Source organism: Jannaschia sp. L-14R, assembly GCF_056857695.1.
The window spans coordinates 617,656-673,143 of record NZ_JBSXNP010000009.1; the positions used below are offsets into that span (position 1 = coordinate 617,656).

At 61.3% G+C, this 55,488-nt stretch carries 58 protein-coding genes, 1 tRNA gene and 2 pseudogenes (2 of these 61 cut by a window edge); 23 read left to right on the plus strand and 38 right to left on the minus strand.

The annotated features are described in order from the left end of the window. The 19 genes and pseudogenes from AC13C2_RS07445 to AC13C2_RS07535 form a co-directional block, all read right to left on the minus strand. Positions 1-235, minus strand: the 5' end (the start) of a protein-coding gene (locus AC13C2_RS07445) for a class I SAM-dependent methyltransferase (protein WP_482886396.1). 395 nt of this gene lie to the left of the window's left edge; 235 of the gene's 630 nt are visible here — the first part of the coding sequence; it begins with the start codon at positions 233-235; the stop codon falls past the left edge of the window. A 79-nt stretch (positions 236-314) separates the two neighbouring features. Beyond that, positions 315-536 (minus strand): DUF7220 family protein, encoded by a 222-nt coding sequence (locus AC13C2_RS07450; protein WP_482886397.1) that lies wholly within the window; start codon positions 534-536, stop codon positions 315-317. After that, the gene (locus AC13C2_RS07455) at positions 533-1,015 is read right to left on the minus strand and encodes a hypothetical protein (protein WP_482886523.1); all 483 of its coding nucleotides are present in this window, start codon (positions 1,013-1,015) and stop codon (positions 533-535) included. The genes AC13C2_RS07450 and AC13C2_RS07455 overlap by 4 nt, the downstream gene beginning before the upstream one ends. 205 nt (positions 1,016-1,220) lie before the next feature. Beyond that, positions 1,221-1,721 (minus strand): annotated as a pseudogene (locus tag AC13C2_RS07460) (DNA cytosine methyltransferase); the annotation flags it as partial. Between the two features lie 4 nt (positions 1,722-1,725). Next, positions 1,726-2,976, minus strand: coding sequence for a site-specific DNA-methyltransferase (locus AC13C2_RS07465; RefSeq protein ID WP_482886398.1), 1,251 nt, complete (start codon positions 2,974-2,976; stop codon positions 1,726-1,728). A 406-nt stretch (positions 2,977-3,382) separates the two neighbouring features. Further along, a complete protein-coding gene (locus AC13C2_RS07470) occupies positions 3,383-3,763 on the minus strand; it encodes a DUF6362 family protein (protein WP_474522113.1) in 381 nt (126 codons plus the stop codon). Further along, positions 3,756-3,953, minus strand: a complete 198-nt coding sequence (locus AC13C2_RS07475; protein ID WP_474522112.1) for a hypothetical protein — start codon at positions 3,951-3,953, stop codon at positions 3,756-3,758. Before AC13C2_RS07475 ends, AC13C2_RS07470 begins: the two co-directional genes overlap by 8 nt. Continuing rightward, positions 3,950-4,435 carry a hypothetical protein gene (locus AC13C2_RS07480; protein WP_474522111.1) on the minus strand — a complete coding sequence of 162 codons (486 nt, stop codon included), beginning with the start codon at positions 4,433-4,435 and terminating at the stop codon, positions 3,950-3,952. The genes AC13C2_RS07475 and AC13C2_RS07480 overlap by 4 nt, the downstream gene beginning before the upstream one ends. A 392-nt stretch (positions 4,436-4,827) precedes the next feature. After that, positions 4,828-7,098 carry a PriCT-2 domain-containing protein gene (locus AC13C2_RS07485; RefSeq protein ID WP_474522110.1) on the minus strand — a complete coding sequence of 757 codons (2,271 nt, stop codon included), beginning with the start codon at positions 7,096-7,098 and terminating at the stop codon, positions 4,828-4,830. After that, complete coding sequence (locus tag AC13C2_RS07490; RefSeq protein WP_127657537.1) at positions 7,098-7,322, minus strand: DUF6511 domain-containing protein; 225 nt, start codon at positions 7,320-7,322, stop codon at positions 7,098-7,100. The genes AC13C2_RS07485 and AC13C2_RS07490 overlap by 1 nt, the downstream gene beginning before the upstream one ends. Continuing rightward, on the minus strand, positions 7,319-9,058 hold the full coding sequence (locus tag AC13C2_RS07495) for a DEAD/DEAH box helicase (RefSeq protein WP_482886399.1): 1,740 nt from the start codon (positions 9,056-9,058) through the stop codon (positions 7,319-7,321). Before AC13C2_RS07495 ends, AC13C2_RS07490 begins: the two co-directional genes overlap by 4 nt. Continuing rightward, a complete protein-coding gene (locus tag AC13C2_RS07500; protein WP_474522108.1) occupies positions 9,052-9,996 on the minus strand; it encodes a PD-(D/E)XK nuclease family protein in 945 nt (314 codons plus the stop codon). Before AC13C2_RS07500 ends, AC13C2_RS07495 begins: the two co-directional genes overlap by 7 nt. Next, on the minus strand, positions 9,996-10,358 hold the full coding sequence (locus tag AC13C2_RS07505; protein WP_474522107.1) for a hypothetical protein: 363 nt from the start codon (positions 10,356-10,358) through the stop codon (positions 9,996-9,998). The genes AC13C2_RS07500 and AC13C2_RS07505 overlap by 1 nt, the downstream gene beginning before the upstream one ends. A gap of 64 nt (positions 10,359-10,422) precedes the next feature. Continuing rightward, complete coding sequence (locus tag AC13C2_RS07510; protein ID WP_474522106.1) at positions 10,423-10,920, minus strand: DUF669 domain-containing protein; 498 nt, start codon at positions 10,918-10,920, stop codon at positions 10,423-10,425. A gap of 18 nt (positions 10,921-10,938) precedes the next feature. Beyond that, complete coding sequence (locus tag AC13C2_RS07515) at positions 10,939-11,685, minus strand: ATP-binding protein (protein ID WP_474522105.1); 747 nt, start codon at positions 11,683-11,685, stop codon at positions 10,939-10,941. Beyond that, the gene (locus AC13C2_RS07520; RefSeq protein ID WP_474522104.1) at positions 11,685-12,128 is read right to left on the minus strand and encodes a hypothetical protein; all 444 of its coding nucleotides are present in this window, start codon (positions 12,126-12,128) and stop codon (positions 11,685-11,687) included. The genes AC13C2_RS07515 and AC13C2_RS07520 overlap by 1 nt, the downstream gene beginning before the upstream one ends. A 52-nt stretch (positions 12,129-12,180) precedes the next feature. Further along, entirely contained in the window at positions 12,181-12,390 is a 210-nt protein-coding gene (locus AC13C2_RS07525) for a helix-turn-helix transcriptional regulator (protein ID WP_036175309.1), read from the minus strand. Positions 12,391-12,550: 160 nt separating this feature from the next. After that, positions 12,551-13,480 (minus strand): hypothetical protein, encoded by a 930-nt coding sequence (locus tag AC13C2_RS07530; RefSeq protein ID WP_474522103.1) that lies wholly within the window; start codon positions 13,478-13,480, stop codon positions 12,551-12,553. Continuing rightward, a complete protein-coding gene (locus AC13C2_RS07535) occupies positions 13,473-14,699 on the minus strand; it encodes a hypothetical protein (RefSeq protein ID WP_474522102.1) in 1,227 nt (408 codons plus the stop codon). The genes AC13C2_RS07530 and AC13C2_RS07535 overlap by 8 nt, the downstream gene beginning before the upstream one ends. A gap of 168 nt (positions 14,700-14,867) precedes the next feature. Between AC13C2_RS07535 and AC13C2_RS07540 the strand changes: the two genes are divergently transcribed. From AC13C2_RS07540 to AC13C2_RS07560, 5 genes are all read left to right on the plus strand, one after another. After that, positions 14,868-15,188, plus strand: a complete 321-nt coding sequence (locus AC13C2_RS07540; protein ID WP_474522101.1) for a helix-turn-helix domain-containing protein — start codon at positions 14,868-14,870, stop codon at positions 15,186-15,188. Continuing rightward, a complete protein-coding gene (locus AC13C2_RS07545) occupies positions 15,185-16,102 on the plus strand; it encodes an ImmA/IrrE family metallo-endopeptidase (RefSeq protein ID WP_474522100.1) in 918 nt (305 codons plus the stop codon). Before AC13C2_RS07540 ends, AC13C2_RS07545 begins: the two co-directional genes overlap by 4 nt. A 397-nt stretch (positions 16,103-16,499) precedes the next feature. Beyond that, positions 16,500-16,997 carry a DUF2924 domain-containing protein gene (locus tag AC13C2_RS07550; RefSeq protein ID WP_474522098.1) on the plus strand — a complete coding sequence of 166 codons (498 nt, stop codon included), beginning with the start codon at positions 16,500-16,502 and terminating at the stop codon, positions 16,995-16,997. Positions 16,998-16,999: 2 nt separating this feature from the next. Further along, positions 17,000-18,325: a recombinase family protein gene (locus tag AC13C2_RS07555; RefSeq protein WP_474522097.1), complete on the plus strand. Its 1,326-nt coding sequence runs from the start codon at positions 17,000-17,002 to the stop codon at positions 18,323-18,325. Beyond that, positions 18,322-18,705 (plus strand): hypothetical protein, encoded by a 384-nt coding sequence (locus AC13C2_RS07560; RefSeq protein WP_474522096.1) that lies wholly within the window; start codon positions 18,322-18,324, stop codon positions 18,703-18,705. Before AC13C2_RS07555 ends, AC13C2_RS07560 begins: the two co-directional genes overlap by 4 nt. 3 nt (positions 18,706-18,708) lie before the next feature. Here AC13C2_RS07560 and AC13C2_RS07565 read toward each other — a convergent pair whose 3' ends face one another. From AC13C2_RS07565 to AC13C2_RS07575, 3 genes are all read right to left on the minus strand, one after another. Further along, positions 18,709-19,545 (minus strand): protein NO VEIN domain-containing protein, encoded by an 837-nt coding sequence (locus AC13C2_RS07565; protein ID WP_474522095.1) that lies wholly within the window; start codon positions 19,543-19,545, stop codon positions 18,709-18,711. Positions 19,546-19,894: 349 nt separating this feature from the next. After that, positions 19,895-19,984 (minus strand) — tRNA-Ser (locus tag AC13C2_RS07570). 253 nt (positions 19,985-20,237) lie between these two features. Beyond that, positions 20,238-20,921: a GntR family transcriptional regulator gene (locus AC13C2_RS07575; protein WP_482886400.1), complete on the minus strand. Its 684-nt coding sequence runs from the start codon at positions 20,919-20,921 to the stop codon at positions 20,238-20,240. Positions 20,922-21,010: 89 nt separating this feature from the next. Here AC13C2_RS07575 and AC13C2_RS07580 point away from each other — a divergent pair, with 89 nt between their 5' ends. The 10 genes from AC13C2_RS07580 (at position 21,011) to AC13C2_RS07625 (ending at position 32,145) form a co-directional block, all read left to right on the plus strand. After that, positions 21,011-22,111 (plus strand): 4-hydroxythreonine-4-phosphate dehydrogenase PdxA, encoded by a 1,101-nt coding sequence (locus tag AC13C2_RS07580; protein WP_482886401.1) that lies wholly within the window; start codon positions 21,011-21,013, stop codon positions 22,109-22,111. Between the two features lie 47 nt (positions 22,112-22,158). Beyond that, complete coding sequence (locus tag AC13C2_RS07585; protein ID WP_482886402.1) at positions 22,159-23,139, plus strand: TRAP transporter substrate-binding protein; 981 nt, start codon at positions 22,159-22,161, stop codon at positions 23,137-23,139. Between the two features lie 71 nt (positions 23,140-23,210). Beyond that, entirely contained in the window at positions 23,211-23,765 is a 555-nt protein-coding gene (locus AC13C2_RS07590) for a TRAP transporter small permease (RefSeq protein ID WP_482886403.1), read from the plus strand. Beyond that, entirely contained in the window at positions 23,762-25,042 is a 1,281-nt protein-coding gene (locus AC13C2_RS07595) for a TRAP transporter large permease (RefSeq protein WP_092764776.1), read from the plus strand. The genes AC13C2_RS07590 and AC13C2_RS07595 overlap by 4 nt, the downstream gene beginning before the upstream one ends. A gap of 33 nt (positions 25,043-25,075) precedes the next feature. Further along, positions 25,076-25,813 (plus strand): SDR family oxidoreductase, encoded by a 738-nt coding sequence (locus tag AC13C2_RS07600; RefSeq protein WP_092764778.1) that lies wholly within the window; start codon positions 25,076-25,078, stop codon positions 25,811-25,813. 466 nt (positions 25,814-26,279) lie between these two features. Next, the gene (locus tag AC13C2_RS07605; protein WP_482886404.1) at positions 26,280-27,230 is read left to right on the plus strand and encodes a glycosyltransferase; all 951 of its coding nucleotides are present in this window, start codon (positions 26,280-26,282) and stop codon (positions 27,228-27,230) included. Positions 27,231-27,760: 530 nt separating this feature from the next. Beyond that, a complete protein-coding gene (locus AC13C2_RS07610; protein WP_482886405.1) occupies positions 27,761-28,462 on the plus strand; it encodes a sugar transferase in 702 nt (233 codons plus the stop codon). Between the two features lie 32 nt (positions 28,463-28,494). After that, positions 28,495-29,721, plus strand: coding sequence for a polysaccharide biosynthesis/export family protein (locus AC13C2_RS07615; RefSeq protein ID WP_482886407.1), 1,227 nt, complete (start codon positions 28,495-28,497; stop codon positions 29,719-29,721). Positions 29,722-29,731: 10 nt separating this feature from the next. Continuing rightward, positions 29,732-31,246: a lipopolysaccharide biosynthesis protein gene (locus tag AC13C2_RS07620; RefSeq protein ID WP_482886408.1), complete on the plus strand. Its 1,515-nt coding sequence runs from the start codon at positions 29,732-29,734 to the stop codon at positions 31,244-31,246. Then, positions 31,243-32,145 (plus strand): polysaccharide pyruvyl transferase family protein, encoded by a 903-nt coding sequence (locus AC13C2_RS07625; RefSeq protein WP_482886409.1) that lies wholly within the window; start codon positions 31,243-31,245, stop codon positions 32,143-32,145. The genes AC13C2_RS07620 and AC13C2_RS07625 overlap by 4 nt, the downstream gene beginning before the upstream one ends. On the opposite strand, the gene AC13C2_RS07630 is transcribed toward AC13C2_RS07625, so the two are convergent. Beyond that, positions 32,142-33,371 (minus strand): O-antigen ligase family protein, encoded by a 1,230-nt coding sequence (locus tag AC13C2_RS07630; protein WP_482886410.1) that lies wholly within the window; start codon positions 33,369-33,371, stop codon positions 32,142-32,144. The genes AC13C2_RS07625 and AC13C2_RS07630 overlap by 4 nt on opposite strands. Further along, entirely contained in the window at positions 33,364-34,170 is an 807-nt protein-coding gene (exoK, locus tag AC13C2_RS07635; RefSeq protein WP_482886411.1) for an endo-1,3-1,4-beta-glycanase ExoK, read from the minus strand. The genes AC13C2_RS07630 and exoK overlap by 8 nt, the downstream gene beginning before the upstream one ends. A gap of 248 nt (positions 34,171-34,418) precedes the next feature. Between exoK and AC13C2_RS07640 the strand changes: the two are divergent. Further along, positions 34,419-34,667: pseudogene (locus AC13C2_RS07640) on the plus strand (glycosyltransferase family 2 protein); the annotation flags it as partial. A 39-nt stretch (positions 34,668-34,706) separates the two neighbouring features. After that, entirely contained in the window at positions 34,707-35,372 is a 666-nt protein-coding gene (locus tag AC13C2_RS07645) for a hypothetical protein (protein ID WP_245737655.1), read from the plus strand. Between the two features lie 35 nt (positions 35,373-35,407). Here the strand turns inward: AC13C2_RS07645 and AC13C2_RS07650 are convergent, their stop codons facing one another. The 4 genes from AC13C2_RS07650 to AC13C2_RS07665 all read right to left on the minus strand — a co-directional run bounded on the left by AC13C2_RS07650 (position 35,408) and on the right by AC13C2_RS07665 (position 39,757). Next, positions 35,408-35,629, minus strand: a complete 222-nt coding sequence (locus AC13C2_RS07650) for a hypothetical protein (protein ID WP_482886412.1) — start codon at positions 35,627-35,629, stop codon at positions 35,408-35,410. Between the two features lie 102 nt (positions 35,630-35,731). Then, complete coding sequence (locus AC13C2_RS07655; RefSeq protein ID WP_482886413.1) at positions 35,732-37,699, minus strand: AAA family ATPase; 1,968 nt, start codon at positions 37,697-37,699, stop codon at positions 35,732-35,734. Next, entirely contained in the window at positions 37,692-38,615 is a 924-nt protein-coding gene (locus AC13C2_RS07660) for a glycosyltransferase family 2 protein (RefSeq protein ID WP_482886414.1), read from the minus strand. Before AC13C2_RS07660 ends, AC13C2_RS07655 begins: the two co-directional genes overlap by 8 nt. Then, positions 38,612-39,757, minus strand: coding sequence for a glycosyltransferase family 2 protein (locus AC13C2_RS07665; RefSeq protein WP_482886415.1), 1,146 nt, complete (start codon positions 39,755-39,757; stop codon positions 38,612-38,614). Before AC13C2_RS07665 ends, AC13C2_RS07660 begins: the two co-directional genes overlap by 4 nt. A 209-nt stretch (positions 39,758-39,966) precedes the next feature. Between AC13C2_RS07665 and AC13C2_RS07670 the strand changes: the two genes are divergently transcribed. Continuing rightward, positions 39,967-40,962 carry a CgeB family protein gene (locus AC13C2_RS07670; protein ID WP_482886416.1) on the plus strand — a complete coding sequence of 332 codons (996 nt, stop codon included), beginning with the start codon at positions 39,967-39,969 and terminating at the stop codon, positions 40,960-40,962. Here AC13C2_RS07670 and AC13C2_RS07675 read toward each other — a convergent pair. The 6 genes from AC13C2_RS07675 to AC13C2_RS07700 all read right to left on the minus strand — a co-directional run bounded on the left by AC13C2_RS07675 (position 40,953) and on the right by AC13C2_RS07700 (position 47,315). After that, complete coding sequence (locus AC13C2_RS07675) at positions 40,953-41,621, minus strand: D-lyxose/D-mannose family sugar isomerase (RefSeq protein ID WP_474520823.1); 669 nt, start codon at positions 41,619-41,621, stop codon at positions 40,953-40,955. The two genes, AC13C2_RS07670 and AC13C2_RS07675, sit on opposite strands and share 10 nt — an antisense overlap. A gap of 214 nt (positions 41,622-41,835) precedes the next feature. Continuing rightward, entirely contained in the window at positions 41,836-42,531 is a 696-nt protein-coding gene (locus AC13C2_RS07680) for a helix-turn-helix transcriptional regulator (RefSeq protein WP_482886417.1), read from the minus strand. A gap of 302 nt (positions 42,532-42,833) precedes the next feature. Then, a complete protein-coding gene (locus AC13C2_RS07685; RefSeq protein WP_482886418.1) occupies positions 42,834-43,931 on the minus strand; it encodes a mandelate racemase/muconate lactonizing enzyme family protein in 1,098 nt (365 codons plus the stop codon). Next, positions 43,928-45,238 (minus strand): mannitol dehydrogenase family protein, encoded by a 1,311-nt coding sequence (locus tag AC13C2_RS07690; RefSeq protein ID WP_482886419.1) that lies wholly within the window; start codon positions 45,236-45,238, stop codon positions 43,928-43,930. The genes AC13C2_RS07685 and AC13C2_RS07690 overlap by 4 nt, the downstream gene beginning before the upstream one ends. Further along, positions 45,235-46,620 (minus strand): glucuronate isomerase, encoded by a 1,386-nt coding sequence (gene uxaC, locus AC13C2_RS07695; RefSeq protein ID WP_482886420.1) that lies wholly within the window; start codon positions 46,618-46,620, stop codon positions 45,235-45,237. Before uxaC ends, AC13C2_RS07690 begins: the two co-directional genes overlap by 4 nt. Beyond that, a complete protein-coding gene (locus tag AC13C2_RS07700; RefSeq protein ID WP_482886421.1) occupies positions 46,617-47,315 on the minus strand; it encodes a GntR family transcriptional regulator in 699 nt (232 codons plus the stop codon). Before AC13C2_RS07700 ends, uxaC begins: the two co-directional genes overlap by 4 nt. Positions 47,316-47,393: 78 nt before the next feature. On the opposite strand from AC13C2_RS07700, the gene AC13C2_RS07705 reads away from it, so the two are divergent. The 3 genes from AC13C2_RS07705 to uxuA are packed head-to-tail and all read left to right on the plus strand — an operon-like array spanning position 47,394 to position 50,616. Next, positions 47,394-48,422 (plus strand): Gfo/Idh/MocA family protein, encoded by a 1,029-nt coding sequence (locus tag AC13C2_RS07705; protein ID WP_092764814.1) that lies wholly within the window; start codon positions 47,394-47,396, stop codon positions 48,420-48,422. Continuing rightward, positions 48,419-49,420, plus strand: a complete 1,002-nt coding sequence (locus tag AC13C2_RS07710; protein ID WP_482886422.1) for a Gfo/Idh/MocA family protein — start codon at positions 48,419-48,421, stop codon at positions 49,418-49,420. The genes AC13C2_RS07705 and AC13C2_RS07710 overlap by 4 nt, the downstream gene beginning before the upstream one ends. After that, positions 49,417-50,616 carry a mannonate dehydratase gene (gene uxuA / locus AC13C2_RS07715; protein WP_482886423.1) on the plus strand — a complete coding sequence of 400 codons (1,200 nt, stop codon included), beginning with the start codon at positions 49,417-49,419 and terminating at the stop codon, positions 50,614-50,616. Before AC13C2_RS07710 ends, uxuA begins: the two co-directional genes overlap by 4 nt. Here the strand turns inward: uxuA and AC13C2_RS07720 are convergent. The 4 genes from AC13C2_RS07720 to AC13C2_RS07735 are packed head-to-tail and all read right to left on the minus strand — an operon-like array spanning position 50,613 to position 53,510. Beyond that, the gene (locus AC13C2_RS07720) at positions 50,613-51,548 is read right to left on the minus strand and encodes a ribokinase (RefSeq protein WP_482886424.1); all 936 of its coding nucleotides are present in this window, start codon (positions 51,546-51,548) and stop codon (positions 50,613-50,615) included. The two genes, uxuA and AC13C2_RS07720, sit on opposite strands and share 4 nt — an antisense overlap. After that, a complete protein-coding gene (locus tag AC13C2_RS07725) occupies positions 51,545-52,003 on the minus strand; it encodes an RbsD/FucU family protein (protein WP_339646490.1) in 459 nt (152 codons plus the stop codon). Before AC13C2_RS07725 ends, AC13C2_RS07720 begins: the two co-directional genes overlap by 4 nt. Further along, positions 51,997-52,644 carry an SGNH/GDSL hydrolase family protein gene (locus AC13C2_RS07730; RefSeq protein ID WP_482886425.1) on the minus strand — a complete coding sequence of 216 codons (648 nt, stop codon included), beginning with the start codon at positions 52,642-52,644 and terminating at the stop codon, positions 51,997-51,999. Before AC13C2_RS07730 ends, AC13C2_RS07725 begins: the two co-directional genes overlap by 7 nt. A gap of 26 nt (positions 52,645-52,670) precedes the next feature. Further along, complete coding sequence (locus AC13C2_RS07735; RefSeq protein ID WP_339646486.1) at positions 52,671-53,510, minus strand: LysR family transcriptional regulator; 840 nt, start codon at positions 53,508-53,510, stop codon at positions 52,671-52,673. A 112-nt stretch (positions 53,511-53,622) separates the two neighbouring features. Between AC13C2_RS07735 and AC13C2_RS07740 the strand changes: the two genes are divergently transcribed. Together AC13C2_RS07740 and AC13C2_RS07745 are read left to right on the plus strand one after the other, a co-directional pair. Continuing rightward, on the plus strand, positions 53,623-54,933 hold the full coding sequence (locus tag AC13C2_RS07740) for an aminotransferase class I/II-fold pyridoxal phosphate-dependent enzyme (RefSeq protein WP_482886426.1): 1,311 nt from the start codon (positions 53,623-53,625) through the stop codon (positions 54,931-54,933). Next, positions 54,930-55,488 carry the 5' portion of an aldo/keto reductase gene (locus tag AC13C2_RS07745; RefSeq protein ID WP_482886427.1) on the plus strand. The gene runs 467 nt beyond the window's last position, so only the first 559 of its 1,026 coding nucleotides appear in the window; it begins with the start codon at positions 54,930-54,932; the stop codon falls past the right edge of the window. Before AC13C2_RS07740 ends, AC13C2_RS07745 begins: the two co-directional genes overlap by 4 nt.

The following is a 55,488-nucleotide window of genomic DNA, read 5'->3' on the forward strand; positions in this document are numbered from 1 at the left end:
TGACCGCCAATGCAGCCCCGGAAACATCAAGCACGGTGAGAGGGCCGAGACCCGCCTCGAGTAGCGCGTCCACGAGCCTCGACGCGCCTGCACCGATGTCAATGAACGCTTCGCCGGGTTCCAGATGCGTTCGGACGAGATCGAGCGACGCCGTCGGTGTCGCTTCGAACCATGTCAGTTCATCTTCCGAGCGCGCGCCGTAGACCTCGTCCCAGTGATCCTGTCCACCTGCCATCTTGGTAGCAACCTCCCCTTGAGCCCGAGTCTAATCCATCAACGACATTGAGGACACCGAGATTGTGGTCTGGGAAACCTCAAGTGTTCTGTGACCGGATTGCCTCGAACAGGCGCCGCAAAGCGAAGGAACGGGCAATCGACACGATGGTGAAGATGGCGCCCATTTTCAGGTTCTGTGCCAGCGTCGTGTGCAACCCAAAGATCGGGAAGATCAGGATCTGGGTGACGACCGCGACGCTATAGCCAATCGCCACGTTGGCGATGGCTTCGGCAAGCGACATGAGGCGTGATTGCTTCATGCCGCGTCCTCATCCATCGGCCAGCAATTGAGCCGCGAGAGTTCTGATCGCATGCGCCGCAACCAAGGGGACCACGCCGTTGCCACAGAGGCGAAGCCGGTCCACCCGGTGGGCCAACCCATCAGCGCCTCGACGAACAGCGGGTTCAAGGTCCGGCGCTGCTCGGAGGTATCGCTCCCAGCCATCGGCGTCACCAGGACCTGGCGGCCAAGCAGGCCGTTCACCGGCGTATTCGCCAATGTCGTCGCCCCATCCTTGTGATCCCGCGCGGTGGGCGTCATCCACATGCGGCTGGCATGGGTCAGATCCGCTGTCTTGCGGTTGCCAGCACTCGGCTTGCAGCCGTCGTTCGCCATCGGCGTCGGCCAGTCCCGCGCCATGCCGTCCAGACCCTTCTCGTGCTTCCGGTCGCCGCCCCGGCTCCGGAAGCTGTCGGTCTGTGGCGTCGGCCACATCGCGGCGCTCGTTGCCAGGTTCATCCCATGCTTGCCTGCTTCTTGCGAGGGCGTCGGCTTCGTCTGCCGGTTCTCGTTGGCACTGGCGCGGGGCGTCGGCCATAGCTGCAACATCTCCGTCCGGTTGTCGCCACTCGACCGGGTGCCAGAGCACGCGCGCGGGGTCGGCCAGTTCGTCGCCCTCGCGGATGGCGAGGATGAACAGGCGCTCCCGTTTGTGGGGCGCACCGACTTCCGCCGCCGTAAAGAGACCCGCCGCAAGGCGGTAGCCCATGCCGACCAGTCCAGTGGCGACTTCGGGGAAGCCGAGGCGGAGATGATGGGCGACATTCTCGAGGAAGACGAAGGGTGGCTCGACCTCGCCGATGATGCGGGCGACATGCGGCCAGAGGTGGCGCGGGTCGTCCGCGCCCCGGCGCTTGCCCGCGACCGAGAATGGCTGGCACGGATAGCCCGCAGTGACGATGTCCACCGCGCCGCGCCACGGGCGGCCGTCGAAGGTTCCAACATCGTCCCAGACAACAGCCTGATCCAGGGACGCGTCTTCCATCCGCGCCACGAGAGTGGCTGCGGCGTAGGTTTCCCGTTCGACATGGCCCACAGCACGATATCCGGGGAGTGCGATGGCGAGTCCGAGGTCGAGCCCGCCCGCGCCAGAGCAGAGCGAGAGGCCGAACAGATCTCCGGCTCCGGAAGCGCGTCCGGAGGGATGTAAAGCCAGGTCATGCATCGCCTCAGCGTGGGTCGGCCGTCAGGTCGGCGAAAGTCTGGCCGGTTTCGTCCAGCATGGCCGCCTGGCCCGTGAACTGCTGCCAGCGCTGCACGGCGACATCGACATAGGCCGGGTTCAGTTCGATCCCGAAACACACACGGCCCGTTGTTTCCGCCGCGATCAGCGTGGTGCCGGAGCCCATGAAGGGTTCGTAGACCGCCTGACCGGGGCTGGAATTGTTGAGGATCGGTCGGCGCATGCATTCGACGGGCTTCTGAGTCCCGTGCACGGTTTCCGCGTCCTGATCCTTGTTGGCGATCTGCCAGAGCGTGGTCTGCTTTCGGTCGCCTGCCCAATGACCCTTGCCGGTTTTCTTCACGACATAGAGGCAGGGCTCGTGCTGCCAGTGATAATCGCCGCGGCTCAGCACCAGGCGATCCTTGGCCCAGATGATCTGGGACCGGATGTTGAAGCCGGAGGCCTCGAGGCTTTCCGCGACCGTCGTCGCATGCAGCGCGCCGTGCCAGACATAGGCGACATCACCCGGAAACAGCGCCCAGGCCTCGCGCCAGTCAGCGCGGTCGTCATTCAGCACTTTGCCGGTGCGCCTGGTGGCGGCAGCTCCCGCCTTGTTGCGCCAGCCCGGATCGTATTCGACGCCATAGGGCGGATCGGTGACCATCAGCAGCGGTGTCACATCACCGAGCAGTCGCTCAACGTCGGTTGCCACCGTCGCATCCCCGCAGAGCAGCCGATGCTTGCCCAGCACCCAGAGATCCCCGGGGCGGCTGATCGGGGTTTCCGGGGCCTCAGGAACATCGTCCTCACCCTCGCGGGCTGCGGTTTCAGGGTCGACCTCACCGGCCAACAGGGCCTCGAGTTCCGCATCATCGAAACCGATGAGCGACAGATCGTAGTCCTCGGCCAGCAGGTCGTTCAGCTCGGCCGAGAGCAGTGCCTCGTCCCACGGGCTTTCTGCCAGCTTGTTGTCCGCGATCCGGTAGGCACGGCGCTGTGCGTCGGTCAGATGCCCCAGCACAATCACTGGGGCCTCGGTCAGCCCCAGATGCGTCGCCGCCAAGACCCGGCCATGGCCCGCGATCAACTCGCCGTCATAGGCGACCAGGCACGGCACAGTCCAGCCGAACTCCGCCATGCTGGCCGCGATCTTCGCGACCTGGTCCGCACCATGCATCTTAGCATTTTTCGCGTAAGGCTGGAGCTTGGCCAGCGGCCATGTCTCAATCGCGTCCGGGGCAAAGCTCAGGGTCATATTCGTCAGGTCGCCTCACTGGGGTGGACTCCGGACACCGGCGGCCAGCCTGGACTCCACGAGGGATCCAGCGGCCACCGGGCGTGTCTAGTGCCAAAGGTTTGTTTTGTCGTGGTTTTCAGAAGGTAGCGGGTGGATGCCCGCTGGGGTGGCTTCCCAAAAAACCGGCCCTGTCGCTAGCGATATTGCGCGCTTCGCCCGCCCGTATACGTTTGGGGCCAGGAAGGACCCGCAAAGTCAGTGGGTTAGCCGATTGGACCCCGGCGGACTCCGGATGCCGCCAGGGTATCCACCACGAAAAACGGGGAGAGCCGTCTTCCAACGCACTCTCCCCATCATGCCCTACGGGTAGCACGGAAATGTTGCATGTGTCGAACACAAAAGTGTTGCAACATATTGGAGTCGCTCAGACATTCAGCCGCGACGCGATCTTGGTCAAGGCCAGCTTGTGCTTGCGCCATGCCGTCGTGCGATCGACGCCCAGCTCGCCGCTGATCTGCTTCCACGGCACGCGGGCGGCGCGAGACCAGATCAGCTTGCGCTCCTCCACCTCGATCCAGAGCACCCAGTCGAAGGTCTGCTCTAGCCGGGTGATGGCGGCGGCCGACGGCCAGACCCGCATCGGCTGCGGATCCATCGCCGCGATCTCTCGGGCAGACCTCACGATGTCTGGCCATGCGTTGAAATACCCGCGCGCCTTGACCGGTGGCAGCTTGCGCAGCGTGCGAAATGCTTCCTCGAAATGATCGGCGACATCGTCGGCGGTCCATGTCTTTTTCTCACCCATGGCGGACCTCCCCCACGGGGCGTGGCCCATAGAGTTTGGTGCCCAGTTGTTCGACGAGTTCGCGTTCTGGCCAAGTCAGGCGATGGTCATCCACCGAGACCGCCAGCACACCTTGCTCGCGCCAGCCGTCACGCTTGACCTCTTCGGGTGAGCGGCGCTGGCCGCCGTAGCCTTTGGGGAAATAGTTCATGCCACACCTCCCTGCGTCTCGATCGCCCAATGCAGGATCGCGATGGCATCGGCCTCATTGTCGTCCGCAGGGCTGAAACCGCGAGCCTTGGCGGCCGCGATCATGGCGGCTTTGTTGGCGTTGCCCTTGCCAGTGGCGTGGCGCTTGATGGTTCCGACGGGCACACCCTCGTAGGGAATACCCCTCAGCTCTGCCCAGCTGGTCAGCGACGCCATCAGGCCGCCGTAGACATGTGCTGCGTCGGTGCCGGCGTGACGGCGCACCTCTTCAAACCAGATCGTGCCGACCGGGCCGCTCAGCCGATCCAGTTCGGTGAGCCAATTGGTGAAGCGCAGATAGCGCATCCCGCCACCATCGTAGCGACCGGGCTTGAATGACGCGGTACCTGTGGTGACCAGCCCGTCAAAGCCACGAAGCGCCCAGCCCGTGGTAGTGCCAAGATCGAGCGCCAGGATGGGGCGCAGTTTTTGTGATTGGGTCATGACGACCTCCTCTTCGATGTGCTGGACGCGGCGAGAGGGCTGGCCGGTGAAGGCTGCGGTCTCGCCAGGCCCCGAAGGGTGGTCTGGTCATGTCAGGTGCTGGGCGAATGATCCGCCCGGCACTTCTTTCAGTTTCTTCAGGCGAGCAGCTTGAAAGAAGTCAAGCTTTAAGCCTCTGTTCTGTATAGGTAATATACCTTCTTTCAATATTTCAATTATTTCATGGTGTGCGTCATCCTATTTCCAACCGCGCGCGCGAGAACACATACATACAAGGCACCTCTTGAAAGATTGAAAGAAGTGAAGGAAGGTAAATCCGCTCATGTTTTCAGGCGCTTGACCCTTCACTTCCTTCAATTGAAGAAAGCCCGCGTTTGAAAGAAGCTCACCCGCTAGCCGGATAGCCGATACACCATGGCCCGGCGCCCCCCGGTGTCCCTCATGCCTGTGGTGATGTCGCCGCTTTCGATCAAAGTCAGCAGGATCTCGTCCCGATCCCGCGCCTTCAGCCATTGGGAAGCCCGGGTGATCTCGGATTTGGTGATGCCCTTGGCACCGGCCGTGCGGATGATCTCTTTCAGCCGCTTCAGATGGGCCTCTGTTTCGGTATCGGCCACGTGCCGCTCGATGGCTTCCATGGTTCTGGCTGCGAAGTTCCGCACGAAACCGATGGCCCATTCCGCCGCGCCGAGATCGATTATGGGTCGTGCCGGATCGCGACCGACGGCGACGATGAGCGAAAGCTTCAGTGCATTTTCTCCGATCCGGGCAAGGATCGCGGTGAACGCCGTGCCCCGCGCCGCCCGCAATTCCTCTGTCAGCGTGCCGCTCAACTCCTTGAAACGGGCTTTGGCCTCGTCTGACATCGGCACCGTGATGGGGTTCACCGCTGTTGTCTGGCCCGGGGTCATTCCGGTGAGATTGCCGCTTTGCAGACCGCCCCCGGCCGCCAGGGTCTTGAGCCCGTGGATCAACGCGGAGGGTGTTTGCCGAATACCGGCAGCGAGGTTTTCGTCGGGGTAATCCTCGTCGCTGGGCAGGATGAGAAACCGGGCGAGCGATCCATCCACGACATTCGCGCCCTGCAGCGCGCCCCAGAAATGAAGGGGTGTCGTCGTGCCATAGACACAGAGACAGGGTTGGTTGATGTCGCGCCTGTCATTCGAGCCGTCCCGGTTGGCGTATTCGGCCCCCAGGAACACCCCGCCAGCCGCCGTGTAGAGCTCGGTCATGTTGTCGAGGATCTCGGTGATGTGGCGCGGGCTGCGCTTGCGATCCGCCGCGGCCGACAGGAACATGCCGAACTCGTCGATCTGAAACAAGATCGCGGGCTGGCGGTGCAACGCCGTCAGGAGGCCTGCCCCCGAGGCGATCTTGTTGCCGCCGAGGTGATGGGCGAGCCCGGCTTCAAAGAACACCTCATTGATGATTTCCCGCGCGTGGTTCTTGCCCGACCCGCTATCGGCGATGCCGACGATATAGAGGTTTGAGCGCAGATTGCTTTCGGTCCGGTAGTTCCGCCCCATGAGCGCGCCGATGGCACAGAGGCTTGCCCCGAGTGACAGAAGCGGCTGCGGTCGCCGCGCGGTCGACAGCATGTAGGCGGTCAGATCCCCGACCAGCCCGTCCGGCATGTGTAGCGTGTAGGCGGCGTGATCGTCCGTCTCCGCGTCGGGCTCAGATGGGCTGCCCAACTGTGACAACAGCCCTGCAGCGGGGTGCGTTTCCACGCAGTCCGTGGATCCGTCAAGGCGCAGCGAGGCGTCGGGCTTCCAGCCGCGCTCCAGGGCGAGATGATAGATCGACCCCGCGCCGATCCGGTCCGGTCTGAAGCTTGTCCAGGTCTTGAGCGTGGTCGCCGGTACATCCTTTGCGGCCTGTGCCGACCATTGCGCGAAGACATCCTCGCCGTCATCGCCAAGCGCGCCTTTAAGCGCCATGCCGATCCGCATCCAACTGTCGTAATCAAGCTCGGCATTCGGCAGCCATTCGAGAGCCGCTTGAATCGCCGGCAGCGTGCCTGTCTGGCTGTGCCCGGTGAGATGTGGGTGCGCTGAGGGCGTCACCGCGAACCCGCGGTGGCGAACCGCGTCTGGAAGCATTGCCTGAGCCGCCTCCAGAAATGCCAACGCCTCATCGACCGTGATTGCCGGGAGGTCGGAGATATCGAGGTCAGCCAGACCTTCCTCGGGCCAAGCATAGGGTGCGCCCGTGTCGGGATGGTTGGCGTAGGCCAGAAACTGTTGTCCGAGACAGAGCACCTCGAGCGGATGGCGTTTGATGCCACGAAACGGCTCTGCCGCGCGATAGACCAGCAAACGCTTGGGGGCGCGTCCGATGCGCAGCGCCGGTGTGTCACCAAGGCGATCGCGCGCCAGCTTTTCGATCTTCAAGGCGAGCTCTGCATCCTCGGCGATGTCGATGTCGATGGCGGCAACCGCACCACCGACGAGCCCGACACCGCAATCAGGCCAGGAAGACCATGTCGCGACTTCAACCTCGGTCGTGGGGCGCGCGGCATGGCGATTCCATTCTGGGTAATCTACCCAAGCACCGCGTTGGAAACGGCCAGGCTTTTTTGTTCCCGGCGCAATGGGCAGAATGGCGTAGCCATTGGTGACAAGCCGCGCGCCGTAGCGCGCCATGTGAGAGGAGCTCTGCATCAGAAAGGCACCTCCGGCACCATGCCGTCGAGCCGGGTGCGATCCCGCGCGGCAAGCTCGCGCAGGTGATCGCAATAGCCGGTGACCACGACATCAATGAACTGATCCCATTCGGTCGCGCTCAAGGTCGCGAGATCGGATTTGCCGATGCTCTCCAGAAAAGCTCCGCCTTCTTGGCCGCCGACAGTCATCGCCTCGGTCTCGTTGGGTGTGGGATCGATCATACCCTTCCTCCCATGGCAGATGTCCTGGCACGTCCGGCTACAGAGGGGCTTGCGGCTTTGGTCTCGCCGCGGGTCCGAAACGGGGAAGACAGGGTCGAACCAGCCAAGCCCACGAGGTTGCCGGTGGCAGACGGCGCAGAGGCCGTTGTGGAATGCGTGCATGGGTCAAACCTGTAATCGGTGATCTCGAAATAGCGGCCCGACGGACGGACCGAGATGTGGCTGGGACGTGCCAAGCTGCGGGATAGCGTCAGGGCCTCGTTCACACTGCGCGGCACGGGCTGACCGGGCGCACGCTTGCGCCACCAGTCTTCTGCCTTTCGCCGCGCGTAGCCCTGATGCTCGAAGCAGATCCACTCCTGATAGGTCGTGAGCCCGCAGCTATACGTCACTTTCAGCGAGGGCCGACCGCCCCGCTTGTCATGACGGCTGTAGGACAGGTTGCTCACGGCGACCCATTGCGGTGCCTTGGGCGACAGGACGGGCAAAGTGGCTGCGGTCGGCGCAATCTTCACCTCACGCGGTGGGAACACATAGCCGCAATCCGGGCATTCGGTCGCCGAGAGCGCGATGATGCTGTCGCACTCCGGGCAGACCTTGGTCGGTGCCTCGCCCCCGCCGCCCTCACCGGGGCGCTTGGGCCGCACTAGATCGATCGGTCCGTGGCGGCGGACATTGCCCGCGAAGTCCAGCACCAGGCAGTTCTCCTTGCCCGGCGCGAGGCGGGTGCCGCGCCCGACCATCTGCACATAGAGCCCGGCCGATTGCGTGGGACGCAGGAGCGCGATCAGGTCGACCCCTGGCGCGTTGAAGCCGGTGGTCAGTACGCCCATCGAGGCCAGCGCCCGGATTTCGCCGCGCTTGAAGGCGGCAAGGATCCCATCGCGCTCGTCTTTCGGCGTGTCGCCAAAGATCGTGCGGCAGCTGATGCCCTGGCGGCCGAATTCCTCGGCCACATGGAGCGCGTGCTCGACGCCCGAGCAGAAGGCCAGCCAGGATTTCCGGTCGCGGCCATGCTCGATGATCTCGGTGACGGCCGCACGGGTGATGGCGTCTTGGTCGACCGCCGCCGCCAGATCGCGTGCAATGAAATCGCCAGCGCGGGTGCCCACCTTCGAGACATCCAGCCGGGTGGCGGGCTGCTTCGAGACCAGAGGGCTCAGATACCCCGCATCGATCAGTTCGCGGACCGGGGCCTCATAGGCGATGTCGGTGAAGAGCGCGTTCTGCCCCTCGTGCAGCATCCCGCAGTCGAGCCGGAACGGCGTGGCGGTCAGCCCGATCACCTTGAGCGCGGGGTTGATCGCCTTCAGCGCGTCGAGGAAGCGCCGATACATGGTGCTCGACTTGCCGGGGATCAGATGCGCCTCGTCGATCAGCACCAGATCGGTATGGCCGATCTCGGCGGCGCGGCGGTGGATTGACTGGATGCCCGCGAACAGAATCTGCGCCTGAGCCTCGCGCTTGCCGAGGCCCGCCGAATAGATGCCCGCCGGGGCATCGGGCCAGAGGCCGATCATCTCGGCATGGTTCTGCGCGATCAGCTCGCGGACATGGGTCACGATCAGGATCCGCTGGTCGGGCCAGGCCTTCAGTACCCCCTCGATGAAGGAGGCCATGACGAGCGACTTGCCGCTCGCAGTCGGGATCACCACCAACGGATTGCCGGTGTGGGTCTGGAAATAGCCGTAGATCGCGGTGATCGCGGCTTCTTGATAGGGTCGCAGGGTCAGCATGGCGCGGCCTCAGGGAAACGAGCGTCATTGGTCCAGGTCGAGCCATCAGCCATGCGGTAGGTGACGACATCGTCGCCCGCATCGGTGATCTCGCCCGGGATGAGGTCGGGGATAAAGAGATGGCGGCCGCAGGCGGCGCGTTGCTCGGAAGGCGCCAGCATCCGGTCGTGCCGCGCACAGTGCCAACCGCTGTCGACGGGCGTCGCATGCAGGCAGGACCGGCAGGTCACCGCCGCGCCACCGCCTTCATGGCAGGCCGCATGATGATCGCAGAACCTGCATTCGAACCAGGCCGGGTCCGCGCTGATCCGCGCGGGCGGATGCTGGGCGAATATGACCCGACCGGCCTTGTCCAACAGCCGTTCGGCCATGGCACGGTCCGCCTCGATGCGCTCGATGTGCAGCGCGTCGGTGTCTTTGCAGACCGCGACATAGAGGGCGCGCGTGATGCCCGTCAGGTGCATGTAGATCTGCATCTGCGCGGCGTGCTGAGGTTTCGCCAGAACGACGCCCTTGGCGACCAACTCGTTGAAGCTCTTGACCGAGTGGGTCTTGAACTCCAGCACATGCCAGGTCTTTGGCGCCTCGAGGAGACCGAGGGCTACACCGTCGAGCGAGCCGCCGAAATGCCCGCCATGGGCTTCGACCCGGAACTGACGACCGGTCTCAGGGTCGACCTCAAGCACGGTCGCCCCGGTGGTACGCAGGTTGCGCACGAGCCGGTCCTCCTCCAGCTGACCCGTCTCAAAGAGGCGCAGCAGACGGCCGGAATGGCGCGCGGGCGTGATCCAGCGGAAATCATACCAGAGCGCCCGGGCACAGGATTTGCCGATGATCGACGCCCCGAGGTGATCGCGGAAACCATCGCCCTGGCGGGCCTCGTAATCGGCATAGATCGCCGTCAGCGTCGGCGTGGGGGCTTCGGGAAGCTCTGCCATCACAGACCCTCCCGTTCGGCTCTCGCCTGAGCCTCTGCCAGAATGCCATCCCAAGCCTCGGGGTCATGGCGTTCCCGCAGGATGCCGATCAGCGCATCCTTCAGCTTTTCACGGCGACGGCGGCCGGTGCCCTGGGCGAGTAGTTCCGCGCGCTCGCGGCACAGGTGGCGCAGGGCCGTGCGAGCCCGGTGGAACCAGTCCGGGTCGATTGGCCTCGCCCCGCGCTGGCGCGCCAGATCAGCGGTCGCGATCTGGGTGCGAATCTTGGCGATATCGTCGTCGAGTTCGATAAGACGCCGTTGATGTTCAGGCACGCCGGGGGTGTTCACAGCCGCAGGGGCTGCGTTGGTCATGTCAGTCATGGAAATATCCTCAGGTGGGGTTGCGCGCTGCCCCGTCAGTCAGGGCGCAGGGCAGCGCGAAGGCTCAGCCCTTCTTGTTCCAAGGCGCGGAGGCCATTTTTGCAGGCGGCGTGGAGGCGTTCCCGCCATTAGGCGGTGTCGCAGCTTGCTGGACCGCCGCTCTGGGCTCGGGCAGCAGGTAGCGGATGCCGTTGCTCTCGCCGTAGCCGTTCTTGGGCGGTTTGACCGTCACCTGGATGGTCATCGGGATCAGATGCAGCTCCTCACTGTCGCTGACCTGCATCTTGCCGGTGGCGTGACAGATCGCCGACAAGGTCCGCTGCGCGATTTCCACCGTGGTCGGGTTCGGGTTCACCAGGTTCAGCTGGTCGAAGATCTTCCGACCCTTGTGCTCGCCCTCCAGGATATCGAGCATCAGCCACAGGAATTGGCCCATGCCGTTGCGGGTCACGCGCATCTCGCTTTCGACGATCTGGGCGCGATACTTGCCTGCGGGCAGAACCTCGTAGGCGGTGGTGGGTTCGACGCCGGTCGCGTCAAAGGACGTATCGAAACGTGCCATGGTATTGTCCTTTCTGGATTATTCAGGCTGCGGCATGGCTGCAAGGAACTCCGACCACGAAAGCGGCAGGGTGTCCGGCAGGCCGTAACGGTTCTTGGCGAGGAAGGCGGGGCGCTCTTCGGTGTGCATGACGCGCGCACCGGACCCGAGCGCCCGGGTCACCTTCTTGTTGAAGCCGACATCGGATTTCGCGACCGAGATCTGATAGTTGGCGAAGAGCACCACGTCCGAATGCTCCTGCAGCAGCGCCGAGGCGCGGGTCTGTAGCTTGATCACATAGCGGTCGTAGGGCTCGTGCTCGGGGCTGTCGAAGCGCTTGATGTCGGTATGGGCGATCTGAATGACCACCATACCTTTGCGGTCCCGCAGCGCGCTGAGCTTGTCGAGATACTCACGCCAGATGGTCAGCGCCTCGGCATAGCCCTTGCCGAAGCCCGGCGTCTCGATAGAGGTCCAGCCGTTGCGTTTGCAGGCCTCGGCCCAGATCAGCGGCTCCAACCAGTCGACGCTGTCGATGACGACTGTGCCGAAATCGTGGTCTTCGTTCAGCAGTGCATCGAGGGCCTCGGCCACCTCCGCATAGCTGGTCGCGAGCGGGAAATGCGGGACCTGCAATTTGCCAAGACCATCCTCGGTCATTAGGAAGACAGGCCGGTCGGCATCGGCCGCGAAGGTGGATTTGCCCACCCCCGCCACGCCGTGGATCAGGATGCGCGGCGGCTGAAGCACCGATGTTGTGCGCAGAGAAGCGAGAGAAATGGCCATCAGCGCGCCTCCTCTTTCAGTACCAGGCGGAATTTCGGCTTTCCGGTGCGGACCGTACGCGCGGGCTCGAAGCCCTTGCGCCAGTTTTCAGGAAGGGCCGCATATTTGCGTTCCGACACCTTCAGCGTGGTTTCGATGAACTCCGCCGGATCCTCACCTGCCGTGGCAATGTTCTCCGCGATCTGCGCAAGCAACGCCTGGTCCCAATCAATGCGTTTGGGGAGATCAGCGGTCACGGTGACATTGCCATCGTTGATGCGAACCGTGCCGGTATCTTTGCCCGCGTCGCGGCGGCACTCCGCTGCCCGGTCAGCGTATTTCAGCGCGATTGCGCCATCGAGCCAGTCGGACACCGTTTTGGCCCGCTGAAAGTCTTGCTGTGCCGCCTCTTGCAGCAGCACCAGTTGCTCTGCGGGAAGCGCGGCGATCTCGCCGACGGGCATGGCGGGAATATCCGCGAGGGTGATGTGGTTAGGGATGGTCATTGCAGCCCCCTTACGCCGACATCGGGCGATGGGGTTCGCCGTCTGCGCCGCGGATCTGCTCGGCCTCGAATGCTTCGACATCTTCGAGGCGGTAGATAACGCGGCCGCCGAGCTTGATGAATTTTGGGCCTTCGCCCGTCCACCGCCAACGCTCCAGCGTGCGGTGTGAGATGTTCCAGCGAGCCGCCAGCTCGATCTGGGAAAGGTGCCTTGTCGCCATGTGAACCTCCTTGGGGATTGTGCGAACAGTTGCGGGACCAACATCGCGGAGGGGGCGGTAGGGCTGAGGGAGGGCACCGGTAGGAAAGCCGGTAGGAAGGTGACAAAAAGCAAAAGGCCGCCCTTTCGGACGGCCTTTGAAACGGCGTTGCATGGTCACATCAGGGCTCGATCCAACAGTTTCCGTGGCTGTATTTGATGAATGAGCGCCAGTCGTCGCGACCGCTGAAAACCTTGGAGAACGCGTTCGTGCTGTCCCCGTAGCCCGCCTCGAAAAGAACGACCGCCGTTCGGCAAACCGGCGAACCTGACCAATAGGCGTCAAACAACAGCCCCAAGAGTTGCCGCTGTTTATCGCTGCCGAAGGTGAGGGATTCATCTCGCAGCCAGACGATGCCGTAGTCATCCGAATGGTCGATCGGGAAACGACGCTGCGCTTGCCCGGGGAACACCCGCGCACCGAGGATCTGCGGTGAGATTGCGAGCTTGGCCAGATCACCCTCGACATCCGCAACACTGATGATGTGATTTCGCTTCTGGGAGGTCTCTGGGATTCGCCCACCGGGCGTCGATGTAAGGATGATGCGGATTTCGTGCGGCGGCTTGCGTGCGATCAGCGTCTCAAGCTGCGCCCAGACACGCGGATCACTGAGTCGCCGGGCAAACCAGACGGGCACCGGGGCCTTTGCGCCGGCAAGCTTGATGGTGCCCACATCCCAGATGAGATCGGCAATCAAAGATGTCGGACGGGAGGGCCCGGCACGCTCGAACGCCACCAGCATCTTGGCGAGGGCCAGACCATAGTCGACCCTGCACGCCGCGATGTCCTGATCGGTCACAGTGATCCATCGGCCAATGCTGTCGTGATAGCCAAATGATTTCAGCTCGGCCAACCAGGTCGCCTCAAACGGCTCATCTTCGTAGTCATCCATACCCGCAACGACCGGGACATGCCCGTTCGGAACCAGCAGGTTGGCCTTCAACAATGCGTCTGTCGCAGCGCGCGAGACCTGGTGCAGCGCCGATACCTGAAGAGACGCGCTGCGGGCTTCCATTGCCCGCAGCAGAAGGTCGATCGCACGCTTACTCAAGGACGTCGCCTTCGTCGTTGTCATCTTTCAGGATGCCCCAGAGCCGCAGGTACTTCTCGCCGATCAGGCGCTCTTGCGGCGTCATGTCCTTCAGGTTGCAGCCATGCGGCATGGTCACGGTCAGAGACAGAGACTTGCCGCGCCCGCCGGAGGGACCGGGGTGGAACTTGATTGTGAAGCGCGCCCGGGTGATCACCCATTCCGGCACCTCACCGGTAATCCCGTGGACGAAGGAACCGCCGCCGATGTCCAGACCAATGCGATGCTCTGCCATCTGCCAGATCGTCCGGTCCGCGCCGGACATGGACTCCAGCGTGATGCGCTCTTTCGCATCGCCGAGATCCATCAACCGCAGTTCCTTGACGGTCACGCCGGCGATCCCGTCTGCCGGGTCGGTCGGAAAATCGAACGGCTGCGCGAGCATGCTGAGATCATATTCCCGCAGCGGCAGCTGTTGCTTTTCGTCAATAGTAATGCCGAGCAGATCACGCGCCATGAAACGCGTCAGATCCATGCGATCCTCGCGCGTCTTGGCCACGACCTCAATCACGCCGGTCGCCGCCTCATAGGTCAGCGCAGCCTCGAACACGGGCTTGACGATGCGACGTGACAAGGTGCTGTCGGCATCGAAACCCAACATGTCCTCGGGGCGGCCTTCGCGGTAGACGGCCACCTGAACGAGTTCGCATTCTTCACCGTCGAGGATCACCCGGTGGCGATCGAAGATGTCGACATGCACATTGGGTGTTTCGAACCGTTCACGGATCGCGGCAGTGAAGGCAGCAATCGAGATCGGGTCATTCTTTACATCCAGACCTTCATCGACACCGAAGCCGCTCCAGGACCGACCGCGCCGACGCTCGTCGTTGTAGCGGACCTCTTCGGCCAGCCGGAACCGGTCTGCCTCGTTCAAGAACACCCAGAGTGACCGATTGTTGGGGCCCTCTAGCGTGTCGAAGGTCGAGCGATCCAGCACGACATTCTGCAAGGCATTCTGTCCGGGCTCATCTGCGAGGGCCGCAACACGTCCAGCATCAAGGATGACGCGTTGCTTTTCAGCCTCGTCCATGTCGTCGACGGCCTTGATCAAAGGCTCAACAACCTCCGGCTCGGGTTTGGTCCAGTCGACCGGAGGAAGGGAGGTGAAGCCGCCTGCGGTAAAATAGTCCTGCAGCCGGGGAATCGGGGTTTTGCGGAGGAAGGAAGCAATCGCTGTCATGATGTGGCCTTTCTAAGCCTGGGAGGGAGGAGGACGACAGAATCGCGAATATGCGATACGATCATGTTCGATATATACCGAACAAAGCGTCAGGTCTACTTGCGCGGCATAATTTTGTTCGGCATATCGAACAAACGTCCTCTGACCAAGGAAACCAAGGATGATACAATGACCACGTCCCTCGGCGCCAAGATCAAGCGCCACCGCAAGGAGAAGGGATACTCCCTCGACAAGCTCGCGGCGCTGACCGAGTCCAGCAAAAGCTATCTTTGGGAACTCGAGAACCGTGATACCCGAAAACCGTCCGGCGAAAAGCTGACCCGCATTGCCCAGGCACTGGAGGTCACGACCGATTACCTGCTCGATGACAGCGAGGAGCCCGGCGACGAGGTTCTGAAAGAGGCATTCTTCCGCAAGTTCAGCAAGCTCGATCCCGAAGACCAACAGAAAATCAACCAGATGATCGATATGTGGGGGAAGAAGGATTGAGCCTGCCGACGACGCCTCAGAGCTGGGCCAACCGCCTGACGAAAATCCTGTCCGTGCATCAGGCGGTGCACGGGCTGCCGCGGTTCCCCATCGACGTGGCCGCGCTCGCGCAGGATTTCTCGCGTCAGGTGTTTCCGGACGCGCCGATCACCATCGTGAAGGGGCTTGCGCTGTCCAAGGGCGTCGAAGGCATGCTGATGCCGCATCCTAGCGGCTCCGGCGAGTGGGGCATTGTCTACAACGAGACCATCCGGTCGTCGGGGCGGCGCAACTTCACGCTGGCCCATGAGCTGGGGCACTACCTCCTCCACCGAAACGCCAACCCACGTGGGCTGGAATGCACCAGCCGTAACATGGCCGATTGGGATGAGGCCCGGAACAAGATTGAGGGGGAGGCAAACACCTTCGCCTCCTACCTGCTGATGCCGTTCGACGATTTCCGCGAACAGATCAAAGGACGGATCGTCGACATCGACGTGATGACCGAACTCGCAGATCGATATGCCGTGTCGCTCACAGCCGCGATCCTGAAATGGATGACGATCACCGAAAAGCGCGCGATGATCGTGGTTGGCAAGGAAGGCTTCATCGACTGGGCGTGGTCCAGCGAACCGTTGTTGAAGTCCGGGATCTTCTACCGGGCACGCCAAATCGTGACGGAATTGCCAGCAGCATCATTGGCGGCGCGAGAAGCCGATTGGGACACAGGTCGCCATGGCGTTGAGCATCCGGCCGGGGTCTGGCTAGGCAACGAACCGGTCCGCGAGATGACGGTGTTCTCGCCGGGCAATGAAATGTCGATCTCATTGCTCCTCTATCCCGACCAGGCGCCCTCGCGTTGGGAGATGGCCGAGCTCGAGGAAGAAGCTACCGTCGATACGTTCGACAAATTCATGGGCGGTTCAGGGCGGTGATTCGCCGTGAGGCCCGGTTAGGGCGAGCAGTGAGCTGACAAAGCGCATACGCAGATTTGCGCGGCTCTTCGCACAGGTCGAAGCGTTCCACAAATTATTGATTTACTTGTGCTTTCCTGATTTCGCGATACCATTCGGGCATCAACTCAATCGCGAAAAGTCGCCATGTCACTCGATCCAGACGACCCGATTTCCGGGCCCAATCCCCTATGCCCTGAGCGCATGTCGCCTGAGGCGCGCATCGAAGAAATCGGCCGCATCCTCGCTGGTGGCCTGGTGCGTGTTCTGGCCGCGAAGTCCAGCTCTTTATCTGCCGAAACCGGAGACCGTTTCGTGGACTTACCGCCCCGAAAGAGCGGTGGTCGTCGCAGGAAACGTATCCGCATCGGAGGAATTGATGAAGCATCAGAGTAAGATAGCACCACCCACGCCGGGTCAGGATGCCAGCCTGGATCAAACGGTCCTGTCGCGTCTGGCCGCGTTAAAAACCCTGTCCGTCAAGGAATTGAAAGCTCAGTGGGAAACCCTGATGGGAAGCTCAGCGCCCAACAACAGCCGCGCATTTCTGGAGGGTCGGCTCGCCTATCGCATTCAGGAACTGACCTATGGCGGGCCAGATCGCGAAACGCGGCGCATGCTCGATCTGCTCGCCGATGAGGTCGAAGGGATCGCGCGCCGCAAACATCAGATCACGGATCCTCGCAATCCCGTCCCGGGCACGCAGCTCATCCGCGAATGGAACGGCGTCGAGCATACAGTGACCGTTTTGAAAAACGGGTTCGATTGGCAGGGCCGCAAGTACAAATCGCTCTCCGGCATCGCCCGCGAAATCACCGGAACGCGGTGGAACGGCTACCGCTTTTTCGGGCTGCAGACCCGTTCGCGGGAGATTTGACCATGGATAGCAACTCGCGCCCAAACCGCCGCCTGCGCTGTGCGATCTATACCCGCAAGTCTACCGAGGAAGGGCTCGACATGGAGTTCAACAGCCTCGATGCGCAGCGCGAGGCCTGCCAGGCCTATATCGCAAGCCAGCGCTCCGAGGGCTGGGCCTGTCTGCGCGAGCGTTACGACGACGGCGGGTTCTCCGGCGGCACACTGGACCGCCCTGCGTTGAAACAGCTGATCGCCGACGTCGCGGACGGTCTCGTTGATGTGATCGTGGTCTACAAGATCGACCGCCTCAGCCGTGCGCTGATGGATTTTTCGAAGCTGGTCGAGCTTTTCGACCGGCATGGCGTTACCTTCGTGTCAGTGACCCAGTCCTTCAACACGACAACGTCCATGGGGCGGCTGACACTGAACATCCTGCTCAGTTTTGCTCAGTTCGAGCGTGAGGTCACAGCCGAGCGGATCCGCGACAAGGTCGCCGCCTCCCGGAAGAAGGGCATGTGGATGGGGGGCTACGTCCCCCTCGGATACGATGTCGTCGACCGCAAGCTCATCGTGAACGACACCGAGGCCGCGCAGGTGCGGCAGATGTTTGAGCGCTTTGTCGAACTTGGATCCGCCAGCATGCTGGCGCGAGAGCTCCGTCGCAAAGGGGCCCGTAACAAACAAGGCACGCTGATCGACAAGGGCTATCTGTACCGGCTGCTCAAGAACCGCGTTTATCGCGGTGAAGCCGTCCACAAGGGAAAATCCTATCCCGGCGAGCACGATGCCATCATCGACGAGGCCCTCTGGGATCGCGCCCACGCCATCCTGCAAGAGAGTCCCCGAAAACGCGCCAACAACACCCGCGCGCAGACACCGGCGCTGCTCAAGGGGTTAATATTCTCCGAAACCGGTGCGGCCATGACGCCCACCACCACGAAGAAAGGCCCAAAACTTTACCGCTACTATGTGTCCATGGACGTGATCCGGAACAAAGATACCGGCGACGAGACCGCGCCCACGCGGCTGGCCGCTGGGATGGTCGAGGAGGCAGTGATGACCGAAATCCGCCGGATCCTGCAAACGCCAGAGGTCGTAACGCAGGTGTTGTCGGCGCTGAAAGCCATCACCGCCAATATCTCCGAAGCCGACGCCTTGGGCGCGCTCCACGAGTTCGACACCCTCTGGACCCAACTCTTCCCCGCCGAGCAAGCCCGAATTGTTCAACTACTTGTTCGGCGCATCACGGTAACGGCCGCCGGGCTCGAGGTCGATATCCGGCGCGAGGGCATCGCCGGGGTCATCCGCGAGATGTTCGCCCCGCGCGAGATAGAGGCCGCCGAATGACCAATTCCAATGACACCATCCGCATTCTGATCCCTCTCAAGGTACGCAAGAAAAACGGGCGACCGAAGATCCTGCCTCCCGCCGACCATGGCCCGAGCGCGGATCAAGCGCAGGATCCCCACATCCTGCGTGCCATCGGCCGCGCATGGAGCTGGCGTCGTCGCATGGAAGCAGGCGAGTTCGCCACAATTCAGGAACTGGCCGAAGCCGTCGGTCTGGCCGAACGCCATGTCAGCCGCCAATTACGCCTCGCCTATCTTGCACCCGAGGTTCTTAAACGCCTGACCTGCGGTCGGGAGACGTCGGCGGTCAGCCTCTACGATCTGTGCTTTCTGGCGGGGGATGCTTGGCAAAAACAGGCTGAGCGAACGTTTCGCTGACCTTCAATGAAAACTCGCCTGAAAGGACGTTGCCGTCAGCGAGACATGCGCGTCCAGCGGCGGGTGCAGCTCGAACGCCTTCGGCTCACGTGCGAAATTCCAGAGCCGAAACAGGGACCATTCCGAACGCCGCTCCTCGGCGACGGCCAGTTCATTCCGGCTGATGTGGAAAGGCGTGCGTTCCCAGCCATTCGTCGTTTTCACCTCGATCAGGCGCGGGCGGCCATCCGTCGCGAAGCTGGCTATATCGTAGCCGGCACCATCGCCATCCTCCTCCGACACCCACCTGACCTTGCGCGCGAGGTCGTCGCGACCCGCTGATTTCAGGGCTGCACGTTCGTGCGCCAGCACGCGTTCCTCACCGGCACGGCCGAGGGTGCGGTTTCGCTCGTCTCTCGCTGCGACATCGAATTTTTGGGCGATGTGCAGCATCTGCTCCAGCTCCTGCGGCGGCGGCTGGTTCGACAACGTGGGCGGCGGCCCGATCCAGATTGGCGCGGCTTCGGCCAGGCCGGTCGGCGCTCCTGCACCCGAACGGCGGCCGAGCCACGCCGGGTTCAGCGCCAGCCAGCGCGCCACGGCATCAACCAGTGTCATCTGGAAATTGAACGCTGGCTTGTAGCCCGGGATCCAGTCCTCACCGAGCCCCTTCAGCACGGCGCTGATGTTCTGATGTTTGAACTCGACCGATCCCTCGGACCGATCTTTCAACAATGGCATAAGCGCCCGTCGATGCTCAGCCTTGTTATAGCGGTGCCCAGCAACGTCATCGGCCAACATCGCAAAGTAATCTGCGACGATCAGATCGTTTTCTTCATCTGTCCAGGGCCCATTCGACATGCCGCCAGGCTATGAGCGGAAAGTCTCTTTGTCATCAGAGACTTCTCGTGGTCGTTCGCACCAACGCGCACAACCACGCCGCCTTCCGGTGTCTCTGTTCGCATTGACAGCGGTCGACCCTGCTTCAACTGCGGCGCAACCCATTTTCGGCAAGCACCTGAAAAGACGTTCAGTTTTGAATCCGTCTTGATCTGAGTGAAGGGCGCATGGAAAGAGACGCCGGGCGTTCAGAGACTGATTTCGACCAAACGACCAGTCTCCGAAAGTCGGATGGCCTCGCTAAACCCCTTTGAAACAAAAAGAAAAAAGGCCCACGCTGGGGCCTCGTCTCGGGTTTGCGATGTGCAAGTGGCGGAGACGAAGGGATTCGAACCCTCGAGACCCTTCCGGGCCTACTCCCTTAGCAGGGGAGCGCCTTCGACCACTCGGCCACGTCTCCGCCGACCCGTCTATTTGCGCCGAACATGGGGGGCAAGGACAAATTCGGAAACTTTTATCCAGACGTAGCGGGACATAGGCCCGACGAAACCTGTCATCGCCGATCAGTCTTCGAAAGCAACCAGGCATCCGACACGTTCGCCTCCGGTTCCGAAGGTTGCTGACAATAGTCAGCTGGCTCAGCTTCCGCTCTGTGAACAGTCCAGCGCTCGTTTTTTGCAGCGTCTGACATTGGAGCTTGTAGCAACTCGCTTTCACCTGTCTTCGGAGCTGATGACATTGCGGACGCGGTCCCAGGTGTTCTTCAGGTGCCGTTCCATTGTCTCGGCGAGCCGACTGCCATCTCTTGCGCGCAGTGCCTCGGCCATCTCTGCATGCTCGTGCACTGCGGCAGACCAAAAGTCCGGCCGACGATTGCCGATGAAGCGGATACGTTTGAGTCGTGCCTGCAGGCTCCGTTGCGTTTCCGCCAGCACACTGTTGCCGGCGACTTCGGCAAGGCGTGTATGAAACTCCTGGTTCAACTTATAATACGGGAGCCGGTCACGGGCCTCGTAGAGGACGATCATCCGATCATGCAGGTCGAGCAGTCCGGTAATCTCCGCATCTGTAGCGCGCTCGCATGCGAGGCGACCAGCCAGGCTTTCCAGATGGGCTTGCAGCTCAAGAAGACCATGGACTTCCTCGGTGGAAAGCTTCCTTACCCGGCTGCCCCGTGAGGGACGGATCTCGATCAATCCTTCCGCTGCAAGAGTTCGCAGAGCTTCGCGGAACGGAGTGCGGGAGATGCCGAGTTCGGTCGTAAGTGCAGCTTCATCAATACGGTGTCCAGGCTCCAGGTGACCCTCGATAATCAGATCACGGATCTGCTCCACGGCCTGATCATGCAAGCTCCGCTTCTGAATGGTCTGGATCGGGGTTCGATGATTGTCGGGCAATGTAATCTCCTGATCCTATCCTGCCCTTATCAGCATCCCACTTGTCATTCGAGATCATTTATGTATTTTGTATACAAACGGAGCGACCTATGACTGACAGCCGACGAATTGCGATGGCGCTTGGCGATGCGGGCGGCATCGGTCTGGAACTGGCGGCCCGCGTTCTGTCCGACGCCCGCGAGGGAACGGACATCCTTGTTTTCGGTGATCGGCGCGCCTTGGAACTGGGTGCACGCCAAGCAGGTGTAACGCTTGACCTGCCGGTCATTGGCCTCGATGCCCTGGTCGCCCCCATCGACGGTAACGCATTGATTGATCTGAGCACCTTCGATCCCGACGATGCAATGATCGGCACAGCTACCGCGTCGTCCGGGGCCGCCGCCCTCGAGAATTTCCGCGCGGCCCTTCTGACGGCGAAAGCGGGACTGGCGGATGCCGTTGCATTCACTCCCTTCAACAAGGCCGCGATGCGCATGGCCAAGTCAGACTACGTCGACGAAATCGGCTTCGTCGACGCGGTGCTGGACGCGCCCCGGTCGGGGCGGGAATTCAACGTGCTGGACGAGGTCTGGAATGCCCGCGTGACGTCGCATATCCCTCTGCGTGACGTGGCCGGGATATTGAACGCGGACCGTATCTTCGACAGCCTGCAACTGACCGTGGAGGTGATGCAGGATGCAGGCTTCGAACGGCCACGCATCGGTGTCGCAGCCCTTAACCCCCATGCGGGCGACGGGCGCAACTTCGGGACGGAGGACGAAGACATCATCCTCCCGGCCGTCGAGCGCGCAAGGGCGCATCAGATGGCGGTAACTGGCCCCGTGCCATCGGACACCGTGTTCGTGCGCGCGCTGAAGGGCGAATTCGATGCGGTGCTGACGATGTTCCACGATCAGGGCCAGATCGCGATGAAGCTGATCGGTTTCGACCGCGGAGTAACGCTGATAGCGGGTTATGGCTTTCCCATCGTCACGCCGGCGCATGGCACGGCCTATGATATCGCCGGACAGGGCATCGCCGATACGGGTGCGACACTGGCAGCGCTGTCGCTTGGCCGACGTCTTGCGGGGCGCACCACGCAGAGGGGCACCGACGACGCGGCGCGCGCAGATTTGCGGGCGGCGCTGACGAAGCGGCCAAACTGGGCCGCTGGGAAGACCGGCACCACCAAAGCCATTGCCGGGAGCTAGGACTGTCGGCGAGCGCCGACCACAACAGATCATTCAGGGAGGATGAAATGAAAACGATGAACCTGAGCGCGCTGGTCGCGCTGGCAATCGCATGGGGCGGCGCGGCAGCGGCTCAGCAGGAGATCATCTTCGGCATCTCCGCCACGCCAAACTCTTTGCAAGGGCAATCGGCCTACGAATTTCAGCGCCGCGCCAACGAGAAGCTGGGCGATCTGGGGGAGGTCAAGGTCTTCGACAGTTCGCAGCTGGGCAAGGACAAGGACATGCTCCAGAAAATTCGACTGGGAACGATGCATCTGACCTTGCCGTCTTCCATCATGCCGGAAATCGCGCCGGAATATGCCATTTTCGATCTGCCGTTTCTTGTGGCCGACCGGGAGCATCTGGCGCGGATGGATGAGACGCTGTTCAGCGATACCCTCGTCCCTGCGGCCGAGGCCAAGGGATACCGCCCGCTCGCCGTGTGGGAAAACGGGTTTCGCCAGATCACCAACAACGAGCGCCCGATCAATGTGCCCGCCGATCTGGAGGGTTTGAAGATCCGGACGCCCAACTCCTCTTGGCGCGTTTCCATGTTCGAGGCCTGGGGGGCCAACCCGACGCCAATGGCATTCTCCGAGGTATTCGTGGCCTTGCAAACCGGTGTCATCGATGGACAGGAAAATCCGTTGACCAACATTGCGGGTGCCAAGTTCGAAGAGGTGCAGGAGTACCTTTCGATGACCGGCCACGTGTATTCGCCCGCCTATCCTACCGTTGGCGTAGAGACATTCGCCAAGCTGGACCCGGAGATCCAGTCGATCCTGACCGAAACGGCGCAGGAAGTCGCCGTTTGGGCGCGCGAACAGGGTGCGAGCCAGGACGAAGAGCTTCTGACAAAACTCAAGGATGCAGGGATGGTGGTGAACGTTGCTGATCGCGCTGCCTTCGTCGATGCCTCCAAGCCGATCTATGAGAAGTTCGCGACCGAGGTCGAGAACGGGCAAGCCATGATCGACGAGGCTTTGGCACTCGTTGACGGGTCCTGACCCGGATCTGACGAAATCGGGCGGCGCGACGTATCTGCGCGCCGCCCCCTTCCCGCACTGGAGCGTCCCACATGCGCAATCTGGCCATCCGAACGCTCGATCTCGGGTTGCAGGCAACGACGTTGGCGATGATCGTCACGCTGGCCTGCATCGTCCTGTTAGGTGTCGGCTTCCGCTATTCAGGATCGTCGCTGATCTGGTACGATGAAGTCTCTTCCGTTCTACTGGCCTGGATCACCTTCACGGGTGCGGCGCTGGCCGTCCTGCGCAATGCGCACCTGGGCTTCAACGGCCTGCTGTTCGGACTTCCGGGACCGTTCCGCATGGGTCTTTTCTGGCTGGTCGAGGTGATCTTCCTCACCACCTTCGGAATCGTTGCCTGGGGAGGATGGGCAATTCTGGACTTCTTTGGATCCGAGACGATGACCACTCTTCGATTCGTGCCGCGCACCTTGGTGCAGGGAATCCTGCCGGTCGCGGCGGTGCTTATGCTGCTGGCCCGCCTCCTGACACTGCCGGAACGCCTGATATCCGTGCGCGCGGGCGCAGATCCCGAGAGTGAGGAGATCGCGCTGGAAATCGCGCGGGCCGAGGCAGAGCTATCGCGCTCGGGGCGCGGATCGTGACCGAAGCCTTCGTACTCCTGTCGATGTTCGTAATGATCGCCATCGGCCTGCCCATCGCGGTATCCATCCTTGCCAGCGCTCTGATCGGCGTCTGGCTTCTGAACGGAACACCGGGGTTCCTGAATGCCGCCCTGTCTCTGTTCGACGGCGCGACGAGCTTTCCATTGATCGCGATTCCGTTGTTCATTCTGGCAGGCGCGTTGATGAATACTGGCGGCATCTCGACCAGGCTCATTGCCTTCGTATCGGCTCTGATCGGGTTCGTGCGCGGTGGACTGGCGATGGTGAACGTCGGAGTATCGCTCTTCTTCGCCGAAATTTCGGGATCGGCCGTAGCCGATGTGGCGGCGACCGGGTCGGTGCTGATCCCGGCGATGAAGCGCAAGGGCTATTCTCCACGCTTCGCTGCGGCGCTCACCTCCTCTTCCGCGTCGCTGGCGATCATCATCCCACCGTCGATTCCGATGATCCTCTATGGCGCGCTGTCGAACACTTCGATCGTGCAGCTATTCGTGGCGGGCATCGTGCCCGGCCTGATGGGGGCCTCGCTGCTGATGGGAATGTGCTATTACTTCGCGGTCCGCTATGATCTTCCGCGCGAAGAGAGCTTCTCGCTGTCCCGCCTTGGCCGCGCCACGCGCGAGGCTGTCTGGGCGCTGATGCTTCCCGTTATCATCCTTGGAGGCATCTTTGGTGGTGTCGTCACCGCAACCGAGGGCGCGGGACTCGCCGTGCTGGCGGCGCTTGTCATCGGCCTGCTGGTCTATCGCGAGCTGAACCTGCGCAAGCTCTACAACGCGCTGGTTGACGGGGTGCTTCAGACGTCGGTGGTGATGCTGCTTGTGGCATCTTCCGCCGTTCTAGGCCTCTACCTGACCGAGACACAGATGCCACAGAAACTGGCGGCATCCATCACGACGCTGACCGACAATCCATTCCTCGTCCTGATGATAATCAATGTTTTCCTGCTTTTCGTGGGTATGGTGCTGCACGGTGCGGCTGCGATCATCCTGACGGTCCCGATCTTCATGCCGCTGGTCAATCAACTTGGCATCGACCCCGTCCATTTCGGTATCCTGCTCACGCTGAACATCGCGCTGGGCCAGCAGACGCCGCCGGTGGCGAGCGTGCTGGTCACCGCCTGCTCCATCGCCAGGACCGACGTTTGGGCTACGACGAAGACCAACCTTCCATTCATCGCGGTGCTCGTGTTTGTCCTGCTGATCGTCACTTATATACCCGCCGTACCGTTATGGCTGGTCGGCGTGTTCTACTGACCCTTACACCGCCCTTCATTCAAGCGAGATACCATGACCCAGACCATCCTTGTCACCGGCGCCGGAAGCGGCATCGGCCGCGCGACCGCACGCCTCTTTCTGGACCGGGGCTGGCGCACGGCGCTCATGGGCCGACGGGCCGATGTTCTGCACGAAACCGCAGGCGATGCGGACGATGCACTGGTCCTGCCCTGCGACGTGACCGATCCGGACGCGCTCGACGCCGCCTTCGCGCGTATTGAATCGGAATGGGGCCACCTCGATGTCCTTTTCAACAATGCGGGCACAAACGTGGCCTCTCGTCCCATCGACGAAATTTCCGTAGCTGAATGGCGTCAGGTTCTCGACGTCAATGTCGGTGGCACGTTCCTCGCCGCGCGCGCGGCCTTCGGCCTGATGCGCCGACAATCGCCGCAGGGCGGCCGCATCATCAACAACGGCTCGGTCTCGGCGCATGTACCCCGCCCCGGCTCCGCGCCCTATACCCTGTCCAAACACGCTGTGACGGGCCTTACCCGGACGTTATCGCTCGACGGCCGCCGCTTCGGCATCGCCTGCGGGCAGATCGACATCGGCAACGCATTGACCGACATGGCCGAGAAGATGACCCGCGGCGTGCCGCAGGCCGACGGGACGGAAAAGGTCGAGCCTGTGATGGATGCGCGACACGTCGCAGAAGCCGTCCTGCACATGGCGTCACTTCCACTCGATGTGAACGTACCTTTTATGACCGTGATGGCATCGGCCATGCCGTATATCGGTCGGGGCTAGGCAATACGTGCCTCTTGATCGGCTGAGGGCTTGGTCGTGAAAGACGTCGGCGTCGACAATACAGTTCGCAAATGAATGGCCACCGGGGCGTGCCGTGGTGATACCTACCGGGCTTCACCGCCAAACTTGAGCATAAGTGCGCGGTTGCGAACTGCCCGGCGACCTTGTTCGCGTGGCGGCGAACTTCCGCTGGAAATCCGCAGGGGCGTGGCGGGCCGGGGACGGAGGTGTGTAGTGACACGGCGCAGATGCACGTGCCCGCAAGGACCAACCGTTGACCGAAATCTTCGTCTTTGCCTTCGACCTGACGGAATCGTCGCAGATCAGGCGTCTAAAAAGCTTCAGGACGTTGGGGTATCGTGTTCGCTCTGCCTCCTTCCGACGGGAAAACATGAACACTGCGTTTGTTCCGGATTGGCCCAACATCGACCTGGGTCTTATGCAGAACGAGCGTTATGGCAGACGGATGATCGGCATCCTGCGCGGCATCTGCCGGGTCATGCAACGCCGCGACGCGCTATCTACAGCCGACGTTATCATCGCTCGCAACTTCGACCTGCTGATCATTGCCTGGATCACGCGTTGGATGACCGGGCAGAGTCATGTGCCTTTGGTTTACGAATGCCTGGATATCCACGGCCTGTTCACGCGCCCAGACGCCGTGGGGGCCGCGATGAGATGGTGCGAACGACGATTGTTGGCGCGTGTGCAACTGCTGCTGGTGTCGTCGCCGGGCTTCATGAGACATTATTTCGAGGCGATACAGGGTTACCAAGGGCAATATGCGATCCTGGAAAACAAGCTCTGGTTCGATGAATATCCGATTCCCCGCCCGCCGTTGCGGCGCAGCAGATCGTCCGATACGCCCCTGACGATCGGTTGGGTCGGATCGATCCGCTGCGCGCCAAGCCTGAACCTCCTGATGGAAACCGCCGATCATTTCGGAGATCGGGTCGCCATAGAAATCCATGGCAATGTCCATCGCCATGCTTTGCCGGACTTCGACGAACAAATCGACCGGCGCGACAACGTCAGTTACTTTGGCCCGTACGAGTATCCAGATGGTTTGGCCGAGGTTTATGGCCGGTGCGATCTGGTCTGGGCGCAGGACCTCTGGCAGCGCGGCGCAAATTCCGATTGGCTTTTGCCTAACCGAATTTATGAAGCAAGCTGGTTCGGTTGCCCTTCCATTGCGGTGGCCGGGACCGAGACAGGAAACAAGGTTGCACGGAATTCCCTTGGGTTCGTGGTGGAGGAACCGTCCGCCAAAGCGCTGATCAGTCTTTTGGACGGCTTGGACCGCGGCGCGGTCAGGGCGATGTCCGACAGTATCCTCTCTATGGAAGATACCGAGTTCCGGCTTGTCCCTGACGCAATCAGAGTGGCGCTCCAGCCTGCTTTGTCGGCGAGCAGCTAAGGCTCTGCTTTGGTGTAGTACCGTTTCGCCAGGTTCATGCTTGGTCGGCGCAGTGCGGAAGCTGTGCCTCCTGACCTACGCGGTATTGCCCGACTATTGGAAACCGTTGCAAAGTTCTGCGTTTTACCCGTCCCCGTCACGTGCTCGACGCTAAAACTGTCAGTATTGTCCCATCATGCGACCAAGGCAAAACCCCCTTTGCAGGGATCGGAATGCTGCGGTGCAGATTCAAGCGTAACTCTGCCTAAACGGTAAGTAAGAAGTTTCGAAGTGTCGGCGGGTTTCCGTCACTTTAACGGTAAAAAGGCATCCGTTACGTTAAAACTTTGATTTATATCAAGAAACATTCATTATGCATGTGCAATCTGACTGCCAAACGCATGATTTATGAGCAATTCAGAATCACGCTCCCACATTCGATGGCAGCTTTTCGCCAATTTATGAAAAATCATAGATGAAATGCTGCGTCTGCAAAATTGCCGGTAGAGCATGGAAAAGCGAACGTCGATTCTGAATACAGGAGTTAGATCATGCCATCCACTAGTTTGAGAAACCTCGTCAAAGAGGGTCTGTCTGAATCAACGTCGATCGCAACCGGAATTACACGCGCGGACACAGTGCTTGGTGGCCCTGCAAAGCGAGGTCTCGACCTGGCTGTCGCGCTGATTGCACTGGTCCTTCTGGCACCTTTGTTTCTCTGGGCCGCACTTGCCGTGAAACTAACGTCACGGGGACCGATCTTATATGGGCATTCGCGCGTAGGTCATGGCGGGCGGATATTTAAATGCTGGAAATTCCGGTCCATGGTAATAAACGGTGATGACGTTCTCGGTGAGTATCTGGCCAACCACCAAGATGAGCGAAACGAGTGGCTCCGCAGCCGTAAACTTCGCAATGACCCCCGTGTCACCCGTATCGGAGCCGTGCTGCGCGCTTACAGCATCGACGAGCTTCCACAGATCATCAACGTGCTGATGGGCGACATGAGCCTTGTTGGTCCTCGTCCCGTGGTCCGGGACGAACTGGCGATGTATGGGGCGGCAGCCAATCTCTATCTTCAGACACGACCAGGCATCACTGGTCTTTGGCAGGTCAGCGGACGCAGTGACGCGACTTATGAACAGCGCGTTTCCTACGATACGCTATATGTTCAGCAGTGGTCCATGCGTCAGGATGTTGCAATTCTGGCGAAAACGGTTCCCGCAGTTATTTCATCCAAAGGATCTTACTGACCCGCAACTGTAATTCTGGATAAAACATGCCCGTGAAAAACCGCATCCGCTGCTCCGTCATTTTCATCATTGCGCAGTTTCTGGCAACTGTGGGCTGGGCCGAAGTTTATCGCATCGGCATCAACGACACCCTGAATATCCAGATTACCGTCTGGGACGCCGGGAAGACCGAAGTCGTGGATACCTATGAGTTTTCGGGCAGTTATCCGGTCGGGGCCGATGGAGATATTGCAGTGACCCTCGCCGGTTCGTTGGTGGTTGAAGGTATGACGACCGCCGAAGTGGCGAAGGCGCTGCAAGAGGCCATGAAGCCTTTCACCGGAATTGGCCAGACCCCTCATGCCGCAGTCAGTGTGGAGCGCTATGCGCCGATCTATGTCGATGGAGACGTACAACAGCCCGGCGTTTATGAATACGCGCCCGGCCTTACGGTGCAAAAGGCCGTGACACTGGCCAGTGGACTTTCTGGCGTCAAAGCGCTCGACGGCGAGGAACGGAACTATCTGAATGCACGCGGCACCATCAGCTTCCTGCAGAGAGAATTGACATTCCTGACGGCAAAGCGCGACAGGCTGATAGCGGAAATCAACGGGGACCCCAATTTCGGTACCTCAGATTCCGATCTCGATCCGGTCGCGCTCGCGGCGGAATCCATGATCCTGCAAGCCAGAAACACCCGTTACGATCACGAAGTGACATCCTTGGCGCGGTCGCGAACCGCCCTTGAAGATGCGTTGGGGGTCTTGGAGGACAAGCTTGCAACCAATCGCGAACAGCTCGAAGCCGGACAGGCCGAATTGCAACGCGAGGAACAGCTGGCCGAACGTGGACTGGTCGCATCGACACGGGTCTTCGAACGGGCATCCTATGTGAACGAGCTGGAAAGTCGCCTGCTCGATATCGAACGATCGATCCTTTCGGCGCGACAGGAAATGCAGGGATACGAGCGCAACGAGGGTCTGCTGAAGGCTGTTCGCAACGAGGAGAATGCGATGACCTTGCAGCAGGTCAACACCAGCATCGCCGGGATCGAGGCGAAGCTTGACGGGCAATACGACCTTTTGGCAGCAGCCGCGGGCCGACAAATCGGCCAGGTTCCTGCGCTCGATCCGTCAACGGCCGCGACCAGCTATACGATCACCCGTGTACGCGGGGACGATTCAGCACCTTTCGTGGGCGACCCCAGCGTTGTGCTCATGCCCGGCGATGTTGTCGAGGTGGACCTGGACTCCTCCGCCGAAGCACCGCCGTCCAATTGATTGTGCGGGTATGAGCACTCCGGCTGACATCGCAAAACCACCGACACTCGGCCCTGCGGACGATTATCACCCGCATCTAACCACGGGACGCTCTGCTTCGGCCATTGTCGGCGTGCTGTGGTCGTCATTGCAGACGCTTATTCCGACCGTAAGTTCCGCTGTGGTTTTCTTTGTCAGCGCGATGTTTCTGTCGCCTGCGGATTTCGGACTGGTCGGGTTGGCCAGCAGCATCGTGGTTTCGGTCGTGGCGTTTTCTCCACTGGCCTTCGGCGAAGCTCTGATTCAGCGCCAGACGTTGCTGAAATCCCATGCCGACAGCGTTTTCTGGCTGACGACGGGATTTGGAGTGCTGGCATTCATTCCATTCGTCTTCGGCGCAGACTTGATTTCAAAGCTGATCGGCGACCCTGCGATTACGATCATTTTGCCCGTTCTGGCACTTCGCATTCCGCTGGATCTCGCCTCGGCCGTGCCAAACGCGATGATCGTCCGGTCGATGAAATTCAAGCTGATCGCGATGCGCACTGCTGTGGCGACCTTGGTAAGCGTTGTCATCTGTTTGACGATGCTGGTCGCGGGGTTCGGATACTGGGCGCTGGTCGGCAGTCAGGTCACGGCCAGTCTTGTAACCTGCGCGATGGCCTATTGGGTGTCCGGCTGGAAGCCCGGACTGTCCGTTACCTGGGCTGCCCTTCGGGATCTGTTCGGTAATGGCGCATTCCTGTCCGGAGACCGGATGTTGTCGACGATCAAACTCGACCACCTGGTGCTGGGCATGTTTGGCGGCACGGTGATCCTCGGCCTGTTCCTCTTCGCGCAGCGGATTTTCAGCATGCTGACGCAACTGATCGGCGGGGCGTTGTCGTCCGTCACTTTTGCCTTGTTGTCGGCGTTGCAAGACGATGCCGACAAGAGCACCCAGGCGTTCGAAATCGCATCCTTCGTATCGGCTGCTGTCAGCCTGCCGATGTTCGTTGCCCTTGCCATCGTGGCGCAGGACCTGCTTGCTGTGATGCTCGACGAGAAATGGGCGGGCGCGGCCTTCGCGGTGCAGGCATTCAGCGTGGTCGGCGTGCTGGCGGGCATCGGTGTAGTACAGGCTGCGCTGATCAAGAGCCAGGGTAAGCCTCAGTGGTGGTTCTATTATCAGCTTGTTCAACAAACCACGTCAGTCGCCGTCATTTTGCTGACTTACAGGTTTGGCCTGCCGACGCTGATGATTGTGCTTGTGGCAAAGACCGTCCTTTTCTGGCCGGTGTCTGTGGCCATGACCGCACGCCTTCTGAAGCGGAGCGCCTGGAGCTATCTGGCCAGTTTTCAAAACCCCATGGTGGCGACTGCTCTGATGGCGTCCGCCATGATTGCCGTCCCTTCCGTCTTTCCCGATCTGGGGCAGGCTACAAGACTTGGCCTCCAGTTGGTCCTGGCCGTCGTCATCTACTGTCCAGCGATCCTGCTCCTATCGCGCGCCCGGATGCGCGAACTCCGCCGTTTTCTACCCACCAAAGGGAACACGACCGCATGAAACTGACATATTTTCAGGGCGATCCGCCCAACTTTGGGGACGAACTGAACGCGACCATGTGGTCACACCTTCTGCCCGCCGGTTTCTTTGACGACGACGCATCCGAACTGTTCATTGGAATCGGTTCGATTATCCAGCACGGCTATCCGAAGGACGCGCGAAAAATTGTCGTCGGCTCCGGCTATGGTGGCTATACCATTAAGCCGGATGTTCACGACGGCAGTTGGGACTTTCACTTCGTGCGTGGCCCCCAGACGACCGAGGCCTTGGGCCTGAACCCTGATCTGGCCATCGCCGATTCTGCAATTCTGTTGCGCCAGACGCCCCTGCCCGCGCCAGCGACTGACATCAAGATCGGCTTCATCCCGCACTACGAAAGTATCGAGCGGGGCAACTGGAAGGTCGCTTGCGATCTGGCGGGCATAAGTTTCATCGACCCGACAGACCCGCCCGAGCGCATCATTCAGCAGATTCTGGGTGCCAAACTCGTCATCACAGAAGCGATGCACGGTGCGATCGTGGCCGATGCCCTGCGCACCCCGTGGATCGCCGTCCGGACCATGCATCACATCCACCGGTTCAAATGGTACGATTGGGTCAAGTCCCTGGACATCGACTACCAGCCTGCCTTCCTGTTTCCGTCGAACCTGCGCGAAAGCTGGGCCGTCACCACCGGGCGGTCCGGGTCGGGACCGCGCGCCAAGGCGGCTTGCACCAGCAAACTGGCGCAGCCTTTGAATAACGCCTGTCACCACATGGCAGCGCGCAGCCTGCAAAAGCTGGCGCAGATGAGGCCAAGCCTTTCGACGGACGCCAATATCGAACGGGCCACGGATCAGGCCATGTCGGCCATCGACGGGCTGATCGCCAAATATGGGCGCAAGGTCGCGTTTGCCTAGGTGGCGCGCCGATGGGCATCCAGCCCGCGCATGGCATAGACAAACGCGCATATCACGATGACAGTCCGCAGCGAAAACTGAAAGAAAACATTAACTTCCACAAAACTCAACATGACGATCATTGCGACCAGAACGAACAGTAACGACGCCTCGGCAAGGCGGGTGCGCAAGGCCCAGAGACCCGTTGCCAGAGCAGCCCCATAAAGCACGACAACCTGTAGAAAGACGCCGATTACCCCGATCTCCACTGCATTGGACAAATAGGTGTTGTGAAAATTGAAGCCGCTTCGACTCTCGATCGCGAAATTGTACCACAAGACCTCGGCCGGGGCATAACCCTTGACCCAGAATGCCTGGTATCCGATGCCAAAAAACGGACGTTCCGCGATCAGTTCCCTGGCAATCCGCCAAAGATCGGTTCGGCCCGTCAAGGTCACATCCTTGCCCGTCGTCTCCAGCAACAGGTCTAAAAGCGCATCGGCGTAGATCGTCACGAGAAGAGCCATCATCGCCGCCAACAATACAGCGAATGTCATCGCGACAAGGCGTTGAACGACAGACAGCCGATAGATCACCAGAAGTGAAAACAGCAGGAAAAGCGCAGGCGGCACCACGATCAGCGCGCCTGTCGACTGAGCAAGCAAAAGCAGCATGGCGCCGATCATCAGCCCGAGAACTGCCAACACCCGATGACCATTGGAGGCCGTGCGGTCCAATATCTGAGAGGTACAGACAATCACATAGGTAGCAGCCTCGCCTGCCAGTGCATTCTTGCTGCCGTAGATTCCCAACCAGGCCCCTGTGTCGCTGCGTACATCGCCGAACAGGATGCTGGTCAGCATCGCCAGAGAGAACACTCCGAACAATGCGCGGCTGAACGCACGCGCCGACGTGGTCGAAGCCATGGCAATCGCGATCAGCACAGTCGCCGTCAGTTGGATACCGAAGCGGAAGGAGATTGCAGGATATTGCGACCAGACCGCCGACAGCAGACAGAATATCGGCAATGCCATCAGATACCAGTATCTGATGCAAAGGCTGAGCACGATCTGGATGCGACGGACCAGCAGCGCGCACCCTCCGGTCAGAAAGATCAACGCACCGTAGGTTTCCAGGGCGGGAATGAAAACGAGGCCAAAAAGGGCGATCACCAGAAGAACCACATCCGGTTCGACCGTGATTACGTCAATGCCGGTGCCCGGCCGATCTGCGCGGATGCTACTCATTCTTGCAGACGACCGAGGACGGAAATTGGCAGGCGTCCCCCTGCGCAGTGAATGCAATCCAGTCGACTTCCATCTTCAGATCGGTTTCCGGCTCCACGAACCGGCCCATCCAGTCCGGAAAACTGTCGCTTCCCCAGAAGCTGGCGTAGATCTTCTGCCCGTTCGTGGGCAGTACGGCTTCGGGTGGCGTCTGATGCACCAGCTCACCGTCTACATACCATTTTATCCCGGTCGGCTGCCACACAAACGAATAGGTCAGGAACGCATCATCGGCAGGCATGGGCAACGCCACCTGTTTGCCGTTCATGGGGGTTCCGTCGACATAGGTATTCAAACTGACTGAACTCGTATCGCGGGCCAGGACCTCGAAATCGATCTCGTCATGCGGCTTGCCATGGTATGGACCAATATAGGTGAAGAAAGCCGCATTCAGGCCCGACCCGGCCGCGGTTCGGTATCGCGCCTCGTATGTACCATATCCATAGACATTCAGTGATTGAATCTCGCCGCAGCTATAGTCGCGCTGATCACCCGTCCACCCTGTGAAAGCCAACGTCAGCATCCCTTCTTTGACGGCAACGTTGTCGCCAGACCAGACGCAGTTTTGCCAATCACCATTGGCCCACCCGTCAGAAATCCCCCAGAGCGACTTATCCAATGTTTCGAAATCGTCGAAGAAACTGGCACCTTGCGGTGTTTCCTGTGAAAATACCGGCAAGGGAAGCAAAGAAACAAAGCTAATCACGCATTGCTTTGACGACTTTATCACCCTGCCGACATTTTTTGACGCCTGAATCATTCCGGTCCTCCGAATACAATTATTCAGCAATGTCTATACAGCTGAAATACGCTCCGCAAAGCTGGACGGCTTGCTCGGCGCGTGCCCGCCGAAAGCCCCCGGATATGGGCAGGCCTATGGGAGTTCGGCTGCGAGAGTCTATCCTTTGAGTCAAACCGATATCCGAAAGTGCTGATTTGAAAAACCTTGCCGAACCGCCTCTGGTTTCCGTCATCATGGCGAATTACAATGGTGCGGACCACCTTGCCATGGCGCTCCGGTCTGTGCTGGCTCAATCGGTCGGGCATATCGAAATTCTGCTGCTGGATGATGCTTCGAGCGACGATAGCATCAAGGTTGCGCGTGGGGTCGCGGACACCGATCCCCGCGTCCGCATTTTTGAAACGTCCCGGAATGCCGGACCCGGTGCTGCGCGAAATCGTGGCTTTGAAATGGCTACTGGCAGATGGATTGCCATTGTCGACAGTGACGACATCATTCATCCATGTCGGCTTGAACGGATGACGACCGCCGGTGATGCGCTGGAAACCGACGCCGTGGCGGACGATCTGACCTATTTCCACGACGCCAGCATTCGGCCAGCAGGCACCCTTATGGGCACGAACCGTCCGGAAAAGCCCGCTGGATTGTCAGCAACCTGTTTCGTATCGGCCGATCCGAACGCGCCGCAACTGGGTTATCTCAAACCTCTGATCCGTCGTACTGCGTTATCGGGGTTGCGCTACCGCGAAGATATCAAAATCGGCGAAGATCATGATTTATATATGCGTTTTCTCTTGAATGGTGGGCGAATGCACCTACTGCCGCAGTCCTATTACCTGTATCGCAGGCATAACAGCTCCTTGTCGTACCGAATGCATCCCGACGACGTTGCCGCAATAATCTCTGCGCAGGACGATCTGTTGAGGGATTATCCGGATCTGTCCGATGGAATGCTTGATCACATGGCGCTTCGCCGCGCCGCGTTACAACGCCCGCTGGCCTTCGAAACACTGGTGCAAGAAATTCGCGGTCGCCATTTCGGTCGCGCAATGGGGCAATTGGTCCACCGACCTTCTTTGCTGCCCCAACTTGTCAAAGTTGGCAAATCCCGTCTGGCACGCGCGCTTGTGCGGCCCAGAAATGCGTCTGCAGTCATTGCCCGCGACCCATCGGAATGGACGCTGCAAGACTGGTCTGTAATGTTGGAGAAAACGATGTGATCGTTTGTGCTGCCCACACTAAGCAACATGGCTGATCATTGTTTCTGTCTTCCTACCAAGGGATCGTTGCCCTTGGTCTTCGTTCTCGCATCGGACGGCTTCGGTTTCCGAGGCCGAACGAGCCCGCTGACAAGTGCCAGCAGAAAGTACGCGGTCTGCAGAACCACCAATACTGCGACAACACGCAGCACGATGACCCAAAATCCGGACCCAGCAAAATATGACCCGATCGCCGTCACGATGGCGGCAATCAGCATGAAACATATGAACACAGACAAACGCACCAACCTAATCCCCCAATAAGGCTGGCTCAGTCTACGCTATGTCAGGCTATCGTGCCATCGTTACGCGGTAACGCGTCAAACGAGTGTCGAATCTGCTTCGGTATAACTTTCGGGCCATCCAGGACGGGCGTATTTCGACAACTTCTGAATATCCACTCTGTTCAGAGCTACCCCGATGATTTTCTTTGCGATCTCAGACTCATGGGCAAGATACTGCGTCACGAGAGACCGGGGGGTCCTGCCCCAATCACACACCAGAACGATCTGGTCGATATGTGCGATCATTGCCTTGGCCTCGGCCGATTTTCCCAAGGGCGGCATATCCAGAACGATACAATCGTAATGATTTCGCAGTTCCGCCATCAAAGCCCTTGCGTTCTGCTGATACAAAATATCCCCTGCGACTGACTGCTCGCGGTCGGAACCGGGCAACAGAATGTGCAGATTCGTGAACGGTAGCACATGGATCGCGTTAGGCAGCGGAGCCCGGCCGCGAAGCACGTCCACGATGCCAGGACTCTCTGGAAGCCGAAGCGATTTGCTCAGGCTGGAACCCCTGATGTCCGCATCCATCAGCAAGACACGCGCCCCCGACTTCGACAGCATGTTGGCGTAATTCATAGCCACAGTCGTCTTGCCTTCATCCGGCAACATCGACGTGAAGGCGACGACGTTGCAAAGACTGTCCTCAGATTCCAGTCCGATTGTGGAATGGATATTTCTCAGCGTGCCGCTGAACGTCGACTGCGGCATCAGTACAGACCAGAACAATTTCGGCGACAAGGTCTTGGCCTCTCGCCATTCCGCCTCAAACGACGATGCGTTGGACGAAGCCGCATCGTCACCCTCTGGCGAACCGCCTGAATGGGCCTGTTCATTCAGAACGATCGCACTGGTTTCGGGCGGCGGTTTGTCGGAAAGGTTTTGCAGATCGATCCGAGGCAAATGCCCCAGAAACGACTTTCCGGTGTGATTGTACACTTCGGTGCTGACGCGGAAGGCCTGTTCTCGCATTTCACGTAAAACGGCGATGGCAAATCCAATCATGAGACTAAGCAATATCGTAACAGCCAGCGTCCTGGACAGCTTGGGTAGAGCCGGGTTCTCGGGCACCGGCGACCGCGTCAGGATACGGCCGTTCGTGACCGGAAATGACCCCTGAATGGATACCTCCTGATACCGGGCCGCGATCGTTTGATAGAGTGAATTCAATGTCGATTCCTGCTGCGCCAACTGGCGCAGCTGCGCAACCTGGGTCGGGTCGCTCTGACGCAGGGCCGCGGCCTCGGCCTGAATTTCTGCGGCCCTCTGTTCAAGTTCGGCCAGGCGCCGGACCATCCACTCCGCCGTTTGTTCGGTCGATTCGACATTGGCGTTCAGGTGATCTGCAAGATAGGCTTCCGCGTAGGTATTCACGATCTGCGACGCCAGTTCCGGGTCATGGCCGACATAGGCGATGTTGATCGAAAAACTCAGCCCGATACGTTCGATGATGATATTGCCCTGAAGTTTCGACGCCGCGCCAAGAATGCGCGCCTCCTGCTGTTGCTCCGCAGTCAGCGTGGGCACCGGGTCTTCCGACCTGACAAATCCCATGATTCCCGAAACGATGTTGCGCGCCAGCGAGGATGGCGGAAAGAGGAACAGATCACTGTTCTGCAAATCCGTACGGCGCACGACCTCAGTGGCAAGTTGCAGAGATTTTAAAACCTGAATCTCATTCAGGAACGAAGTATCATTGCGGGCAAAAGGAATGCTGGCTGTAACTTGCTGATCAATCTCACTGCGCCGGTCATCCACCAAAACGGTGGCCGAAGCATAGTACTGTTTGGGCGTCGTCGCATAATGAACGAGCCCAATCAATAATCCGATCAGGACACTCACGATTAAGGGGACGGCCTGGCGCCGCGCGGCAGCCAGCACATCGCCAAGGGTCGTCGCCTCGGCTGCCGCCCGTTGCTGCAGACGTTCCGCTTCCAGATCGGCATCGCGGATTCTCAAACCGATTTCCTTCATGGCATCAAAACCGATCCGCTCATTCATGAGTCCTGGAGGTGAATTGCGGCGCATACTGTCGCAGCGGGCGGCCACCAGCCAAGCCCGCAAGCGCACCGATGTGTAGCGCTCCGCGCAGGATCGCCTGATTGCGCCGATCGACGCTGAAGACCTGAACCGCAGCCGCGCCCGCACAATATAGCGCCTTCGCCGCCGTCACAGGCATCTGCCGAACCGCGCGTCGCGTTCCGGAGATCGACCGGACATGCGTCTGCCCCATTCTGAAACGGCGGCGCAGCAGCCAACCCAAGGTCGCGCGATCCTCGGGGACGTCTTCGCGCACGACGGCCTCGGACGCGAACGCGATCCGCCCCCCATCGGCCACGACACCGGCGAAGAATGTCGAGTCCTCTCCACCCGTCTGCCCGAGCTCAAGGTCAAACACCCGATTTTGCAGCGCAGCACCCTGTCGGTCGATCAGCACGTTGCCGGTATAGCCGGTAGGGATCACACCTTCGATCCAGACGGGTGTAGTGCTGTGGATTTCCGTTCGGCGCATCCAGGCGGGTGCGGTCCTGGAATAGACCGCCTCAACCGGCCCAAGGACGACATCGACATCTTCCTGCTCCATAGCTCCCACAAGATGTATCAGCCATTCCGGCGAAGCGATCTCGTCGTCGTCTATAAACGCCAGATATCGCGCGGCACTGTGGGACAAGGCCCCGTTCCGCGCGATCGAGATGTTGCCCTGCGGACAATGCACATGACGCAGCGGGAACGGTGCGCTCTCAGCCATTGCTTCGACGCCGATCCGCGCACTGGGTGTATCGTCGTTGTCGATCACCAGAACCGATACCGCGAACCCCGGCGGCGGGGTCAGTGCGAAGAGCGACGCAAGGGTCTTCGACACCTGCGGGCGGCGATAGGTGCAGACGCAGATCTCCAGCTGCCTGTCCCCGGTCATCGGACCACCCGGCGAGTCTGCGGGATCAATTCGCGGATGACCTGCTGCCAGAAGCCGACCGACCATGACAAATGCATGATTATTGCAGAAACGCCGCACAGAATCAGGGTCGGGTCGCCATCGCGATGCGCCATGCGGATCCCCGCTGACAGGCAATAGATGACCCAGATCAGGGCCGGGATCGCAAATATCCAATGAACCGGCGACAAAAGAGCCAGCAGTACCGCAGGAAAAACCATCATCACCTTGGTCTGACGCAAACGTGGCAGAACGCTGTGCTTCAGAAGATTCCGGGCTCGACCAGTGCCGTAGTTGAAGTACTGACGACCCACCCCCCACAAAGAGCGACGCGGATAATAGGTGATCGTTGTTGCGGAGGTCAGCCAGATACGGTAGCCAGCCTGTCGCAACCGATAGTCAAGCTCCGCATCCTCGTTGTGCGTGAACGTCGGATCGTATCCACCGACATCCGAAAATGCCGCGACCTTAATCAGGGCATGATGACCGTGGTCCACATAGGTGCCGGACGACATCGACCGATGCGCAGACCCGCCATTTCCAAAGCTTGCATTCTGGGTCGCGGCGTTGACCCGTTGAACCGTCTGGTCCCCTTCGGCGATCATGCTGACGACGATGCTGTCCGCGTGAACCGACCGCGCCTGCCGCACGAGAACATCGCAGAAATCGTCGGGATAGGCGCAATGCGCGTCGATCCGGATCAGGTATTCCGCCCGCCCGGCATCCTGCGCGACGGCCATATTGACTGCCACGCTCTGAATTTTCTGGGGATTGTGCATAAGCGTGACGTGGTCGTCGGAAGCCGCAATCTCTTGGACGATCTGCACCGTGCCATCCGTACTGCCACCATCAGCGACGACGACCCGTCCGTCCAGCCGCTGCATTGCAGGTTTCAACTGACGCAACAGACGGCCGATGTGCCCCGCTTCGTTCAGACAGGGGATCACAACCAGAAGATTACCATGGCAATCAGATCGCGGGTCTTTCTGCATCTTGATACCTTCGGGCATGTTGAACGGGGCGAAATCAACAAGAAGCGGGACGCAAATTCGCGGGACATATTCACCTCCGGTTCTAGAACGCCAATGGGTCAGGCGCACGTCGGCTTCGGAACGGTCGGCCATTACTTGCCAAGCCAGGAGCGGATTTTGGTCATGCTTTCTCTTGTTGCCCGGAAACGCGGCGAATTGGGATGACTGGTTCGGAACATGGCTGATATTGCAGTGGGAAGATGGCGCAAGCGGGCAGCGCCAGATCCGCTAGCGAAGGCATAGATCAGCTTATCCAAATAAGACCCGCGTTGTGTTGCCAGTAAAATTGAGGCCCTAAGGCCATGTATAACGCCTGCCTCGTCATCCAAAAAGTTAGTTTCGATCACATCGCACATGTCGTGCGGTTCGTTCATGCCACTCTGACGGATAATTTCGGGACCGACACGGCCCTGTATGTCTGCGATGAAATCGATCAGGCGGACCACCCGGACAATGCTATTGTCTTCGTGATCGGAGAAGGGTTCGCCCGACACCGTCGGCGGCGGGGATGTCTCTATGTCTATCTGAACTTTTCGGTCGTCGCCGTCATGGGGAACCCCCTGCGCGTCAGCAAGGAGGGGTGGAGCGCGATCCGGCGCAAACGCCGGATGCTCATGGACAAGCTGGCCGGCTACGATCTTCTGCTCGACTATTTCGCGCCGCAGACCAGGGTTTTGCAACGACATCTGAGGCTACCCGTCCTGGGTTTTGGCATCGGTGTCTCTCCGAATGTCACCGGCCCGGCGATCGCCCTGGCGGACAGACCCTACAACGTGTGTTTTGTCGGTCAGATGACGCCGCGACGATTTCGGATCATCGAGGATCTACGCCGACGGGGACTGCGCATGTCGCCGCATTCCGGCATTGCCCTCGAAGAGGTCGCGGCCCAGTCGCAGTGTTGCATCAATATCCACGCCCATCGATCGAACCATCTGGAAACGCCGCGCATCATCGGTGCACTGGCCGTCGGTACGCCTGTGGTGACCGAAAAGTGTTACGGATTGCAGGGTCTCCTCCCGTCCGATCTGGTGAAGACCGCCAGATTGATGCGGTTCGCGGAGATCACTCAGGATATCTGCTCCAACCTTGATGAATTGCAGGCGCAGCAGGCGCTTGCGCAACACTGGTACAGGCAAACTTATCTGCCGCAATGTCGACGGAACTGGTCCGATATCTGCGATCACGTAAAGTCATTGACCCCCGGAACCGCTTTGCCCCCCGTCCTTCCGGAGATTGCAGGAAAAATACCCGGTGCCACCGCAACACAAGCCGCGCAGATGTTTCTGGATCAATCGTAATCCGAGACCAGCAGATACATCGGTGCCTCGTCTTCTTCTATCCGGGAGAACCGCCCGATGGGTTGCTCGAAGACATTGTCGGTCCTGTCGTCGTTGACGGTGGAGACCTCTCCCACCAGACAATCGCCCCCTTCGGCCCAGAACGCATGCCATATGCCTGGCATCAAGGTCACGCTTTCTCCAGGCTTCAGGCGCAGGTGTCCACCTGCCGATAGTGTGACAGGCATGCCGTCGCTTGGCACGGTAATATCCGAAGTCCGGTCAATACCGCCGTCGGCGTCCGGGGCGAACAGTTCGATCACAAGATCGCCACCGCCGCGGTTGATGATATCCTCGGCTTTCACATTGTGCCGATGCATCGGCGACAACTGCCGGTCGCGGGTGATCATGATCTTCTCGGCATAAAGCATGCCCTTGCCGTTGTTCAGTTGCTCGACCCGTCCGTTGCGCGTTGTAAACAGGAATAGGCCCATTTCGTCGAAGCGGCCCTCGCCGTAATCGGTAATATCCCACCCCAGGCCCCGTGCATGGATGTCGGTGCCACTGGCCGCACGCATCTTTTCGGCAGACCAGTAGGCGAAGGGCGGCAGGACAAAACCAAAGCTGCGGATAAAGGCATCACCTTCGGTCAGGATGGAATTAACGGCGGATCGTTTCATGAGAATTTCCTCGGGCTGGCGTAACTCGGCGTACAAAATCATGGCAGGCCTATGAAAGCCTGTTGGTTGCATTTGAGTGGAAAAATCATGTTGGTCCAGCCAGTGATGTCTAGTCCGACGCACAAAATTGTACCGGAACGGCAGGGACCTCACGGTGTTCCGGCGATCCGACCCTGATGATCCTGGGGCACGACCGAAGCACCCCAGATGCTTTTCAGATCATCCTGTTCATAACGGCTTTGGCCACCGCCTGATCGCGAGTTTTCGCATCCAGCCGGATCCGGGCGTTACGCAGATGCATCTCGACCGTTACTTCCGCAATTCCAAGCCGCGCGGCAATTTCCGCTACGCGCAGGCCATCCGCGACATGCGCCAGGCAATCGCGTTCCCGAACAGACAACGCGGACGGCTTCCGACCACCGGACATAAACCACAGGCTGGCGAAGGCCAGTTGCGACCAGGCCCGCCATTCGGCTTCCCGATCGGCATACAACTCACTGAACTCGCGCGCCGACAGTCGGGTCATCAGATTCCATCCGGCGCCTGCACCGTCAATGCCGGGGATCGACGTTATGGACACGCCAGTAGAAATTCCAAGAGCGGCGCTTCCAGTTGCGATCTCTTCCTGCTCCGGGAGGGTCAGGCAATCATGTGCCGCCAGATGTCCCACTCCGGTAAGGACCCCTTCGACACGGGACAGGCAGACGCGGGCGAAGGGGTCGCGTCCGCATTGAACAGAAGACTGGTAGGCGCGGGTCCAATGATCGTCGGCCGTGCTGCGGACGCGTGCCGCATTCGGATTGGTAGCATCGACGAAGATCGCTGCATCGATATCGAGATCAGGCAGGACCGACACGGCGACATCCCATACCTGATCCGCATTGATACAACCCTGAAGCCGATCCGCCATTTGCCGTAACATGAAACGTCCCCAATACAGTCAAACCCGAACGACGTTCACCGCCTCGGATGGTGACAGATAATCTAAGTTGTCCGATTGAAACGTCAAACTTATGTATTTTATATTAATTTTCGGTTTTGTGATCCGATGGCCGTCTGGGTGGCGGGCAAACCACAAGGATCGATATCGTAGGATCGGCGACGGCCTCTGCGACCTCGCACCGCTGACTTTTTTGCCGTCGATATTGCTCATCTGCTTGATGATGATCCAGGTTTATGACGACGCTGTAACCCATCAGCATGTCTTGACGCCTAACGACCGAGAATATTCGCCGCGTCCAGTTTCGCCCAGTCGAAGTCCACCCCCGTGCCCGGTGTATCCGGGGCAATGGCACGCGCGTTTTCAACCACAAGGGGGCGCATCGTATATGTGTCGATCGGGAAGGAATGCACTTCGATCCAGCCCGCATTGGGACGCGCCGAGACCAGCGATACATGCAACTCCTGCATGCCGTGGCTGCACGCCGGGATGCTGTGCGCCTGTGACAGTTCGGCGACCTGAAGCCACCCCGTTATACCACCGCAATTCGACGCGTCGGGCTGGATATACGACAGCTTGGCCTGATCGAAGGCGTATCCGAATTCGTGAATCGTGTGCAGGTTTTCACCCATCGCAAGCGGCATTCCCGTTGCCTCAGCGATGCGGGCGTATCCTGCATAGTCGTCGGGAATTGTCGGCTCCTCGAACCAATGCAAGTCATATGGCGCGAAAGCCTGCGCCGCTGCGATCGCCTCGTCGACTGTCATCGAATAATTCGCATCAACCATAAACGCCACGTCCGGACCGATCAGGTCTCGGACGGCGGCGATGCGCTCGACATCTTCAGCAAGCGTCGGTTGCCCGATCTTGATCTTAACTCCGTCGAAACCGCGCGCCAGATAGCCTCGCACACTGTCCAGCAGCTTGGGCAGTGAAAAGCCCAGGTCTATCCCGCCGCAATAGGCGCGACAGGACCGCCCCGCCCCGCCCGCCATCTGCCACAGCGGCTGACCCGTCCGCTTGCCGCGCAGATCCCACAGCGCGATATCGACCGCCGAAATCGCGAACGACGCAATGCCACCGCGTCCGACATAATGCACATGCCACTGCATCGCATCATACAGATCCTCGACATCCGCCGGGTTCTTGCCGGTCAGAAAGGGCGCCAGATCATGTTCGATCATCGCGGCAATCGCATGCCCCCCCTTGCCGCCGGTATAGGTATATCCCGTGCCTTCCGATCCGTCCGTCAGCCGCACGGTAGCGGTGACAAGCTCGAAGAAATGATGATCGCCATGCTTGGCATCCACCAGCACTTCGGCCAGCGGAATATGGAAAAGGCGCACTTCGATGGAGTCGATGGTTGTCATATGGCCGTTCCCTTTATGTCTTGATCCGTTGTTCCTCGCAGCGAAGCACGAACAAGTTCCATTTCTACCTCGGGCAAACCTATCCCTATCACGTTCAGCAACGCCGAAACGGGGTCGCCCTCGCCTGCCGCCTTGGCCAAACGCTCCGCCATCGGATCGTCCAATACAGTGCCGTCCTGCCCGATCACGAAGCGGCACCATTCTGCCAGGGCAAAGACATGCGGGCCGGTATCACCACCTGTCGCCGCCAGTTCGGACAGCACAGCTCCGATCCGCACCGGCATCTTCTGCGAACCGTCCATCGCGATCTGCGCCAGCGCGTGCTGCAATGCCGGGTTGTCGAAGCGCACAATCAATGCCTCGCCATAGATGCGCAACTCATCCTCGCCGACACCCTGCAACGTGCCTGCTGCTGCCTGCATCAATGCCCGACACCGCCTTCGCAGGTCGGGGTCCGCAACCGCCTCGTGGACATGCACGAAACCACGGTTCAGCCCGGCATAGGCCAGCATCGAATGCGCCCCGTTCAACATCCGCAGCTTGCGCGCCTCGAATGGGGCGACGTCCGCGACCAGCCGTGCACCCGCAGTCTCCCAGGCCGGGCGCAGCCCTGCAAAATCATCGGCGATCACCCATTCCGAAAAGCCTTCGGTGACAACCGGCGCGGCGGACGGCAAATCCATCGCGGCGACACGATCCGAAAGGTCGTCCGGCGCGCGCGGCGTGATCCGGTCGACCATTGTGTCGGGGAATGTGGCCTCTGACAGGGTCAGACCCAGCCCCGCCGCCTGCGCGAAATCCATCACGGCGGTTCGCAGCTTGGCGCCGTTGCCGCTCAGATTATCGCAACTTATCACGCTGATCGGTCCGGCCATATCGATTTGCCGTCGCATCAGACCCCGCGCCAGATACCCGACGAGTGTTCGTGGCAGATTGGTGTCCAGATCCGCAGCCACCTCTGGATCCGACAGATTCAACCGCCCGTCCGCATTCAGATGATAGCCCTTCTCGGTCACCGTCACGGTGACCACCTGCACCGATCCATCGGCGAGCGTATCGAGCACTGCATCGGGGTTCTCCGGCGCGACCAGAATGTCATCCAGCACCGTCATCCGTTCCATCCGCTCCCCATCCGCATCGCGAATGACCAGCGTATAATCGAACGCCTGTCCTACCAGCGCATCCCGCGTTCCGGCACTTTTCAACGACACACCCGTAATCGTCCAACCGCCCGCCTGCTGGGTAAAGATTGCCTGGTGCGCCCGGTGAAAATTACCTGGCCCGAAATGCAGGATGCGACCCGTCACGCCGCGTCCAACCGATAGGCATCGACCGCCGCATCATGGGCCAGCCAACGCCCGATCCGCGCGGCATCGTCCCGACCCATAAGACCTCGATCGCATTGTTCGGCCAGATGCAGCGCGACGCCCCGCCGCCACAGGTCATGTCGTGCCGGGATCGACAGGAATGCCCGAGTATCGTCATTGAACCCTGCCAGGTTCCAATATCCCGCCGTTTCCACAACTTGATCCAGATAACGGGTAATGCCGTTGGCGCTGTCGTGGAACCACCATGGCGGGCCCAACCGCAACGCAGGCCAGTGCCCGGCCATCGGGGCCAGTTCGCGCGCATATGTCGTCTCGTCCAGTGTAAAGGCCAGCAGGCGCATCCGACTGTCGTTCCCGACCCGGTTCAGCAGTGCGTCCAATCCCCCGACCCAATCGGTCCGACGCGGAATGTCGGCGCCCATGTCCTTGCCGAAGCCGTCGAGCAACGCCTGATTGGTCGACCGCTGAGACCCGGCGTGTATCTGCATCACCAATCCGTCGTCACACGACATCTGCGCCATCTCGATCAGCATGTGACCGTGCAGGCGGTCCTGTTCCCGTGCCGTCAGCGACCCCTTGATGGCTCCCGCAAATAATCGCCCGGCGGTCGCATGATCCAGCCATTCGGTCCTGAGTTCCGTCACCGCGTGATCGGTTGCCGTCGCGCCCAACTTGCGAAACATCTCGCGCCGCACCCGCAGCGCATCAAGGTATCCGGCAAAACTTTCGCTATCCTGACCCGTAAGTTCGCCCAGCCGCTCAATGTCACGGGCATAATCCGGGGCCGCCGGGTCCAGCACGGCGTCCGGTCTGAACGTCGGAATCACCCGTCCGGTCCAGCCGCTTCCTGCAATGGCCCGATGCGCCCGGAGGTCGTCCAAAGCGCCGTCCGTCGTCGCCAGCGTCGAGATGCCAAACCGCTCGAACAAGGCGCGCGGGCGAAACTCAGGGGTCTGGAGCGCCGCGTCTATATGGTCGTAGATGGCGGATGCGGTTTCGGGCGTCAGAGGCATGTCGATGCCGAAGACGTCGCGAAACGTCGCATCCAGCCACAGGTGCGAGGGCGTGCCGAGAAACTTGTGCCAATGCGCCGCCAGGATGTCGAAGACCGCGCGTGGATCCCGGCCTGCACCAGCCCCCAGCCCCAGATCCTCCAGCGCAACGCCCTGGCTGTAGAGCATCCGAAAAACATAATGATCCGGCTTGATCAGCAAAGCGGCGGGATCGGGAAAGGCCGCGTTTTCGGCAAACCAGACCGGATCGGTGTGCCCGTGCGGCGAAACGATGGGCAGGTCTGCCATCTGTGCATGCAAGTCTTTGGCCAGGCCCTTCAGGCGCAGCTCTGCCATGGTCCCGGTCATCGCCGTCTCCCCCTGGTGAAATAATCGGAATGCCGTGCGGCAAGATCGTCCAGCACATCCAGAACCGACCTCAGGTGCGCACGCATCGTGGCCTCGGCTGTCCTTGCATCGCCAGAGCGGATGGCCTGCGTGATGGCACGATGCTCGTCCAGAAGTACGCCCAATCGCCTGCCATCGCGCAGGGACAAAACGCGTAGCCGGTCCAGTTGGGCCTTTTCCTGCATCAGCACGACGGCAGGTCGTTTCAGTCCCGTTGCCTCGGCCAGCAAACGATGAAACGCATCGTCCAGCGCCTGAAACGTCATATCGTCGGCGCATGCGATGGCATCAGCCTGCGCCTGAAGATTGGCATCGACCGTATCCGGCAGATCGGCTTGCGTCAGTCGCAGGACATTCGCCACTTCCAGCGCTTCGCGCAGAAACTGCGCCTCGCGGATACGTGCGGCGTCCAAAGGCGTGACATAGGTGCCGCGACTGGGCCGTGTCTCGACCAGCCCCAATTCACGCAGACGCATCAAAGCCTCCCGTACCGGGGTTCGGCTGGCCCCTAGCACCGTGCCCAGGTCCGCTTCTGACAGCACCTGTCCCGGTACGAAATCCATCCGCAGGATCGCGCCGCGCAACGCATCGAAGATTTGCGGGCCGGCGGGACGGGCCGGGTCGATCGGGCGCAGAATAAGGGGGGCGGACAGCATTATTAACCTGTATACCGGCATCCCGATCCTTTACAACCTCCCGATCCGGTCCTACCCACGACGCCGGAGGAGACTAAGATGAAAGCAGCCCTGATCGGCCTCGGCATGGTCGCTGAAACCCATGTCCGCGCCATCGCCGATGCGGCGGGCGTCACACTGGCGGGCGTGATGTCCCGCGATGCGACCCGCGCTCAGGCCTTCGCCAACCGCATGGCCTCTGTCATTGGAACCGCGCCGCATGTCTTCCCCGATCTTGCCGCCATTGCTGCGTCTGACGTCGATTTCGTCATTCTCTGCACGCCGCCCGACTCCCGCGCCGATATCGTCGCCACGCTGGTCGCTGCGGGAAAACCCATCTTGATGGAAAAACCTGTCGAGCGGACGGCGAAAGCGGCCCGCGCCATCGTCGATATCTGCGCGGCGGCAGGTGTGCCTCTGGGCGTCGTGTTCCAGCACCGGTTCCGACCCGACGCGATGGCCCTGCACGACCTGCTTGCGTCGGATGGCCTTGGCACGCTCGCTGCGGTGCAGATCGACCTGCCGTGGTGGAGGCCACAATCTTATTACGACGAGCCGGGACGCGGCACCTATGCTCGCGACGGCGGCGGCGTGTTGATCACCCAGGCGATCCACATCCTGGATCTGGCGTTGACCTTCACTGGTCCGGTATCGCGCGTGCAGGCGATGGCCCGCACGACAGCCCTGCACCGGATGGAGGGGGAAGATTTCGTGACCGCCGGTCTGGACTATGCTTCGGGCGCGGTCGGGTCGCTGGTCGCAACCACGGCCAGCCGTCCGGGCGGCGGCGATTGCATCACCCTGCATTGCGCGAACGGCAGTGCGCGCCTGGTTCACGGGCGGCTGACGATCGACTGGGCCGACGGCACGACCGAGAATATCGGCCTTTCGTCCGAGACCGGTGGCGGTGCTGATCCGATGGCGTTCGGCCACGCCTGGCATCAGGCTGCGATCGAGGATTTCGCCGCCGCCCTGCGCGACGGTCGCAACCCAACCAGCACCGGTGCGGAAGCCCTGCGCATCCATGTCCTGATCGAAGCGATCATCCGGTCCTCGACCGAAGGTCGCGCCGTGGAGATTGCCCCATGATCCGCTTCGCCGCACTTGGCATCGACCATCGGCACATCTTCGGAATGGCCGCCAACCTGCTGGCGGAGGGTGCTGATTTCGCGGGCTACTGGACCGATGGCACGCCGGAGACGCTGGCCGGATTCACCAAACGTTTTCCAAATGTCTCCCGCTGCGACAAAGCCGCCCTGCTGGCCGACCCTGATATCGACCTGATCCTGATCTCCGCCGTTCCCGCCGACCGCGCCGATCTGGCCATCGCGGCGATGCGCTCGGGAAAGGACGTCATGAGCGACAAGCCGGGCTGCACCACTCTGGCACAGCTCGACGCGATCCGGGCCGCGCAGGAGGAGACCGGGCGCATCTGGTCCATCGATTTTTCCGAACGGTTCGAGGTGCCCGCCATGACCCGCGCCGCCGAACTGGTGGCCGAAGGCGCAATCGGGCGCGTCGTCCAGACCACCGGCCTCGGTCCGCATCGCCTGAATGCGGCCACCCGACCCGACTGGTTTTTCGATCGGGCACGATACGGCGGCATCCTGACCGATATCGGCAGCCACCAGATTGACCAGTTCCTGTTCCTGACCGGCAGTACGGACGCCACGGTCCTCCGGGCCTACGTCGCCAATTATGCCAATCCGATCCACCCCGGCTTGCAGGATTTCGGCGAAATTGTCCTGCAATCGGGTGACGCGCATGGCTATATTCGCGTCGACTGGTACACGCCCGACGCCCTGCCGACCTGGGGCGACGGGCGGCTGACGATCCTCGGGACCGAAGGATATATCGAGCTGCGAAAATATATCGACGTCGGTGGCACGAAGGGCACCGACCACCTGATCCTGGTGAATGGCGCGCGCTGCGAAAAGGTCGACGCATCAGACGCGGGCCTGCCGTATTTCGCGCGACTTATTGACGACATCCGGAACCGAACGGAGACCGCAATGCCGCAGGCCCATGCCTACAAAGCGATGGAACTGGCAATCCGCGCGCAGATGCTGGCGGAGGGCATGACATGAAACAGACCTGGCGCTGGTTCGGCCCCCACGACGCGGTCACCACCGACGATATGTTGCAATCGGGCGTCGAGGGCGTGGTCACCGCCCTGCACCACATCCCGCCCGGCGCCGTCTGGTCCGCCTCCGAAATCGAGACCCGCCAAAAGGCCATCGCCACGCGCGTCGACGGCACCCCCTCCGGCCTGACATGGGATGTTGTCGAAAGCCTGCCGGTGTCCGAGGCGATCAAGACGCAAAGCGCTGACATGGCCGCGCATCTGGACGCCTATCGCATTTCCCTGCACAACATCGCGGCCTGCGGGATTGAGGTGATCTGCTACAACTTCATGCCGGTGCTCGACTGGACCCGCACCGACCTGCGCCGCCCCATGCCTCATGGCGGTAACGCCATGTCCTTCGACCTGATTGACTTTGCCGCCTTCGATCTGGGCATTTTGGGGCGGGACGGGGCGGCGGAGGATTATTCCGAAACGCTGGTCCACGCTGCGCATGACAGGCTTTCCGGGATGGACGATGCGGCCCGTCGCGCCCTGACTGACAATATCGTCGCGGGCCTGCCCGGCGCGAACGACGCCTGGACGCTGGACGAGGTGCGGCGCCATCTGGCCACTTACGCCGACATCGACGCGGGCCGCCTGCGCGCGAACCTGATCGACTTTCTGGCCGAGGTCGCGCCCTTGGCGCAGGAATTGGGACTGCGCCTGTGCTGCCACCCGGATGACCCGCCATTTCCCCTGCTGGGCCTGCCGCGCGTCATGTCGACCCAGTCTGATTACGCGCAGGTCACTCAGGCCGTCGACTTGGCCGCGAACGGCGTCACCTTCTGCACCGGCAGCCTTGGAGTCGACCCCGACTTCGATCCGGTCGCCTTCATCGAAACCCTTGGCCCGCGCATCCATTTCGCCCACCTGCGTAACACCACCCGCGACGGCTTCTCCGACGAGCGGCGCTGCAGTTTCCACGAGGCCCTGCATCTGGAGGGCGACACCGACATGGTTGCCACCCTGCGCAGCCTTCTGGCCGAGGAATCGCGTCGCCGCGACGCTGGACGCAACGATCATTCGATCCCGATGCGACCCGACCATGGCCAGCAGATCCTGTCCGATCTGACCCGCGACAGCGCCCCCGGATATCCGCTGATCGGGCGGATGCGGGGCCTTGCGGAGTTGCGGGGGATCATCGCGGCCCTGAGCTAAGCCGAACCCATAGGCGAGAGCGCCAGCAAATCGTCGATTTCCGCCCGCGTCGGCATCGACGCCGCCGCACCGGGCCGCGTTACCGACAGCCCCGCGCAAGCGCACCCGAACCGCGCTGCATCGACCGGATCGCGCCCTTCGGCCAGGGCGGTGGCGAAGGCCCCGTTGAAGGCGTCGCCGGCACCCGTCGTCTCGACCACCGGGCCGGCAGTGACTGCCGGGATAGACACCGACCGTTCGGCGTCGTGATAGAGCACACCCTGCGCCCCCAGCGTCACGATCACGGCGCGCGCCACGCCAAGCCTCAGCAAGGCATCCGCTGCGGCGCGGGCCGAGGACAGATCTGATACCGCGATGCCCGACAATGCCTGCGCTTCTGTCTCGTTGGGCGTGATGTAATCGCAGAGCGCCAGCATCCCGTCGGGCAGCGTTGCCGCCGGAGCCGGGTTCAGAATGGTCGTCACATCCGCGCCCCGCGCGATCTGCAGGCCGTGCATCGCGGCGTCCATCGGCTGTTCCAGCTGCGTAACGAAAACCGCGGATCCGGCGATCACATCCGCCTGCGCTTCGACGTCGGCGGGCGTGATGCCCCCGGCGGCACCGGGTGCCACGATGATGGCGTTGTCTCCGGACCCGGTCTCGATGAAAATCATCGCTGCGCCCGTCGGCTCGTCGCATTGGATGATTGCCGGCGTGACGCCCGCTTCGGACCAGACGGACAAGGCCATATCGGCGAAAGCATCGCGTCCCAGCCGTGCGATGAAATGGACGTCCGCCCCGGCGCGCCCGGCAGCGACCGCCTGATTTGACCCCTTCCCCCCCGGTCCGAGGGTGAAGGAACGGCCAAGGATCGTCTCGCCCATCTCCGGCTGGCGGTCCGCCGTAAAGGTCGTGTCGGCGACAAAAACGCCAAGGATTGCGACGCCGCTCATGTGACGGCTCCGTCCGGTCCGACCACGCCCTTGCGCAGCATGATACAGCCATAGGGCCGCCTCTCGCCGGTCTGGATTACAGCAAAGGCGCGCGCAGCCAGATCGTAGAACGCGAACCGCTCGACGCCCACCATCTGTCGCGTCTCGCCCGTCGCGGCAATTGCCTCCTGCGCCTCTGCCTGGGCGGACGGGATCGTGACCGGATCGCCCACCACTTCCATCCGGGCGGCAAAATCCTCGACAAATGTGTCCAGCGGAAAGACAGACAACACCGCTTCGGCCACCTGACGGGTGTCCAGGTTCTCCATCCGCAGCATCTCGCCCCGCGTCGTCTGCCGCGCAATCGTCTCGGCCGGAAAATTCGTGTCGCACAGGATCAGCATGTCCCCGTGCCCCATCGCGCGCAGCGCATGCAGGACGTCGGCATTCAAAGCCGGATGTATCCCGATCAGCATGGTGTTCCCTCCTGCAACATCGACCTGACTGCCTCGGCCATGGCCAGGCCCAGCGCCTGTTGGGCCGCGACCCCCATATGTACACCGTCCAGCCCATCGACCTCCGCCACGCGTCCCGCGTCGAAGAACGCGCAGCCCAGCCGATCCGCCTCGTCGCGCAGGGCCGGCGCGATCGCCCGCGACCGGGCGCGCCCGCCCTGGAACATTTCGGCCAATATACCCGTTTCCTCGACCGGAACCGGAGCGACGAGCATCACGCGCGGCGCCCCGCCGCCCGGTCCGGCATTCGATGCCTGAACCACCTGCGCCAGCTTGCCCACACCCGCAGCGATGTCCCAGCCGCGTAACCCAAACCGTGCCTTGCAGTCGTTCGTGCCCAGCATGACGATGACCAGATCGAGAGGACGGTGGCTTTCAAGTATTGCAGGCAGCGCCCGCATTCCGTTCTTGTGCACCCCGTCGATCGGATCATCATGGACCGTCGTTCGCCCCGGATGGCCTTCGCTTATCACTTCGATGTCGAGCGCGCGCGCCGCCACATCGGGCCAGCGCGCCGCTTTCGGGTGCCGCGCTACGCCGCCCAGTTCGGCCAACGGCATCGTGCCGTGACTGTTGCTGTCGCCAAACACCAATATTGCCATTGCACTCGCCCCTTTGGATCGGCAGGCTAGCGTCCGCTGTCAGCGTCTGCAATCCACGCGGTAAGCAGGCGTGCGACCCGCCGTGCCGCAGTGGAGCCCCTCCGAATGGTGACCTGCATGCCCTCGGCCATGGGGACACGCCCGCCAACCTCGACCAGTTTGCCATCGGCAAGTGCCGACCCGACAAGCGAAAGCCGCCCCATCAGGACGCCGCGCCCGGACTGGGCATCCTCGACGGCAAGCGCATAGAGCGAATGAACCGGCCCGGCCCCGCGACCGGGCAGCGCCTCACCCGGCAGCGCGCGGTGCCATGTCGTCCAGTCTCCGACCCAGGTCGCGTCCGACAGGCGCGGTCCATCGGTCCAGCCGGGGGCCGCGACCGGCACCAGCCAATCGCGCCCGCCCGAGCCGATGAACAGCGTCAGGTCGGTGGCGTCACGCCGGGTATCGGGCGGGGCCTCCATCGCCGTGATCGACACCGCCAGCCCCGGCATCGTCGCCTCGAGCGCGGCCAGACGCGGACGCAGCCACAGTTGCGCGATTGACGGAAGCGTTCCGATGGTCAGCGACAAGGGCGATGCTTCCTGTCGCAGTGCGGTCTGGGCGACCTCCAGCGCGTCGAAGGCTGCGGTCAGCTTTGGCAGGACGCGCACGCCCGCTTCGGTCAGAACGACACCGCGCACTTCTCGCGAGAAAAGGGTCAGGCCAAGTCGTGCTTCCAGACCCTTAATATGGGCGGTGATGGCCGCGGGCGTCACGCCCAATTCCGCCGCGGCCGGGGCGAAACCGCCCAAACGGCCAGCCGCCTCCAACGCGCGCAAGGCCGTCATAGGCAGGTCGGGGGCGCGGGCGGGACGAAGTGCCATGCTATGCCTTCAGTTTTTCTGACCCTCAGTTTCACGAAACCTGAATTGACCGCAACCGCCGATCCTCGCGATATGCCGTCAACTTCGAAACGCCGTCTGATGGAGACCTCCCATGACCGATCTCGCCCGCCGCCCCTGGTTGCCCGCTGCCGCGCAGAGACGGATCGATGCCCTGCACCTGCCTGCCGATCCCGTCACCCGGATCGAGGATTTGGCCCATGCCGCCTGCACCACGCACGACCGAACCGCCTTTAACCTGAACCCCGCCACAAACGTGATGAACCCGCGCGCCGAGGCCTTGCTGTCCTCGGGCATCGGCAGCCGCCCGTCACTGGGGTATCCGGGCGATAAATACGAAATGGGCCTGAGCGAGATCGAGGAGATCGAAACGATTACCCACCGCCTCGCCTGCGCGGTCTTCGATGCGGATTATGCCGAGGCGCGGGTGCCGTCGGGGGCCATCGCCAACCTGATGGTGTTCATGGCGCTGGCCAAACCGGGCGACGCCATCATCGTCCCGCCTGCCAGCATCGGCGGCCACGTCACCCACCACGGCGCCGGGTGCGCAGGGCTGTTCGGCCTTACGATCCACGAAGCTCCGGTCGACGCCGACGGCTATACCGTGGACGTTGCCGGATTGCGTGCCCTGGCCGAACAGGTCCGCCCGCGTATCATCACGCTGGGTCAGTCGCTGAACCTGTTCCCACATCCGGTGGCCGACGTGCGCGCCATTGCCGATGCCGTGGGCGCACATCTGATGTTCGACGCCGCCCACCAGTGCGGGATGATCGCAGGCGGGGCCTGGCCAAACCCGATCGGACAGGGCGCGCATGTCATGACCATGAGCACCTATAAATCTCTGGGCGGGCCCGCCGGAGGTCTGATCGTGACAAACGACGCAGACGTGGCGCAACGGCTGGAGGCGGTGGCCTTTCCGGGTCTGACCGCAAATTTCGACGTCTCCAAGACCGCCGCCCTGGGTGTCACGCTGCAGGATTGGCGCGATCACGGAGCGGAGTATGCGACGGCGATGATCGACCTGGCCCAAGCCTTGGCGCAGGCTGCCATGGCCGAAGGGCTGCCGGTCTATGCCGCCGACCGCGGTGCCACGCAAAGCCACCAGTTCGCCCTCGACGCGCGCCAGCTCGGCGGTGGCCAGACCGCCGCGCGGCGGCTGGAACGCGCGGGTTTCCTGACCTGCGGCATCGGCCTTCCTATCCAGGCAGTTCCGGGCGACATGAATGGTCTGCGCATCGGCACACCCGAACTTGCGCGGCGCGGCGTGACATCCGCCGACGCTCCGTTGATAATGAACTTTCTGGCCCGCGCCCTGCGGGACGATCCTGATACGCTCGCTGCCGAAGTCGCCGCCTTTCGCGCGCGCTTCGACAAGATCCTGTTCTGCAACCGAGGCCCTTCATGACCATTCCGACACGACACTGGGACCGCCTGGGCAACGGCGGCCTGACCTTTACCGAGCTGGGCTTCGGTTCCGCACCGCTGGGCAATCTGTATCGCGCGATCAGCGACGACGCGGCCCAGGCGACATTGCAGTCGGCCTGGGACGGTGGCGTGCGCTATTTCGACACCGCGCCGCTTTATGGACTTGGGCTGTCCGAGACGCGGCTCAATCGTTTCCTGCGCAATAAGCCGCGCGACGAATACATCCTGTCGACCAAGATCGGCCGTCTTCTGAAACCCGCGACCCAGTCCACCCGCGACGGGATCGGCAAGTGGTTCGAGGTGCCCGCGCGCAACGAGGTCTATGACTTCAGCTATGACGGCGTGATGCGGTCAGTCGAGTTTTCGCTGGAGCGACTTGGCGTCGACCGCATCGACATGCTGTTCGCCCATGACATCGACGTCCCGAACCAGGGCTCGCGCGCCAACGTTGACGCCAAGGTCGACCAGCTTATGGCAGGCGGATATCATGCCCTGGAACGGATGCGGCTGGACGGCACCATCAAGGCTTTCGGCG

Excerpts from the sequence above, each read along its gene's own strand:
- AC13C2_RS07450 (WP_482886397.1), bottom strand. The coding sequence starts at position 536 with ATGAAGCAATCACGCCTCATGTCGCTTGCCGAAGCCATCGCCAACGTG.
- AC13C2_RS07455 (WP_482886523.1), bottom strand. The coding sequence starts at position 1,015 with ATGAACCTGGCAACGAGCGCCGCGATGTGGCCGACGCCACAGACCGAC.
- AC13C2_RS07465 (WP_482886398.1), bottom strand. The coding sequence starts at position 2,976 with ATGACCCTGAGCTTTGCCCCGGACGCGATTGAGACATGGCCGCTGGCC.
- AC13C2_RS07470 (WP_474522113.1), bottom strand. The coding sequence starts at position 3,763 with ATGGGTGAGAAAAAGACATGGACCGCCGACGATGTCGCCGATCATTTC.
- AC13C2_RS07475 (WP_474522112.1), bottom strand. The coding sequence starts at position 3,953 with ATGAACTATTTCCCCAAAGGCTACGGCGGCCAGCGCCGCTCACCCGAA.
- AC13C2_RS07480 (WP_474522111.1), bottom strand. The coding sequence starts at position 4,435 with ATGACCCAATCACAAAAACTGCGCCCCATCCTGGCGCTCGATCTTGGC.
- AC13C2_RS07485 (WP_474522110.1), bottom strand. The coding sequence starts at position 7,098 with ATGCAGAGCTCCTCTCACATGGCGCGCTACGGCGCGCGGCTTGTCACC.
- AC13C2_RS07490 (WP_127657537.1), bottom strand. The coding sequence starts at position 7,322 with ATGATCGATCCCACACCCAACGAGACCGAGGCGATGACTGTCGGCGGC.
- AC13C2_RS07495 (WP_482886399.1), bottom strand. The coding sequence starts at position 9,058 with ATGCTGACCCTGCGACCCTATCAAGAAGCCGCGATCACCGCGATCTAC.
- AC13C2_RS07500 (WP_474522108.1), bottom strand. The coding sequence starts at position 9,996 with ATGGCAGAGCTTCCCGAAGCCCCCACGCCGACGCTGACGGCGATCTAT.
- AC13C2_RS07505 (WP_474522107.1), bottom strand. The coding sequence starts at position 10,358 with ATGACTGACATGACCAACGCAGCCCCTGCGGCTGTGAACACCCCCGGC.
- AC13C2_RS07510 (WP_474522106.1), bottom strand. The coding sequence starts at position 10,920 with ATGGCACGTTTCGATACGTCCTTTGACGCGACCGGCGTCGAACCCACC.
- AC13C2_RS07515 (WP_474522105.1), bottom strand. The coding sequence starts at position 11,685 with ATGGCCATTTCTCTCGCTTCTCTGCGCACAACATCGGTGCTTCAGCCG.
- AC13C2_RS07520 (WP_474522104.1), bottom strand. The coding sequence starts at position 12,128 with ATGCCCGTCGGCGAGATCGCCGCGCTTCCCGCAGAGCAACTGGTGCTG.
- AC13C2_RS07525 (WP_036175309.1), bottom strand. The coding sequence starts at position 12,390 with ATGGCGACAAGGCACCTTTCCCAGATCGAGCTGGCGGCTCGCTGGAAC.
- AC13C2_RS07535 (WP_474522102.1), bottom strand. The coding sequence starts at position 14,699 with ATGACAGCGATTGCTTCCTTCCTCCGCAAAACCCCGATTCCCCGGCTG.
- AC13C2_RS07540 (WP_474522101.1), top strand. The coding sequence starts at position 14,868 with ATGACCACGTCCCTCGGCGCCAAGATCAAGCGCCACCGCAAGGAGAAG.
- AC13C2_RS07550 (WP_474522098.1), top strand. The coding sequence starts at position 16,500 with ATGAAGCATCAGAGTAAGATAGCACCACCCACGCCGGGTCAGGATGCC.
- AC13C2_RS07555 (WP_474522097.1), top strand. The coding sequence starts at position 17,000 with ATGGATAGCAACTCGCGCCCAAACCGCCGCCTGCGCTGTGCGATCTAT.
- AC13C2_RS07560 (WP_474522096.1), top strand. The coding sequence starts at position 18,322 with ATGACCAATTCCAATGACACCATCCGCATTCTGATCCCTCTCAAGGTA.
- AC13C2_RS07565 (WP_474522095.1), bottom strand. The coding sequence starts at position 19,545 with ATGTCGAATGGGCCCTGGACAGATGAAGAAAACGATCTGATCGTCGCA.
- AC13C2_RS07580 (WP_482886401.1), top strand. The coding sequence starts at position 21,011 with ATGACTGACAGCCGACGAATTGCGATGGCGCTTGGCGATGCGGGCGGC.
- AC13C2_RS07585 (WP_482886402.1), top strand. The coding sequence starts at position 22,159 with ATGAAAACGATGAACCTGAGCGCGCTGGTCGCGCTGGCAATCGCATGG.
- AC13C2_RS07590 (WP_482886403.1), top strand. The coding sequence starts at position 23,211 with ATGCGCAATCTGGCCATCCGAACGCTCGATCTCGGGTTGCAGGCAACG.
- AC13C2_RS07600 (WP_092764778.1), top strand. The coding sequence starts at position 25,076 with ATGACCCAGACCATCCTTGTCACCGGCGCCGGAAGCGGCATCGGCCGC.
- AC13C2_RS07605 (WP_482886404.1), top strand. The coding sequence starts at position 26,280 with ATGATCGGCATCCTGCGCGGCATCTGCCGGGTCATGCAACGCCGCGAC.
- AC13C2_RS07610 (WP_482886405.1), top strand. The coding sequence starts at position 27,761 with ATGCCATCCACTAGTTTGAGAAACCTCGTCAAAGAGGGTCTGTCTGAA.
- AC13C2_RS07620 (WP_482886408.1), top strand. The coding sequence starts at position 29,732 with ATGAGCACTCCGGCTGACATCGCAAAACCACCGACACTCGGCCCTGCG.
- AC13C2_RS07625 (WP_482886409.1), top strand. The coding sequence starts at position 31,243 with ATGAAACTGACATATTTTCAGGGCGATCCGCCCAACTTTGGGGACGAA.
- AC13C2_RS07630 (WP_482886410.1), bottom strand. The coding sequence starts at position 33,371 with ATGAGTAGCATCCGCGCAGATCGGCCGGGCACCGGCATTGACGTAATC.
- exoK (WP_482886411.1), bottom strand. The coding sequence starts at position 34,170 with ATGATTCAGGCGTCAAAAAATGTCGGCAGGGTGATAAAGTCGTCAAAG.
- AC13C2_RS07650 (WP_482886412.1), bottom strand. The coding sequence starts at position 35,629 with ATGCTGATTGCCGCCATCGTGACGGCGATCGGGTCATATTTTGCTGGG.
- AC13C2_RS07655 (WP_482886413.1), bottom strand. The coding sequence starts at position 37,699 with ATGAATGAGCGGATCGGTTTTGATGCCATGAAGGAAATCGGTTTGAGA.
- AC13C2_RS07660 (WP_482886414.1), bottom strand. The coding sequence starts at position 38,615 with ATGACCGGGGACAGGCAGCTGGAGATCTGCGTCTGCACCTATCGCCGC.
- AC13C2_RS07665 (WP_482886415.1), bottom strand. The coding sequence starts at position 39,757 with ATGGCCGACCGTTCCGAAGCCGACGTGCGCCTGACCCATTGGCGTTCT.
- AC13C2_RS07670 (WP_482886416.1), top strand. The coding sequence starts at position 39,967 with ATGTATAACGCCTGCCTCGTCATCCAAAAAGTTAGTTTCGATCACATC.
- AC13C2_RS07675 (WP_474520823.1), bottom strand. The coding sequence starts at position 41,621 with ATGAAACGATCCGCCGTTAATTCCATCCTGACCGAAGGTGATGCCTTT.
- AC13C2_RS07680 (WP_482886417.1), bottom strand. The coding sequence starts at position 42,531 with ATGGCGGATCGGCTTCAGGGTTGTATCAATGCGGATCAGGTATGGGAT.
- AC13C2_RS07685 (WP_482886418.1), bottom strand. The coding sequence starts at position 43,931 with ATGACAACCATCGACTCCATCGAAGTGCGCCTTTTCCATATTCCGCTG.
- uxaC (WP_482886420.1), bottom strand. The coding sequence starts at position 46,620 with ATGACCGGGACCATGGCAGAGCTGCGCCTGAAGGGCCTGGCCAAAGAC.
- AC13C2_RS07700 (WP_482886421.1), bottom strand. The coding sequence starts at position 47,315 with ATGCTGTCCGCCCCCCTTATTCTGCGCCCGATCGACCCGGCCCGTCCC.
- AC13C2_RS07705 (WP_092764814.1), top strand. The coding sequence starts at position 47,394 with ATGAAAGCAGCCCTGATCGGCCTCGGCATGGTCGCTGAAACCCATGTC.
- AC13C2_RS07710 (WP_482886422.1), top strand. The coding sequence starts at position 48,419 with ATGATCCGCTTCGCCGCACTTGGCATCGACCATCGGCACATCTTCGGA.
- uxuA (WP_482886423.1), top strand. The coding sequence starts at position 49,417 with ATGAAACAGACCTGGCGCTGGTTCGGCCCCCACGACGCGGTCACCACC.
- AC13C2_RS07720 (WP_482886424.1), bottom strand. The coding sequence starts at position 51,548 with ATGAGCGGCGTCGCAATCCTTGGCGTTTTTGTCGCCGACACGACCTTT.
- AC13C2_RS07725 (WP_339646490.1), bottom strand. The coding sequence starts at position 52,003 with ATGCTGATCGGGATACATCCGGCTTTGAATGCCGACGTCCTGCATGCG.
- AC13C2_RS07730 (WP_482886425.1), bottom strand. The coding sequence starts at position 52,644 with ATGGCAATATTGGTGTTTGGCGACAGCAACAGTCACGGCACGATGCCG.
- AC13C2_RS07735 (WP_339646486.1), bottom strand. The coding sequence starts at position 53,510 with ATGGCACTTCGTCCCGCCCGCGCCCCCGACCTGCCTATGACGGCCTTG.
- AC13C2_RS07740 (WP_482886426.1), top strand. The coding sequence starts at position 53,623 with ATGACCGATCTCGCCCGCCGCCCCTGGTTGCCCGCTGCCGCGCAGAGA.